The following is a 56,652-nucleotide window of genomic DNA, read 5'->3' on the forward strand; positions in this document are numbered from 1 at the left end:
ACAGACCTGAACGAAACGAGAATTGTGTTACCTATGTCGTCGGTCTGACCTGTTACCTATGTCGCCGGTTGCTCAGCGGCCAGACCGGTTCAATCGAGTGACGTCGCGCCCTAATGTGCAGAGCGGGGAAGCGCCATCAGGCGCAGTGCGATGGCGAACAGTTCGTTTTGCGAGGAGATGCCAAGTTTCTCGTAAGCTCGCTTGCGATAGGTGAAGGTCGAGTGCAGGCTGATCCCGAGATCCGCCGCGATCGCCTCGGACCCATAGCCTGATAGGATCCGCAGGCAGACGTCCTTTTCCCGGCCGGTCAGCTTGAGGAACGGCTCGCGGGTCGAAAACAGCGTCTGCAGTTTTGTCGGAGCTTCTGCTGCAACCTCCTCCTGGCAGTGACGCGCCACGATCGCGGTGATGGCTGGCGCCATGTTGCAGAGACGTGCGGCTTCGCTCCGCGTAAACCGGCCTTGCTCAGTGGTCCGGTAGAAATTCACATAAAAGCAGGCACTGTCGACCCAGATCGCCGCAGCGATCTTGTCGACGATCTCCGCATCCTCAAAAAATATCTTTCGATAGCCATCGCTGTACATGCGGCGGGAGAAGCTCGGCAGGACGACCGGGCGAGGCGCCGCCCGTTGGTGCAGGATCGTCTCCCGGTTCGGATCGGCCAGATGAAAATGCTCGGAATACGCCGCGCCGAGGTCCGGCCCGATGGCGATGTGCCCGATTCCCAGCGCACAACGCGCCGTCCGCTCCGCCTCGAAGGCAAACACCATGCAATGGCCGACGCCAGCCACGGCCCGAACCGTGTCCATCAGGACCTGCGAGAACGACGGGCGACCGATGGCAAGCACCATCGGTGCAAGGACGCCTGACGAATCTCCCGGTTCCACCGCCGCTGACCCCATCGCTTCCTCCGAATTTTTCTTCAAGCCTATCAGCAACATCCGCAGGTTTGAAGCGGTCTCATGCGGCATCCCGTCCCTTTTGAGCCGGCATGTGTCACCAATGAAGGGGACAGACGCGCGCCGCAAGACAAGCGATAATTGCAAAGCGCTGATGTGCCTGACGTCCTCGGCGTATCTGCGCGCCTTGAAAAAAGAATTCTTGCGGGAGGGACTACAATGAGGCTGGGCCTTGCGGGGCTTTGGATCTTCGTGACCGCGGTTCTCTGCACCGCGGACGCAAAGGCGGACATCAAGGTGGGCATCGTCGTCTCCGCGTCCGGACCGGGCTCGGCGCTCGGGCAACCGCAGATGCGAACGGTGGCGGCGCTGCCGAAGGAGATCGGCGGCGAAAAGGTCGTCTACATCCCGCTCGACGATGAGTCAGATCCCACCAAGGGCGTCCAGAACGCCCGGCGCCTGGTGATCCAGGATGGCGTCGACATCCTGATCGGATCGTCGCTGACGCCAGTGACGATGCCGATGCTCGACATCGCCATGGAATCGAAGACCCCGATCATCTCGCTGGCGGCCGCGACCGCCATCGTCCAGCCGATGGACGAGCGCCGGAAATGGGCGTTCAAGGTCGTGCCGAACGATGACCTGATGGCAGCCGCGATTCTCAAACATATCGCGAAGTCGGGGATCAAGACGCTCGGCTATATCGGCGTTTCGGATGGATATGGCGAGGGCTATTACAAGGAAGTCAGCCGGCTCGCGCCGACGCTTGGCCTGACGGTAACGACGCATGAGGTCTACGCACGCGCCGATACCAGCGTGACCGGTCAGGCCTTGAAGGTGATGGCGACCAATCCGGAGGCAGTGTTCGTCGCATCCGCTGGCACGCCAGCCGTATTGCCCCAGCAGGCCCTTCGCGAACGCGGCTATGCCGGCAAGATTTTCCAGAACCACGGCGTCGCGACGGAAGAGTTCATCAAGCTCGGCGGCGCCAATGTCGAAGGCGCCGTGTTCACCGGCGAAGCGTTCACCATCGCTGAGGATCTCCCGGCGAACGATCCGTTCCGGCTGGTGCGAGAGGAGCTCGTCACTGCCTATGAAAAGGCGAATGGCCAGAAGCCGAACATCTTCGCCGCGCATTTGTGGGATGCCGTCGCGCTGTTCAAAAGGGCGGCGGCAAGCGCGTTGAAGACCGCCAAGCCGGGTACGCCGGAATTCCGGGCTGCACTGCGGGATGAACTCGAGCGCGGCAAGGACGTCTATTTGAACAACGGCCTCTCCACCATGAGTCCGACCGACCACAACGGCTACGATGAACGTTCCGCCTTTCTCATCAAGGTGGAAGGTGGAAAATTCCGGCTGATGCGATAGGGCAGGCAAGACGAGGGACGACTTGAATGAGTGCACTCGGCTCCTCTTCCAGGACCAGCGCCGTTCCGCATCTGGACGTTGATCCCTTCGCGATCGCGTTCTTCGCCGATCCTTTCCCGACCCATGAGGTGCTGCGGGAAGCAGGGCCGGTGGTGTATCTCGACAAATGGAACGTCTACGGCGTGGCACGCTACGCCGAGGTCCATGCGATGCTGAACGATCCCCTCACCTTCTGCTCCAGCCGCGGCGTTGGCTTGAGCGATTTCAAGAAGGAGAAGCCCTGGCGGCCGCCGAGCCTGATCCTCGAGGCCGATCCGCCCGCCCATACCCGCACGCGCGCCGTGCTCAGCCGCGTGCTGTCGCCGAGCGTCATGAAGCAAGTGCGCGACGGCTTCGCTAAGGCGGCCGAAGCAAGGGTCGACGCGCTATTGAACAAGCGCAGCTTCGATGCGATCGAGGATCTTGCGGAAGCCTATCCGCTCTCGGTGTTCCCGGATGCGCTCGGACTGAGGGCCGAGGGCCGCGAGCATCTGCTCCCCTATGCCAGCCTGGTGTTCAACGCGTTCGGTCCGCCGAACCAGTTGCGGCAGGAGGCGATCGAGCGTTCGGCGCCGCACCAGGCCTATATTGCCGAGCAATGCCAGCGCGAGAACCTCGCACCCGGCGGCTTTGGCGCCTGTATCCACGCGCGCGTCGATGAAGGCGAGATCACCGCCACCGAGGCGCCGCTCCTGGTACGCTCGCTGCTGTCGGCCGGTCTCGATACGACCGTCAACGGCCTCGGTGCAGCCATCTATTGCCTGACGCGCTTTCCGGATCAATGGCAGCTCTTGCGCGACAATCCGGCGCTGGCGCGCAATGCCTTCGAGGAGGCGGTGCGTTTCGAAAGCCCGGTCCAGACCTTCTTCCGCACCACGACGAGGGAGGTCGAACTCGGTGGCGCGCCGGTCGGCGAGGGCGAGAAGGTCCTGATGTTCCTCGGCGCGGCCAACCGCGATCCGCGGCGTTGGGACAAGCCCGACAGCTACGACATCAACCGACGCACCAGCGGCCATGTCGGCTTCGGCTCGGGCATCCATATGTGCGTAGGCCAGCTCGTTGCGCGGCTCGAAGGCGAGGTGATGCTGTCGGCGTTGGCGCGCCGCGTCGCCAAAATCGAGATCACGGGGGAGCCGAAGCGGCGCTTCAACAACACGCTGCGCGGGCTCGACAGCCTGCCGGTTACGATCACTCCGGCCTGACGAGAGGTGCGATGACTGCGATCACCTTCATTCATCCCAATGGCCGAAGCGATCGGGTCCAGACCAGCGACGGCGAGAGCGCCATGCAGGCCGCGACCCGTCACGGGCTGGATGGCATCCTGGCCGAATGCGGCGGCAACGCCATGTGCGCCACCTGCCATGTCTATGTCGACGATGGCTGGCTGGCGCGCCTCCCGCCGATTGGCGACGAGGAAGACGCCCTGCTCGACGGCACGGCCTGCGACCGCCTGCCGAGCAGCCGCCTGTCCTGCCAGATCAGGATCACGCCCGACCTCGACGGGCTCGTGCTGCGCCTGCCGGAACGGCAGGTCTGAGCAACCATCGGGTGCGCGAAAACTTGGAGGAGAGGACGATGAAGCGGCTGGGCTGGACCCTTGTGTTACTCGGAAACCTGACCGCAGCGAGCGCCGAGATCTCCGACAACATCGTGTCGCATCGGTCTCATCCTTGCTGGATGCAATCGGAACTAGGCGCTCTGTTCCAGCCCCCCGGCGTTGCCGACCAGTTCGACCGCTTGAGCCCTCAAGTCTCGCTTGAGGACCTTGCCGAGCGAATTCCGCGGTAGCGCATCGACGATGAAGACGTATTTGGGCTTTTTGTATCCGGCGACCAGATTGCGAACGTGTTCGACAATCGACGACGGAGTCGGACCCGTCCCCTCGCATCGTTCGATGAATGCCGCGACGGCTTCGCCGAAGATGGCATCGGGTACCCCGACGACAGCCGCATCCGACACGTCCGGATTCTGGAGCAGAGCCTGCTCGACCTCTTTGGTATAGATGTTGAACCCTCCGCTCAACACCATGTCCTTCTTGCGGTCGACGATGTAGAGGTAGCCGTCCTCATCCGCCTTCGCGACGTCGCCGGTGTGGATCCAGCCGTCCTTGATGGTTTTCGCCGTATCTTCGGGGCGGTTGTAGTAGCCCCGCATGACCGAATATCTCCCAGGTTCGCCTACGCGGACGAGAAGCTCGCCGGGCTCGCCGGTCTTGACCTCGATGCCGGCGTCGTCGACGATGCGGACCTCGACGCCAGGCGTGGGGCGACCGATCGAAGCGGCATGGTCGAATTGCTCCTCATGGGACAGGGAGGTCACACCACCGACCTCCGTGATCGCGAAGAACGACACGAGACGAACCTGCGGGAGCAACGCGAGGAACTGGCGTTTCAGCTCGACAGGGAATGCCTCGCCCGTGACGACAATGCGCCTGAGGGACGCGCAGCGACCGGGATCGTGCTTTATCTCCGGAAGCAGCATCCTGCATACGGTCGGGACCATACCGACCACGCTAACTTTCTCCCTGGCAATCGTGTCCACCGCCTCGCGAGAATCGAACTTCTTCATCACCACGAGGGTGCCGCCAAGCGTCAGCGAATTGGCAAGCCGGGCGAAACCGGTTCGATGGGCAAGCGGAGTTGTAACCAGATAGACGTCGTCGCTCGATATTCTCCATTCGATCGCATTGACGAAACAATGCTGAACGACGACGTTCGAATGCGTGATGATCGCACCTTTTGGTGTGCCCGTTGTACCAGAGGTGTACATGATGATCGCATCATCGCAGCCGATCGGGAGGGATGGCGCCGGTGTCGGTTCCGACTTCCGCAGTTCGGCATACTCGACGGCACCTACGCAATTCGTTCCCGTCGTTATCCGGACGGCATCCGGATTCGCCTGCAATACTTTGTTTATCGCAGCGCCGTCGCCTTCGAACACGATGGCGGCGGGCCTGCTGTCGGAACATATATGCAGAAGTTCGTTCGACGTGAGACGGGTCGTTACGGGGACAACGATTGCGCCCAGCGAGAATGCGGCGAAGAAGAGCTCGACGACCTCCACACCGTTGGATAGAAATACGACGATACGGTCGCCTGGACCGATACCGTTCTCCCTGAGCCCGTTTGCGACGCTGCGGATTCTCCGATCGAGCTCGCGGTAGCTGAGCCTTTCCGATCCGCAGACCAATGCGACCTTGCTCGCATGACGCACCGCCTGCGCACGGAGGATGGTTTCCAGGCGCATGTCCGCTCCTTAAACGACGTCGAAGGCCGGGTATCGAACGTCGTCGGAAATCCGATCCCAAGCGACTTCGACGCGCTGACCGATGGCGACTGTATTGGGATCCCTGTTCAGGATGTTGCCGAGGATCCGTACGCCCTCGTCGAGCTCAACCGTCGCGACGGAAAGAGGAAGGCGCCCCTCCAGACCGGGACCGGGCACGCGAATGACGGTGCACGCGTAGATCGTACCCTTGCCCGACACTTCACGCCATTCGAGATTCCGGCTGCCCGTGAAAATGCTCACCGGGCGCGGATAGTGCTGAAACCGCCCGGTGTCCTTGCAATACTGCAGCATCAGCTTGCCGGCCTTCGCCCCCTCCCAGAAGGGCTTGGTATCAACGTAGATCGACGGTTTCGGGACGGGACGTCCGGTCTTTTCGTCAGCCATCTTCATGCCTCCAGAATCATCGCGGCGCTGGTACCCCAGTTGCGCGCGTAGGGAATTACGCCGATACCCGTCACGAGTGCGTTCTTCGGATCCGGTACTTGCCGACCCTCGCCTTCGCCGAACATTTGACGTACCGCTTCGGCCAGGTTGAGGCCGCCGCTGGCCAATCCCGGCTGCCCCGCGGAGATTTGGCCTCCGCCGGTGTTAAGAGGCAGGGTCCCCTTGTGGGAAAGATCGGTGTCGAGGGTGAACTCGCTGCCCTGCCCTCGTTTGCAGAAGCCGAAATCCTCGAACTTCATCATGACCGCGATCGTGAAATCGTCGTAGGGCTGGAACATCCGGATGTCTTTCGGAGCGAGCCCCGATTGTCCGTACACGATCGGCGCGATCTTCGAGAACCCTGTCTCTGTTATATCCGCGAGCGGATCGCTTCCGTTGAAGTTCGTCACCTCGGCATATGCTGTCGGATAGACCATCTTCGTGATTCCGAGCTCCCGCGCCTTCTTCTCGGTCGTCACGAGGAAGGCGTTCGCGCCATCGCAGAACATGACGCAATCGAGGAGGCGAAGCGGATCCGCGATGACGCGCGACTTCTCGTAGTCGGCCATCGTGATCGGTGTCTTGAACTTCGTGTACGCGTTGTCGTTATGCAGCGCGTGCTCGCGTTGCGTGATGGCGATCTTTCCCAGTGCCTCGGGCTTGATCCCGAACTGATGGTTGTATCGGCTCATGAGAAGCCCGAACGTCGCAGGAGGACCTTGAACGCCGGGCGGGTCCTGAAATTCGGAACGATAAGCTCCGTAGTTCGCCCGCCAGGCGGTGCTCGGCGCGTCCGCCGACAGGACGACGGCCACCTCGCAGTACCCATCGCGAATGGCCGATGCGGCGCGAGCCACGCCGCCGGTAGCGGAACACCCTCCGGTCCCTCCGTAGTTGAGCCACGTCGGCGTGATGCCGAGGGCTTCGGTCATGTAGACGGCGAAGAACGGATTGGGACATTCGCTTAGCGGAGTTGTCACTGAGAGGCCGTCGATCGCGTCCTTCGGAATGCCGGTAGCCGCAAGCAATTTTGCCAGCGCCTCACCTCCTAGATCGAATGCGCTTCGACCGCTCTTGAAGTCGATTGCGGTCTCGGAATAGCCGGCGATTACGATATCACGCTTCTTTCCTGACATGGTCACTCTCCGCGGAATTCGGGGGACCGCTTCTCCCGGAAGGCCTTCAGGCCTTCGTCGCGATCCTTTGTGAAATACAGAAGAAAGGATGCGTCGCCCTCGGCGTCGAAGCCGTCGGCAAGCGACATGTCCGCACCGCGGTCAATAACGGCCTTCGTCATCATGACCGGAATAGGCGCGTTCTCGCTGATGCTCTTGGCGATCTCCCTGGCCTTGTCGAGCGCCTTGCCCTGATCGGTTACATGGCTGACGATCCGATATCGCTCGGCCTCTGCCGCGGAGATCCGTCGACCGGTCCACATCAACTCCTTCGCGAGAGGCTTTCCGATCAGTCGGGGTAGGGTTTGGGTGCCGCCGCCGCCTGGCATCATCCCGAGCTTGATCTCCGGCAGGCCGAATTTCGCGCTTGCGCCCGCGACGATGATGTCTCCGACCAGGGCCAGCTCGAGACCTCCTCCCAAAGCGAATCCCTCGATTGCGGTGATCAGAGGCTTGGTGAAGCCGCCGATATCCTTGAACAGTCGGTTCACCTTCCGCGCTCGCTTCCGAAAACGGTAGAAGTCGAAATAGCCGTTCTCCGTGATCTGGAATTCGCTGGTGTCGATGCCGGTGCAGAAGGCCTTGTCACTGCCGAGAAGGATAACTGCCCTCACGTCCCTCTGGTGCTCGACTTCATTGAGAATTCCGAGGATTTCCTCAGCGGTCTGCTCGCGAAGTGAGTTCAGCTTTTCCGGTCGGTTGATCGTGATTTCGACCCAGCCCTTTTCCCGGTTCAGGATCACGTCCTGGTAGCTCATTCTTGGTCTCCGATGGTTCAATGGTCGGTTGATCGTTCCGCGCCCATCGCGGACGCTATCTGAGCGTGCAGATCGGCTATCGCGCGTGGGCTCGACCTGGCCTCATCGTCTATGCGCACCTCTAGAGCCACTCTGGCGGGTGGGCTGAGCACGAGCGCGCGATCGGCCATCTCGAGTGCATCATCGATCCTGTGCGTGATGAGTAGACAGGTCTTCCGAAATTCCCTTGCAATCTGCAGGAAGTCGCCGCGAAGGGTTTTGGAGGTAACGTGATCGAGCTGACTGAAGGACTCGTCCAGGAATATGATCTCAGGATCTATCGCGAGCGCTCTGGCAAGCGATACGCGCTGGCGCATGCCGCCGGAAAGCTCGTGAACATACTTGTTGTCCGCCCCGTCCAGACGCACTCGTCCCAGCCATTCCCGCGCGCTTCTTCTGGCTTCATTCTTGGGTCTTCCCAGGATAAGCAATCCTAGTTCGACGTTTTCCAGAGCCGTGCGCCAGGGCAAGAGACGGTCGGTTTGAAAGCTGACGGAAAGACGCCCTTTCAGCGCCTTGAAGGATGCGTAGGGATCGAACCCCGCCACTCTGATCTGTCCTTTGTTCGGACAGGTCGTTCCCATGATGAGATTCAACACCGTGCTCTTTCCTGCGCCTGTCTGCCCAAGAAGAACGACGATTTCTCCTCGCCTGACGTTCAGAGACAGGTTGTCGACGGCGAGGTAGCTTCCGAAAGTCTTTGACACTTCGCGCAGTTCGATGATGTTTTCTTCGGTCATCTTACGGTCGCCTCCGCGCGCCACTTCAGGAATAGCTTTTCCAAGCCATTCACGAATGCCTGCAGCGCCACATTGAGGATTACGAGGAAGAAGGTCCACGCCAGGACCTGGTCGATCCGAAACGTCGATTGAGCAAGATTCATCCGCGCGCCTATGCCGATCGCCGATGCTACGAGCTCCGCGAATATCACCATTCGTATCGCGTATCCGATGACGGATTTGGTCGTCAGGAAAACGTAGGCAACGATGTGCGGCAGAATGAGATAGCGGAGCACCTGCCACCGCGAGGGCCGAAAGCTCTCGATCATATCGACGAGCTCCTTGGGTAGCGCTCGCACCCCTTCGTAGACGTTGAGTGCATAGAATGGCAGCAAGATAACCAGCAGGATGAAGAATATTCGTGCCTCTGGGTTCTTGAACCAGAACACGGCGATCAACATCCAGGAAAGCGCGGGAATGCCGGTATCGATGACGACAACAGCTTTGAGATAGGCCCGCAAATGAGTGAACATTCCCATCGCAAGTCCGATGAGAACGCCTACCGTCATTGCGATCGTAACCGAAATAGCGAGGCGGACGAGTGTTACCGCCACATGGTATGGGTCGGTGAAGAAGAGTTCGCGCGCGGCATTCCAGACGGCGACCGGCGAAGGCATTATGTAGTCCGGAACGAAACGGCTGGTTACTTCCATTGCCGCAAGAAGCAGGACGACCACGACGACGGTTGCGACGATATCCCGTCGACTTTCGGCGTTGGGCCAAGCCCCGGCAAAACCGGCAAGCGGCTTGGCGATCTTGGCTGCATCTCCAGATTGAATTCGCGATTGCCCGGCGGCGGCTGAGATAGACATCTGCTTTTCCGGCATGTGCGTCAAACGGCGAAGAAGTTTTCGTCGATCGGCTTGCTCAACAGGCCGTTGCTGGCGAGAAAATCGCTTGCGATCATGACGGCCGACCTGGAAAGCTCGTCGCTCATGGGGCGATAGCCGAACTCCAGTCGGCGAGAACTCATCGCCTCCTTCAGGACATCGATCTGAATTCCGGTTTTGCTGCCGAAGAGATCGGCCGCCTTCGTCGTGTCGGCGTTGATTCCCGCGAGGCAGTCCTCGAACATCTTGCTGATCTTCGCAGCTATCCCGGGATTGGCGTCAGCCAGTTCTTTCCGGATCGCGACCCCGAAGTAAGGTAGTTCAATGCCCCCGGATATTTTCTTGTACACATCGCCGGCCTTCAGGAGCACGCGCAAGTCGGGCTTCCTTATCAGGCCGGTCGTGATGTTGGGCTCCCATGATATGGCGGCATCGGCACGATCGGCCATAAGTAACGATACGGACGCGGCCGGATTGTCGACGTTCTGAATCGTCGCGTCCTTTTCCATATCGAAGCCGAACGCCACCTTGATCAATGCTCTCACGATTCGGTAGGTGCCTGTCGACTGTAACGCCGCGATCGTCCTGCCCTTCAGTTTGGAGACGTCCTCGACGCCGCCCTTCGGCGCGAGCATTGCGATCATGTTCGCATCGGTGATCGAACAGACGTACTTGAGAGGGACGCCCGCCTGATAACGGGCAGCGAAGGTGTCCCAGCTTCCGATGCAGATGTCGTAATTTCCCGCAGTGAAGTCGTTGTAGTAGGTCGAAACGGCCGTATACGGCGACGGATCGGGGAGAATGATTCCGTTCTTGCGCCCGAGATGATTGGCGAGAATGTATTGGACGGGCAGCACCGTAAATCCGGGTTGCAGCGATGCCCAGCGGACATTGATGTCCGAGGCGGCGAGCGCATTGCGGATAATCGCCGGTGCGGAAACCGAGGCCACCGACAACGCGAGCAGCTTCCGCCTGGTCAACTGGATCATTCGTTCCTCCCCCGTACCGCGCTCGCGTTCATTCTTTTCCGGCCTCGACGCCGAGGGGCGTGAGGAGAAAAGTCCGCAATTCCGCTGTTGAAAGAAGCCTAAACTTGCCAAAGTCGGAACGATAGCGCATTTTCGCCTCCCCTTCGTTCCATAAATGGGACAAGTAGAGCGAGCCCGGAGGTCGGCGTGGCAAGAAAATTGGATCTGAACGCGCTGCTTCTGTTTTTTGAGGTCGTCAATGCAAGGAGCATTAGCGGCGCGTCGAAGAAGTTGGACATCCCCAAATCCACCATCAGCCGCAAGCTGATGTTCCTGGAGGACCAACTGAGCGCCGTGCTCTTCAAGAAAGGCGGCCGCAAACTTTCCCTGACCGACATCGGACAAGCCCTGTACGAGCACTGCGAACGTATCGCCGCCGAGATCGACGAGGCAGGACTGGGTACTGCCCGGATGCAAACGGAATTGCGTGGAATGCTGCGCGTCAGCATGCCTGTAGACTTTGGAACGGGATGGCTAAGCAGCGCGATTGCCGCATTCGCCGTAAACTATCCCGACATACATCTGGCTATCGATACGAACAGCCGCTGGGTTGATGTTTCGGTCGAATCTTACGACGTCGCCGTGCAATTGGGGACGTTGCCGGAAGCCCACGGGGGCGTGCGCCATCTCGCGAGCATAACTCGAGGCGTATATGCCAGCCCGGCATTCCTCGAACGTAGGGGCGTACCATCGAGTGTCGACGACTTCGAACATTTCGACTGCGTCGTTACCGAGCATCAACGCGCCGAAGGGGTCTGGACTTTCCGGAGCAGCCTCGGCGTCAAGGTGATCGACGTCGTGGGACGCATATCGGTAAATCACATCGGCGTTGCGCGAGAACTCGTAATCGGCGGCGTGGGACTGGGTATTCTGCCGAACATCATGTGTCAGAACGACATAAGAGCGAAGAGACTCGTGCGAGTTCTTACCGATTGGGAGAGCCCGTCGCTGCAAGTTAGCGCGACCTTCCTGGGGAAGCGAAAGGAATCCAGACGATTACGGGCTTTCCTGGATTTCATGGAAACCAAGCTCAAGATCGAGGGTGATTCCGTTTCGTCCAGAACCGGCACGCTCTAAGTCGGCGACGACGGTAATGCCAGGAGTGGACACGGATCCGATCACCGCGCGATCACTCCGCAATTCTGGTACACATGCTTGATCTCGATGAGTGCCGGTCAATGGCCTCGGAACGAAGCGCGTACGTCGAGAAGCCGCAATCTTTATCGGATTTCCTGCATCGGCAAGAATGGCGATCCCGGGAAGACTCGAACTTCCGACCTACGGTTTAGGAAACCGCCGCTCTATCCGGCTGAGCTACGGGACCGCGAACCCCTCTCTCGGAGTTTCGGCACCTCATAGCAGACTGAAAGGCCGATCGCCAGACTCCGCAGCGGTCGGCGCCGCTCGCGGATGATCCGCGTGAGACAGGGTTCCGGCGCGCTGTCGGCGCCTGGTCGAAGGGCTGCTTCCGCGAATAGGCGCACGCCAGATGTGAACAACAAGTTAACCGGCTGACAAGCCTTGCTTGAGCCAGATCAAGGTCATCGGCCGCAAATCACGTGAAAATCCAGAGCGGCCGCTTTCGGCCGTCCCACCTCACTCCTCCCCATCCGGAGCACTCTGTGAACAGCGCCGGCAGCCTTGCCACCCGTCTCGCCTTCCATCGCATCGACCAGAAGACCACTGCGCTGTTGCGCGAGGCGCGCAGCCTCGTCATCGATGCGCTGCCCGGGATCCTTGACCGCTTCTACGATCACGTCAGTCGCTTCGCAGAGATCGCGCGATTCTTCCGCAGCCGCGAGCACATGATGCATGCCAAGCAGATGCAGATGAAGCACTGGTCCATCATCCTGGAGGGGCGCTTTGACGCCGACTACGAAGCATCCGTGACGCGGATCGGCGAGATTCACAACAAGCTCGGGCTCGAGCCGGGTTGGTACATCGGCGGCTACAATGCGCTGTTGTCGGATCTCGTGAGCGAGGTCGCGATCCGCATGCCGACGCGCATGCTGAGTCGCGGCTCGGCGGCGAGGCAGGCCGCGATGCAGCGCGCGATCGTCAACGCGGCGCTGCTCGACATGGATATTGCGCTCGCCGTCTACACCGAGGCCGAACGCCGCGACCGGCGCCAGACGCTGGACCGACTGGCGACGGATTTCGAGAGCGCGATCGGCGGTGTCGTCGACATCGTCGCCTCCGCATCCACCGAGTTGCAGGCGTCGGCGCAATCGCTGCAAGGCGCGACCGATCGCACCTCGGCGAAGTCCGGCCTGGTTACGGTCGCTTCGCGCGAGGCGACCACGAATGTCAACGCAGTCGCCGCCGCGGCTGAGCAACTCACCGGTTCGATCCGCGAGATCGGCGAACGCGTCACCGATTCGGCCCGGATCGCGACGGAGGCGACCGCGGCAATCAATGCCGCCGGCGACAAGATGCAGAAACTCTCGGCCGCCGCGCAGCAGATCGGCACCATCGTCGGTCTCATCACCGACATTGCCGGCCAGACCAACCTGCTCGCGCTCAACGCCACCATCGAGGCGGCGCGTGCCGGCGACGCCGGGCGCGGCTTTGCCGTGGTCGCGCAGGAGGTCAAGTCGCTTGCCGAGCAGACCACCAAGGCGACCGCCGACATCGCCGCGCAGATCGGCGACATGCAGCAATCGACCACGGAGTCGACCAGCGCCATCGGTGATATCGTCGGCGTGATCCGCTCGATGGGCGAAGTGTCGAGCGCAATCGCCTCCGCCGTCGAGCAGCAGGACGCCGCCACCAGCGAGATCTCGCGCAACATCCAGCAGGCGGCGGTCGGTACCAGGGACGTGTCTGAGAACATCGCGGATGTCATGCATGCCGCCAAGGAGAGCGGCGGCAGCGCATCGAACGTGCTTGATGCGGCGGGCGAATTGTCGCGGCAATCGGAGCTGCTGCGCAATGAAGTGTCAAAATTCCTCGCGACCGTGAAGGCCGCCTGAGAACGTTGCGAGCTGACGCCGCTGTGATTCCGCATCCTGGCCGGGCAAAGGCGGTGGCGGCCGGGCGGGGTAAGCGGCTTCCTCGTCGCGGTCGTGCGGGTTCCATCCGGAGCCAAGCCCGCTACGTAAATCGAGGCGTCAGCCTCGCCTGCGACGAACGCCACCAGCTTGCATGCTGTCCTTCGCCTTGAAATTCCTAGAAAATTTTAGTCGAAGCCAGACGTGACCAGATGCGCTATGAGACCTCGCCCACACCCTGTGGACGCACGGTTCCACCGTGACAAGCGCCATCAAAATGACGACAATCCGCCCAACTCTCTCGCCCGTCCGAATCCGGCTGGGAATGCCTCTGTGATCGCCTCGCGTTTGCTAATGCTCAGTGTTGCCGCCGCCGGTGCAGCCGTGCTTGCGCCCGCGCGCGTCGACGCGCAATGGTGGCGCGGCACGCCGAGGGATTTCGAGGAATGCGCCGACGTCGCCGAGAAGGCGAAGACCAAGGAAGACAAGACCTCGCAGCTTGGCGACTGCAACGCGAAATTCGCCGGCCGCCGCAAGCCCGGCGGCGGCTACACTTATTATGACTTCCTGCAGGACCGCTCATTCGACATCTCCGGCCCCAACCCGACGCCGGAGGAGCAGAAGAAGATCGACCAGGAATATGCCCGCTATCTGGAAAAGCAGCGCCGCGAGAGCATGACCGCGGCGCTCGCCTTGAAGCAGCAGCAGGAAGCGCAAGTGCAATTGCCGCCAATGCAACCGCCCCCGCAGCCGGACGTCCAGAAGGTGACATTGCGGACCGAGACGGTGCGGGTGCCGGTGCCGGTGGCAAGCCCGGTCAAGCGGGCCGAGCGCATCAGAGCCGCCAAATGCGCCAAGGACTCGTTTTCCTGCGACTGGCCGCGGGTCTCCGCGAGCTGGAACGAGTTCAAGAAGATTTTCGCCCCGCAGCCGCCGGCGCCGCCCGCCAAGGCGAAGCAGCGGAGCTGACCCTTTCGGAATCGCAGCCCGGGTGAAGCGCAGCGTAACCCGGGGCCGCCCCCTAAGGCAAAGATCCCGGGTTGCGCTTCGCTCCACCGGGCTACGAGGTGCCTTAGCGCAGATGCGTGCGCTTGGCGCGGTGCGGCACGACCCGCTTGGGCGCAGGCGCAATCGGATCCAAGGCCGGCGCCCGCGATGCCGCGCGGCTCTCCTGCAATCGTGCGTCATAGCCCGGTGAGGGGACGACCGTCGGCGGCGCGGCATGGGACGCCGCGACTGAACCCAGAGTCAGAGTCACAACCGACCACACTGCGGTGGCGATCCGTCTCATCGATCCTCCTCCATCATGTCCCCATTGGAATTCGTGCGGGGCCGGCGCCTTTTCAAGGCATCAGCCTCGGATTTGCTCGACCGTCAACCCGGGCGAGCCCTTGCCCGCCGCCTCGGCCTGCTTGACCAGTTCGACGATACGCCGCGACAGCGGCGCCTTCAGGCCGCGCCGGTCGGCGATATCTGTGATGACGCCCTGTAGATAATCGATCTCGGTGCGTCGGCCGCGCCTCAGATCTTCCCACATTGAGGAGCGCGCCTGCGGATCGATCTTCATGGTACGCCCGAGCAGCGCCTCGAAGATCGCATCCGGCAGCCGCAACAGCGGCGGTATTAGCCCAGCCGGAATCGGCGTCGGCGACACCGGTCTAATGCCTTCCGCCTTGATCGCCGCGAGCCCCTCCGCCATCTGGTCGGCGAACAGCTTTCGCAAGTTGCGCTGTGCGAGCTGCCGCCGCAGCGGGATGTCGGACAGCGCATTCAGCGCGTTGTTGAGATTGACGATCAGCTTGCCCCACTGCACGCCGTCGATATTGTCCGTCGCGCGCATCGCAAGGCCCGGCACCGATAATTGCTGCGCCGTGCCCGCCGCGTCCCGTTCGACGACGATTGCGCCCGATGTCGAGCGGTGAAACCTGCCCTCGCCGAGACCGACCACGTTGAACGGCACCATCCCGCCCAGCACCTTTCGACCGGGTAGGCGCTGGCGCAACAGGCCGACATTGCCGACGCCGTTCTGCAGGCTGACGATGACTGCATCGTCAGGCGCGTGCCTCGCGATGAGGTCAGCCATATCAGCGGTATCCGCGCTCTTGACCGTGACCAGCACCGTGCCGGCGTCGGCAAAAATGGAGGGATCGTCGGACAGCGTGATCTCGTTCGCAGCAAGCCTTTGCTCTGACCCGTCGAAGCCGGTCAGCAGCAGCCCGTTACCCCTGATTTCATCGACCACGCGCGGCCGCGCCAACAGCGCCACTTTGCGGCCGCTGGCCGCCAGCATGCCGCCGACAAAACAGCCGATGCTGCCGGCGCCGGCGATCCCGATCGGTCGATCCAAAGCATTCATCCGCCGTTCAACCCCACGACCATAATCGATAGCAGAGTTGGTATTTTGTGCCTACCGAACCGGAGCCGCAGCCTGCGGCCGTGCCTTGTAACCGTCATGGGCGGCCGTTATGTTTTCGGCGCGGGGCAGATACGCGGGAGAAGACGATGGGTTTACTCGACGTACTCAACGGCATGCAGAATGGCCCGCGCGGGCCCAGCACGCCGAGCGCCGAATCCGACAAGGGCGGCATGTCGCCCATGACCATGGCCATCCTGGCACTGCTGGCCTGGAAGGCGGTCAGGCATTTCACCAATCAGCCCGGCGAGGCCCCACGGCAGGCGCCGGCGCCAACGCCAACTCAGACACCCGCTCCTCCGCCCGGCAACGTCGTCGCAGCAAACGTGCCCGGCGGTGCGGCGGGCGGCGGATTGAGCGATCTGCTCAAGGGCGGCCTTGGCGGACTGCTCGCCGGTGGTGCTGCCGGCACCATCCTGAGCGGCGGGCTCGGCGATCTCCTGAAACAGCTGCAGGATAACGGCCTCGGCGACCAGGCCAATTCCTGGGTCAGCAACGGCCCGAACAAGCAGGTCGCGCCGGGCGATCTCGCCAACGCGCTGGGTGCCGACCAGATCGACCAGATCTCCGCGCAAAGCGGCCTATCGCGCGACGACCTGCTCAGTGGCTTGAGCCAGTTTTTGCCTGACGCGGTCAATCACCTGACGCCGGACGGGCGACTGCCGAGCGACGAGGAAATGTCGCGGCGGGTTTGATTGCGGCCGCGGACAAAGGCTGATTTCTCGTTTCAGGAAAGGACGACCGCCATGAGCGGCATTCTTTGGATCATCATCGTCGGCTTCATCGCAGGCCTCATCGCGCGCTTCCTCTCACCCGGACCGAACAACCCGAGCGGGTTCATCCTGACGACGGTGCTCGGGATCGCCGGCGCGTTTCTCGCGACCTGGGTCGGACAGGCCATCGGCCATTACAGCCCCGATCAAGGCGCAGGCTTCATCACCGCCACCATCGGCGCGGTGGTGGTGCTGTTCATCTGGAACCGGCTGGTGGCGAGCGGCGTCATTCCCGATCCCGGCAGGCGGTAGCGCGCTTTGCTCTCGCTCCGTCATGCCCGGGCTTGTCCCGGGCATCCACGTTCTTCGTATCCGCGGCCAAGATCGTGGATGGCCGGGACCCGGCTACGCCAAGGCTTCGCCGGGCACTCCAGCGTCGGTCCGGCGAAGCGATAGCGAAGACGGGCAAGCCCGGCCATGACATAGAGGATGGGCCTACGAAATCAGATGCATTCCCGCATCCATGCGCACACATTCGCCGGTCATGTTGCTCGAGGCCGGCGTCGCCAGGAAGCAGACGAGCTGCGCGATATCTTGCGCCGTTGACGCCACCTTCAGCGGCACCCTCGCCACGACAGCATCGCGCACCTGCTTGGCGCCGGCTTCGCCGCGGCCCTTGGTGAACCAAGGCGTATCGATATAGCCGGGACAGACCGTGTTGACGCGAATGAGCGGCGCGAGCGCACGCGACAGCGACAACGTCATGGTGTTGAGCGCGCCCTTGCTGGCGGCATAGGCGATCGAGGAGCCGACGCCGGAGATGCCGGCAACCGATGAGACATTCACCACCGCCGAGGCGCGCCCCGACGCGTTCGCCGCGGCTTCAAGCAGCGGGCGGGTCGCGCGCACCATCTGGAACGGCCCGATCGTGTTCACCGCGTAGATACGATGGAAATCTTCCGCCGAGAGCCCGTCGAGATTGTCGTGCGCGACATGCTTGGTGGTGCCGGCATTGTTGATCAGTGCATCCAGCCTGCCCCAGGATGCCGCCGCTGCGGCGATCTTCCGACAATCCTCGTCGCGCGACACGTCGCCCTGCACCACCACGACCTCGGCGCCGGCGCTGCGGCAAAGATCGGCGGTCTCTTCGGCTTCGTTCTTGCTGTTGGAATAGTTGACGACGACGCGTCCACCGCTCTTGGCCAGGATCTGCGCGGTCGCGGCCCCGAGGCCGGACGCAGAGCCCGTTACGATCGCATACAAACCATCCTTCGACATTCGCACTCCACTCCCTCTTTAGCTTTTGCGCTCAAAACGTTGCGGCGCTGGCATACCATATCGCATGGCCAAGGCGACAAGCCAGAACTCCGTTGCGTGGAATTTCTCCTTCCGCACCATGGCTCGCATGCCGCGGCCGCAGGCGGCCCTGCGGACAGCGCTTGTCAGGGCTATGGCTTTTCCCCATCATAAAGCGCAAGAACGAAATGCACTTGGCGCGACCGTTTGGCGCGTCCGAGACGTGCCAAATTCCATAGCTTGAGGAACGCCGTGGCGGAGAGTGAGAATATCGTCGTCGAGACCGCAGAGAAAATCTTTGCCGATCTCGCCGACGCCCAGACCATCAACAGTGACACGACGGGAAGCTGGAAAGCGCCGCTGTGGCAGGCGCTGAGCGAGGCCGGCCTGCCGCTCGCCTGGGTGCCGGACGATCTCGGCGGTTCCGGCGCGAGTCTGGCCGAAGGCTTTGGCGTGCTCAACGCCGCCGGCCGGTTTGCGATCGCGGTGCCGCTCGCCGAGACCATGCTGGCGGGCTGGCTGCTCGCGCAGGCGAAGATCACTTCCCCCGACGGCGAGATGACGGTGGTCCCCGCAAGCCCGAAGGACCGCATCACGCTCAATGCCGATGGCAGCCTGTCCGGCCGCGCCCGCGGCGTGCCCTTTGCCAAAGCGGCAAAGCATTTTGCCGTGCTGGCGCATGGCAACAATGGCGGCATCTCGATCGCGTTGGTCGAAGCCGACAAAGCCCGGATCGAGTCCGGGATCAATGTCGGCTACGACAATTCGGACACCGTGACGCTAGACAAGGTCGAGCCAATCACGATCAAGCCGGCGCCGAAGGGCTTTGACCAGACCACGCTGATGCTGATGGGCGGCGTGGTCCGCAGCCTCCAGATCGCGGGCGCGCTGGAATCGATGCTCGACATTTCCGTGCGCTACTCCAACGAACGTGTCGCCTTTGAGAAGAAGATCTCGAAATTCCAAGCGGTGCAGCACAATCTCGCACGCCTCGCCGGCGAATCCGCCGCCGCGCTTGCGGCCGCGACCTCTGCCGCCGACGCCGTTGCGAATGCGACCTCTTTCGACGACGCAGTGTACCTCGAAGCAGCGTCCGCCAAGATCCGCTGCGCGGAGGCGGCCGAGAAAGGCGGCGCCATCGCGCACCAGGTGCACGGCGCGATCGGCTTCACCATGGAGCATATCCTGCATCGCTATTCGCTGCGTGCGCTGGCCTGGCGCGACGACTTCGGCTCGGAAAGCCATTGGGCGGTTGAGCTCGGCAAGCGTGTCGCCGCCAGAGGCGCCGACGAATTGTGGCCGCTGGTGGCCTCGCGCTGATTTACGGAAAGAGCCATGACTGCGGCCCTACGTTTCGATCCGATCCGTCTGCCGCCCGAATGCGAGCAATTACGCAAAGAGGTGCGCGCCTTCCTTGCCGAGGAGATCGCCGCCGGCACCTTTGATCCGAACAAGCCCAACCGCGAAGATACCGACGCGCCGGAATTCTCGCGCCGGGTCGGCGCCAAGGGCTGGCTCGGCATGACTTGGCCGAAGAAATATGGCGGCCAGGAGCGCTCGTTCCTTGAACGTTATGTGGTCACCGAGGAGATGCGGGTCGCCAACGCGCCGACGCGACGCTTCTTCGTCGCCGACCGCCAGAGCGGGCCGGTCCTCTTGAAGTACGCGCCCGAGCATATCAAGATGGACATCCTGCCGCGCATCTGCCGCGGCGAACTCTGTTTTGCGATCGGCATGAGCGAGCCGAATTCCGGCTCGGATTTGTTCGCGGCGAAGACGCGCGCGACCAAGACCGACGGCGGCTACCTCATCAACGGCAGCAAGATCTGGACCTCCTCGGCGCATATCGCCGACTACATGATCGCGATCTTCCGCACTTCGCCGCCGACGAAAGAAAACCGTCGCCATGGCCTGACCCAGTTCCTGGTCAAGATGAAACAGCCGGGCATTGAGGTGAATCCGATTGGCCAGATCACGGGGCAATTCGAGTTCAACGAAGTCGTCTTCACCGACTATTTCGTGCCCGACGATCACGTGCTGGGTGAGATCGATGGCGCCTGGAAGCAGGCGACGTCAGAGCTCGCCTATGAGCGCAGTGGCCCCGAGCGCTTCCTTGAGACCTATTACGTGCTGACCGAGCTGGTGCGCGCCGTCGGCGACAAGCCTGATACGCGCAGCGCCGAAGGCATCGGCCGTCTGGTGGCGCAGCTTCACACCATGCGCCGCATGTCGGTCTCGGTCGCCGGCATGCTGCAGGCCGGCAAGGAGCCGGTCGTGGAGGCCTCCATCGTCAAGGACATCGGCACGGTATGGGAGCAGCAATTGCCGCATCGCGTGCGCGACCTCGCCGCCTTCGTCGAGGAGACCGCCTCCAACCGCGAGACGCTGGAGAAGCAGCTCGAATTCGCGCTTCGGACGGCGCCGAAACTGACGATCCAGGGCGGCACCACGGAAGTGCTCCGCGGCATCATCGCCCGCGGGCTTGGGTTACGCTAATTTTTGTAGGGAACGCTCATGAGCAAATATACCGATATCGGCGTCGAGAAGCAGGGCCACGTCGGCCTGATCGAAATCCGCAGACCGCCGCTGAACTTCTTCGACGTCGCGCTGATCAACCAGATCGCGGACGCGCTGGAGGAATTCGACCGCGACATCGAGATCCGCGCAAGCGTGCTGGCTGCGCAAGGCAAGGCGTTCTGCGCCGGCGCCAATTTCAACGATCCGGCGCGGCAGGAGCAGGAAGAGCGCGCAGCCTCCGATCCGGCCGCCAATCTGCCGATCAACCATCTCTATGTGCAGGCGGTGCGCATCTTCCGCAACAAGAAGCCGATCGTCGCCGCTGTCCATGGCGCCGCCATCGGCGGCGGACTTGGCCTTGCCGTCTCCGCGGATTTCCGCGTCACTTGCCCCGAGGCGCGCTTCTCGGCAAACTTCACCAAGCTCGGCTTCCATCCCGGCTTCGGATTGACATTCACGCTGCCCGAACTGATCGGCAAGAACAACGCGGAATTGATGTTCTACACCAGCCGCCGCGTCACCGGCGAGGAGGCCTATCGCTGGGGACTCGCCAACGTGCTGGTGCCGCAAGATCAGGTGCGCGCCGAGGCGCTGAAGCTCGCGCAGGAGATCGCCGAGTGCTCCCCGCTCGGCCTCATCTCCACCCGCGCCACCATGCGCAGCGACTTCGCCGACCGCGTGCTCGCCGCCACCAACCATGAGCTGATCGAGCAGACCAGGCTGCGCGCCACCGAAGATTTCAAGGAAGGCGTGAAAGCCTCCGCCGAGCGCCGCGTCGCCAATTTCAAGGGGCGATAACGCCGTTCTCGATCGTCATGGCCGGGCTTGTCCCGGCCATCCACGCGCATCCCCTCGCGCGGAGCCGAAGAACGTGGATGCCCGGGACAAGCCCGGGCATGACGGTGAAGCGCGTGGCTCAGGCGGCGAGCCGGAACGTGACGCCACCCAACGAGAACTCGTCGCCGGTCACCGCAAGTCCCTTTTTCCTTGCAGCATCGCGCACCCTCGCCGCGTCCGCCACCTTGAACGTCAGCGCGCTCATGATCTCGCTTTCGCCGTTGACGAAGCGGAAGGTGCAATTCGGCAATCGTAGCTCGGTCCCGCTGACCGGCACCTCAAGGATCCGCCCCCAATGCGCCGCGAGCACTTGCGGCTCCGGGCTCTGCATCTCGACTTCGGTCAGCGCCTGCGTCACATCCTTTCGGATGTGCTTCTGCCACTCCGGCCCGGCCGGCGGATAAGGCCCCAGGACATCGTCGCTGCCATCGGTGTGGTTGAACTCGATGAAGGCGGCGCAGCAGTCGCGCGGGTGGAGTTGCACGCCGTGATAGGGCGCGTGCGTGATCACATTCGCGGTGCGCACGCCGATGGCGTTGGCATGCGCGCCGCGCGCGTCGGGATCATCACAGCAGAAGATCGCCATATAGCCGCCGCGGCCGCTGGTCTTCTCAATGAAGCGGCCTGCCGCCGTGCCCGGTTTAAACGGTGCCACCACTTCGAGCAGGATGGTGTCAACCGGCAGCAGCGCGTTCTCCAGGCCATATTTCGCGACATTGCCGTCGCGATAGCAGACGCTCAGGCCCATGATATCGGCGATAGCTGAAATCACGGGCTCGAGTTCTGGCGCCACCAGACAAATCTGGCGCAGCCTGAGGTAGCCGGCCATCCCTACTCGCCCTTGAAGACGGGCTTGCGCTTCTCGACGAACGCCTTGGCCGCTTCCTTGTGGTCGGCTGTCTCGCCGCAGCGGGTGTGATGGATGGCTTCGCCGTCGAAGCAATCCTCGAGCGACAGATGCTCTGCATTGTTGATGTTGCGCTTGATGAAGCCGAGCGCGATCGACGGTCCCTGTGCCAGCGACATCGCAAGCTCGCGCGCGGCGGCGTCAATCTGCGCATCCGGCACCACCTTGGTCACGACGCCAAGCGCATGCGCCTCCTGCGCGGTGAGGACCGGCGAGGTCAGATACAGCTCGCGCGCCTTCGCGCTGCCGAGGAGTTGGGTCAGGAAATAGGTCCCGCCATAGTCGCCGGAGAAGCCGACCTTGGCGAAGGCGGTCGTGATCTTGCAGGACTCGCTCGCCACCCGCAGGTCGCAGGACAGCGCGATCGAGAGCCCGGCGCCGGCTGCAGCGCCGTCGAGCTGCGCCACCACCGGCTTTGCCATCTGGTGCAGGATCCGCGAGACCTCCATGCCGCGACGTAAGTTGGTAAGTTTGGCCTCGAACGGCAGCGGCGCCCGCCCTTCCGCCATCGACTTCACGTCGCCGCCGACGCAGAAGGTGCCGCCGGCCCCCTTGATCAGCACCGCGCGCACCTCGTGATCCTCGGCCGCCCGCCGCGCCGCCTCCACCAGGCCGCGCGTCATGTCCGGGTTCAGCGCATTGCGCCGCTCCGGACGGTTCATGGTGATGGTGAGCAGGCCGTTGTCGAGGCTTTGCAGGACGATGCTGTTTTCAGTCATGGGTTTGGCTTTCTTGGTTGTTGTTAGTTAGATCCATCCACCGTCATTGCGAGCGGAGCGAAGCAATCCATCTCGCCGCTTGCGGAGCCATGGATTGCTTCGTCGCTATCGCCCTCGCAATGACGGCCACGCTTCGCGTCACTTCTTCACCAGCGGGCAGCGCGAATTTTCCAGCGGCTGGAACGCCTCGTTGCCGGAAACGGTCGCGAGCAGCTTGTAGTCGTCCCAGCGTCCCTTGGACTCGGACGGCTTCTTCACCTCGAACAGATACATGTCGTGCACCATGCGGCCGTCCTCGCGGATCCTGCCGTTCTTGGCGAACATGTCGTTGATCGGGGTCTCCTTCATCACCTTCATCACAGCCGCGGCATCCGTGGTGCCCGCGGCCTTCACCGCCTTCAGGTAATGCGTGACGGACGAATAGACGCCGGCCTGCGCCGAGGTCGGCACGCGCTTGGTGCGCTCCATGAAGCGCTTGGTGAATGCGCGGGTATCGTCGTTCAGGTCCCAGTAGAAGGCTTCGGCGAGCAACAGCCCCTGCGCGGTGTCGAGGCCGACACCGTCGATGTCGGTGACGAAGGCGAGCAACGGGGAGAGTTTCTGACCGCTCTTGGTCAGACCGAATTCGGCCGCCTGCTTGATCGCGTTGATGGTGTCGCCGCCGGCATTGGCAAGCCCGATCACCTTCGCCTTCGAGGCCTGCGCCTGCAGCAGGAAGGACGAGAAGTCCGACGTATTCAGCGGATGGCGCACACTGCCCAGCACCTTGCCGCCCGTCTTGACCACGACATTGGTGGTGTCGTTCTCGAGATCCTGCCCGAAGGCGTAGTCGGCGGTCAGGAAGAACCAGGTGTCGAGGCCGGATTTGACCGCCGCGAGACCCGTCACATTGGCCTGCGCGAAGGTGTCGAACACATAGTGCACGGTATAGGGGCCGCAGGCCTCGTTGGAGAGGCGGATCGATCCGGGGCCGTTGAAGATGATGATCTTGCCCCGCGCCTTGGCGATCTCGCCCGCGGCGAGCGCGGTGGCGGAAGCCGCGACGTCGAAGATCATCTCAACGCCCTGGTTGTCGAGCATATCGCGCGCGATGTTCGCGGCGAGGTCGGCCTTGTTGAGATGATCGCCGACCACGACCTCGACCTTGCGGCCCAAGACCTCACCGCCGAAATCCTCGACCGCCATCTTGGCGGCGGTTTCGCTGCCGGGGCCTGTGATGTCGGCGTAGAGGCTCGACATGTCGAGGATGCCGCCGATCCTGAGCGGCGGCGGTTTGCTCTGCGCCAGCGCCGCAGTGGCCGAGACCGCCAGCATGCAGGCGAATGCGCCCGACAGAATCCGTTTCATGAAGTCCTCCCGGTTCGTCAGCCACATTGACTGCGGTCTACCATTTTGCGGCGCGATCATGCCGCATGAGATTGGTGGCAGCAAGCCGCGGCAATGCATGAATCCGCCCCTGGTTTTCCGTTAAGCGGAATGGTCTTCGGGGGCGTCAGCTCGATACAATATCTCGGCGTCGATCGAAGTTTGCGGTCGGACCAAACACCGCTTTGATCACGGGTCGCGCCCCGAGCACCGACTTGCAATTGAGGCCGCAGGCGCGTCCGGACATGCGGCAATCAAAAGCGCGTGCCTCGCTGCTGATTTCGATTGCCTCCCGGTGGCCGCCATTTTCTCGCCTAGTTCCCACGCCCCTAGCTCACGACAAACATTAACGAATCCCTGACTCCGTGTTGCTCGCGAGACACGCCGCCTCAGTAAAGCCACGCAGCGCGTACCGCTTTTGTTGCGGTTGCGAGGGGGCTGGGGGTACGGTCGTCGCCAATATTCGGTAGCCCTTCGAGGAGGAGCCATGAACGCATATCGCGGCCACACCGGACTGGTCGGCCGGCACTTGTTTCCGCGGCTGCGCGCCGTCGCGACCGCGCTGTTGCTGCTGCTTCCGATCGTCGCAAGCCCGGCGCAGGCTGCGCCGGAATCGGCGGCCGCTCGCGCCTCCACTGCCCACGTCTTTCTGCTCCGCGGGGTCCTGAACATCTTCTCGCTGGGACTGGACGAGATCGCCGCGAAACTAGAGGCGCAGGGCATGCGCGTGACGATCAGCAATTACGTGTTCTGGTCATCGCTCGCCAACGAGGCCGCGGCCGAATACCGCAGCGGCAAGATCAAGACCGTTATCCTGGTCGGTCACTCCTCGGGCGCGACCTCCCTGCCGGATATGGTCGCGAGGCTGGACCAGCTCGGCGTTCCCGTGAAGCTTGCCATCGGGCTCGACTCGGTGTTCCACACCAGCCTTTCGGGACGGGTCGGACGATACATCAATTTCTACGTCGCCAACGGCGCCGGCACTCCGGTCGAAAGAGCCAGGGGATTCCAGGGTACGCTTGACAACGTCAATGTCCAGAGCGTGCCGGGCGTCGGGCACCTGACGATCGAAAAGAGCCAGATCATGCAGCAGAAGGTGATCAGCGAGATCGACGCTGTCGTCTTCGGCCGGCCAAGCCCGGCATCGCCGACGAAGCGGCGGCAGCCGAGTGAGGCAAGCGCCGCCGTACCACCACGGGCGGCCGCCAGCGCGGCTGCGGTCCGTAACTGATCCCGGGCCTATCGAATTGCGGCGCGCAGGTTGCGCCGCAATTCTTGCCAATTCCTGCGCGATAGTTCATCTCAAACGCGGGCAAGTGGCCAGCCGGCAATCGGGCGCCGGCGTATCTGCGCGCCGAAACCACAGGCGGAAGGCGCATGATCAATCCGAAACCGCTAATGGCCATTGTGTTTCGGGCAATGCTTGTCGCCTGCATCTGGCCGGCCGGTTGCCATTTCGCGCTCGCGGCTCCGGCCGCAAAGCAGGCCAATACCGCTGCCACGGTGGCCGCATTGCCGCCCCCTGCCGCCGAACAACCCGCTCCGACGCCACGGGTGCGCGCCTATCTGTTTCGCGGCGCCATGGGCCCGATTTTTTCGCGCGGCATGGATCAACTGACCAGCCGCCTCCAGGAGGTCGGCGTCGAGGCCGACGTTAACGAGTTTACCATCTGCCGGCTCATCGCCGCCAAGGCGATCCGCGAATACAAAAAGGATCCTCTTCCGATCGTCCTGATCGGGCACTCGATGGGCGGACTTTGCTCCGTGATATTCGCCGAAGTCCTTCAGGAGGAGAACATCCCGGTCAGCCTGATCGTCGCCATCGATCCGGCGCACGCAACGGGGAAAGTGCCGCTCAATGTCGAGCGCTTCATCAATATCTTCATGTCCGACAGCGTGTTGGGGGGCGGCGATGTCGTCGCCGAGTCGGGCTATCAAGGCCACTATGCAAGCTTCGACCTGAAGGACCACAAGGAAGTCACCCACATCAACATCGACAAGATGGATACCATCCACGACCAGTTGGTGAACGCGGTCGTGCAACTCGGGACGACACCGATGCAGATCAAAGGCGAGACTGCACCGCTGCGCTACGTCGTTCCGCAAGATGCGCCGCTCGAGCTGTGGGACAGCGGCATTCCGCAATACGCCCGCGCAGGCGACACCTTGCAGGGTCTGGCCACAGTGAACCACGTCCCGCTGTGGTCACTCATCCAGGCCAATCAGCTCTCCGATAATGCCCCACTGACCGCCGGCCAGCGCGTCGTCATCCCGCGCCACCTGATGCCAGTCTCGCAGCAGCCCGCAACAACGGCGACGGCCGCGGAGCCGGCAAAGCGACCGGCAAGTCCCACTCCCCGCCCTTCGCGGGGCCAGGCTTCGGGCGAGAAGTCGTCTCCGCGACCACGGTGATAGATGTCTGCACGTAGCCCGGGTGGAGCGGAACGCGCAATCCGGGATCTGCGTCAGCCTTTACGAGCGGCCGCTGGCGCTTCACCCGGGCTACGGCGCCATTCCGATTTAAGCAGAAACCGTGCTGCGGCTAACCGGCCGGCATGAACGGGATCAGCATCGGAACGCGACGGCGATACGCTCCATATTCCTCCGCGCCGAGTTCGGCGCTGAGGAACACCTCCTCCATCCGGGCCTTCTGCGCCATGCCAAGCGAGATCAGCACCGCGCCCAGGATCGCCGTCACCGTCCCGACCGCCACACCGGTGACCAGCATTCCCGCGATCAGGCCGGTGTAGATCGGGTGGCGCACGAGGCCATACGGCCCGGTGTCAATGACGTGGTGGCCTTCCTTGTGCGTGATCGCGTTCGACCAGAACCGTCCGAGATGGATTCGCGCCCACCAGGTGAAGGAGATTCCGGCCAGCGTCAGGACCGCCATTACGTAGATGCCGAAGCTGCCGAACTGCCACAACGGCTTTTCCCCCAGCACCTGTCCGGTCCATGGCAGGAACAGAATCGCGCCCACGAGGATCGGGATGCGGTACCTCAGCGAGTCCGAGGTCATGACGTGCTTCTTGGTCTGGCCGGACCAGACCGATGCCGCCACCCAGCTCATGACCCATAGAATCCAGATGATGGCGAGCAACTGGGTGGGCCAGGTAGCGGTCCACCCGCTCCAGACAAACGCGAACCATTGACCAGGGTCTTGCGACATATTGCAACCGTATCAGGCGATTGGATCAGACGCCAAACCGGCGCGTGGTATTGAACGACTGGGCGCCCGGGCTCGACGCCGGTTCCCATTCCGCCTGATTGTGACCGGAGCCAAGCAGATGCGCAATGGTTTCGCGAAGCACGGGCTCGACCGGCCCGGGCGCGTAGCCGAGTTCGCGCTGCGCCTTTTCGATCGACAGCGCCTCTGCCCGCCGCGCGATCCGCACCCCTTCGGCCGTGCCCGACGGCGGCCGGTGGGTCACGCGATCGGCAACGAACTCCAGGATGCCCGCGGTGATCTCGGCAAGGCGGCCATTGATCGCAAGGCGCGGCGTGCGCCGGCCCCTGACATGCGCCATGATCCGCAGCACCTGCTTCAGCGCGATGCCTTCGCCGCCGAGAATGTAGCGATGTCCGACCTGCCCGCGTTGCATGGCGAGGATCAGCCCTGCCGCGACATCGCGCACGTCGACCAGGTTCACGACGAAATCCAGATAGAGCTGCACGCGCTGGCTCAGGAACAGCCGGAGCATTTCCGTCGGCGGCGTGAAATTGTGGTCGTGGGTCCCGATCGGCATCGTGGGACAGCCGATGACGACAGGATATCCCGCTGCCGCCTGCTGCATCGCATAGCGTTCGGCGAGCATTTTCGAGCGCGTATAGGGCCCCGGCATGTCGTCGGGCAATAGCGCGTCGTCGGCGAGGCGATCGTCCGATCGCGAGGCGCGGAACAGGATTGATTCGGTGGAGCAGTGCAGGAGCCGCTTCACGCCACGCTTGCACGCGGTCCCGATCACGACCTCGGTGCCGCCACAGTTGACATCGTGGAAATCGGCTTTCCGCGGCAGCCACATCCCGGGCAACCCGGCAAGGTGATACACCTCGTCGACGCCGTCGATGGCGCTGTCTACGAGGTCGCAGTCAAGCACCGATCCCTTGACATACTCGACCTTCGGCAACGCCCGCGACGGCGGCTGCAGATCGAGCACACGCACGTCGCTGCCTTGCGCGACGAGCGCCGAGACCAGGTGCTTGCCAATGAAGCCGTTACCGCCTGTAACTAGGATTCGTGTCATGCGGTGGGATGCAGTACGGCTGGAGCTACTGGGAATACGACAGGGAATCTTGCGGAGGCTGGATAATACGCGCGAGATCGTGCCGAAAGCCCAGCGCGATGAATAATTTCGCCATCACGAACATCGGTCCGAGCAGCAGATGGGCGGGGTGGTCGGCCATCGAGGGTTTCCTGCGTTCGAACACCTGGTGCCCGATGATCTGCGAGGCGACTCCCACGACAAGGAGGACCGCCGTAAGCGACCACAAGCCGGTGATGGTCACATGACTGACAATCCAGGCGGCCAGTGACAGCAGAGCGACAGCCCCGCAAAAGATTCCCGCACCAAGCGCAAGATCGAGCAAGAACCAGTAGAACAGGACCGGCAGCACGGCGAGCACGGCCGCGCTGACCTCAACTCCGAACAGAGTGAAGGACAACAGGCTGAGGGGGAGAATGGCCGCCAGGAACAGGAACACGATGCCGAACACATGCATCACGCAATTCCAGGGGTCACGATGATATTCAACGTAATCGGTCAACTGCCGCCGAAAAAACGAGTTCATGCAGCACTTATCTTTCCTGTTGTGCCCGGACGCACGGCAAGACTGGCTTGCGCGAAATCCAGCGCTCCGGCTTCATTGCTGGTCCCCGCCGATGGGGTGCTACTTATGCTCGCAATCGGCCTCAAGTCAAAATGCCCCGGGGATAGTGTCGGACGGAGACCGACGTCGTTACGGAAAATCATGTCCTAATTCAGTCGGCTAGCAGCGGCGTCATGACACGGGGCCACAAAGTGACAGCGCATCACGCGAAATTTTGTGCACAAATGTTGCTGTTGTGCCTCATGCCTCCGGTGATAGCCGATTCGGCCCGCGCGGCGGGATGCGCTTTCGAAGCCCAGGGCGAGGGCCGGGTCGTGTCCGTGACCGGCGGGCGCAGCTTTCGTCTCGAGGACGGCCGCGAGATCCGCCTCGCCGGCATCGAGATTGCGGACCGGCAGAAAGGGGCCGCAGCCCTGTCGGCGCTGGTGATGGGACGCGACATCTCGCTGCAGGGCGAGGACGACGCGCCGGACCGCTATGGACGCCAGGCGGCGTTCGTCTTTGTCTCGGGCTCCGACGCGGCCGTGCAAAGCGAGCTATTGAAGCAGGGCCAGGCGATGGTATCGCCTGATGTCTCGAACCGGGATTGCGCCACCCTATTGCTTGCCGCCGAGGCCGAGGCGAGGCAGGCCAAAAGGGGAACGTGGGCCGACGCCTCGGCCATAAAAAACGCGGAAAGTCCGGGCGATATTTTGGCGGGGATCGGGCGTTTTGCGGTGGTCGAGGGGAAGGTCTTGTCCGTCCGTCAGGCGGGAGCAACCACCTACCTCAACTTTGGCCGGAACTGGACACGGGACTTTGCTGTGACTATTCCAAGGCGCATGATCCCCGCGCTCGAGGCGGCTGGGTTTGCGCCTAAGTCACTGGAAAATCGACGGATTCGCATCCGCGGCTGGATCGAAGCGCGCAACGGGCCACGGATCGAACTGCTCCGGGTGGGGCAATTAGAAGTGCTCGGCGGGAACTAAGGGCATGAAAAGGGGAAGCGGCTCTCCGAAAAGGTCGTGCTCAAGCAAACAGATGAGAGCATGATCCGGGAAGCTCGTTCTTCCGAGAGATCATGCGTAAACAGGGCGCAAACAGGGATGGGGTCGTGATCCGGCGGGTCGGACCATGATATCTTCCGGCAGCTTGAGAGTAGCTGGCGTGATTGAGGGTGTGGGACGGCGGGACAGGACGGGCCGCGGCCTTTCGGCTGCGCTGGCGCTTTTGTGCGCGGCGACCCTGCTGTCCGCCTGCGGCAATCTCGGCGCCGGCCGGTTCGAAACCGCAGCTCCGGTCGCGGCGCCCCAACCGGCAAAACCGAAGCCCACGGTCGCGCAGACGCCGGCGAGCGAGCGCGAGCACGAGCGGATCCTTGCCACCTATGGCGGCGCCTATGACGACCCGAAGCTGGAAGGCCTGATCAGCAAGACAGTCGATCGGCTGGTCGCCGCGTCCGACCGTCCCGACCAGGGGTACAAGGTGACGATCCTCAATTCCGGCGCGGTGAACGCTTTCGCACTGCCGACCGGCCAGCTCTATGTCACGCGCGGCCTGATCGCGCTCGCCAGCGACACCTCGGAGTTGTCGTCCGTGCTGAGCCACGAGATGGCGCACGTACTCGCAAAGCACGCCTCCATCCGCGAAGACCAGGCACGGCAGGCGGCGGTGGTGACGCGCGTCGTCACGGACATGAGCAATGATCCCGATCTCACTGCGCTCGCTTTGGCCAAGACCAAGCTCACGATGGCGAGCTTCTCGCGCCAGCAGGAATTCGAGGCCGACGGCATCGGCGTCGGCATCGCCGCGCGCGCGCATTTCGACCCCTATGGTGCCTCGCGCTTCCTCACGGCGATGGAGCGCAATGCGGCGCTGAAGGTCGGCAAGGCCTCGTTCGATCCGCGCGCGCAGGACTTCCTGTCCTCGCATCCGGCAACGCCCGAACGCATTTCCAATGCGCAGGCCGCAGCGCGGCAATATGCGGCGCCCGAAGGTGCCGAGCGCGACCGCGAGACCTATCTCGCCGCGATCGACAACATCGTCTATGGCGAAGACCCGAGCGAGGGTTTCGTCCGCGGCCGCCGCTTTCTGCACCCCAAGCTCGGGTTCACCTTCCAGGCCCCGGAGAACTTCACGCTCGACAACACCGCGCAGGCGGTGATCGGCGTTCGCGAAGGCGGCGCGCAGGCGATGCGGTTCGATGTGGTGCGGGTGCCGGCGGAACAGTCGCTCGGCGACTATCTCAACTCCGGCTGGATGGAAGGCGTCGACAAGGCTTCCACAGAGGATATCACCGTCAACGGCTTCCCGGCGGCGTCCGCCACCGCGCGGGGCGACCAATGGCAGTTCAAAGTCTACGCACTGCGCTTCGGCAGCGACGTCTATCGCTTCATCTTCGCGGCCAAGCAGAAGACCACCGAGAGCGAGCGCAATGCGCGCGAGACCGTCAATTCGTTCCGCCGCCTGACGCTCGAGGAAATCCAGGCCGCGCGCCCGCTGCGCATCAAGGTCATCAATGTGCAGCCCGGCGACACCGTGGAATCGCTCTCGCACCGCATGAGCGGCGTCGACCACCCGACCGAGCGCTTCCGCGTCCTCAACGGGCTGGACGCCCACGCCCAGGTCAAACCCCGCGATCGCGTGAAGATCGTGGTGGAGTAACGTAGCGTTTCGAGCGAAGTGGATTGCCGGTTCGCGCGAGGAAAACGCGTCAAAACAAGAATCTGGAGCTTCGGTTCTGATTCAATCAGAACCGAAGCTCTAGTCTTTCCCCGTTCGCCGCTACTCGATGATGTTTTCGCGCAGCCCGCTCAGCCAGAGCGCCAGCAGCGTCCACACCGCGCCGGACAAGAGATAGGCGCCGGCGGAGATCAGGCCGAAATGGGTCGCGAGCAAGAGTGCGGCGAGCGGCGCAAACCCGGCCCCGAACAACCAGGCGAGGTCCGAGGTCAGCGCCGAGGCGGTGTAGCGGTACATCGGCGCGAAGCTGGAGGCGATCGCTCCCGAAGACTGGCCGAACGACAGGCCCAGCAGAATGAAGCCCAGCACCATATAGATGGTTTCACCGACGGCGCCGGCATCGAGCAGTTGCGGAGCGAAGCCGCTATAGACGGCGATCGCGATCGCCGACCCGGTCAGCAGTAATTTTCGCCCGACGCGATCGGCGATCACTCCCGAAGCCACGATCGCCACCACGCCGAACGCGGCGCCGATCATCTCGATGATGAGAAAACGCACCGGGCTTTCTCGGGTGAACAGGAACACCCAGGAGAGCGGAAACACCGTGACCATGTGGAACAGCGCAAAGCTCGCCAGCGGCGCGAAGGCGCCGAGCAGGATGTTGCGCCCCTCGTCACGAACCGTATCGACGATGCGAGCCGGCTGCAGCTCGCGGCTTTCGAATGCCGAATCATATTCCGGAGTCGCCACCATGCGCAGCCGTGCGAACAGGGCGACCACGTTGATCGCGAACGCGACGAAGAACGGGTAGCGCCAGCCCCAGTCGAAGAAATCCTCCGCGGACAGGTTGCCGGCGAAGAACGCGAACAGGGCGCTTGCCACGATCAGTCCGAGCGGCGCGCCGAGCTGCGGCACCATGGCGTACCAGCCGCGGTGATGTCGCGGCGCGTTGATCGCCAGCAGCGAGGCAAGGCCGTCCCAGGCCCCGCCCCAGGCCAGGCCCTGGGCGGCACGCGCCAGCGCCAGCAGCCAGATCGCGACGACGCCTATCGTCTCATAGCCGGGCAGGAAGGCGAGCGCCACCGTCGCCGTGCCCAGAAGGAACAGCGCGATAATCAGCTTCGCGCTCTTACCGTAATGGCGGTCGATCGTCATGAAGATGACGGTCCCGAGCGGACGCGCCACGAAGGCCAGCGCGAAGATGCCGAAAGAATAAAGTGTCCCGGTCAGCTCGCTCGCGAATGGGAACACCAGGCGCGGAAACACGATCACGGATGCGATCGCATAGACGAAGAAATCGAAGAATTCGGACGTGCGGCCGATGATGACGCCGATGGCGATCTCCCCCGGGCGCGCCGGTTCGTGACCTGCCGTCATCGGGTGGCCGTGAGCCATTGCTGGGGCCTGTGTCATCGCCATCGCGCCTTATGCCTTATTCCGTTCTTGATTGAGACGGCCACCATCCGGTCTTGCCGCTAGCGGCCTCAAAGGCGCTGTTTGGGCCGCTATTGCGCACTGCAACATTGGACAAATTGTCCAATGTCCTCTTTGTTGCATCGCAGCTACCCCCTGTTTCACATAGGAAATTTCCAACAAGGTTCCACCGTGCGTGTCTTGAGGATTCTGGCGTTGCTGCCGCTCGCAGCCGCTCTTTCAGGTTGCGATTTTGTCGTACTCGCCCCGGCCGGCGACGTGGCCGTGCAGCAGCGCGACCTGGTCGTGATCTCCACCGTTCTGATGCTCTTGATCGTCCTGCCGGTGATGGCGCTGACCGCGCTGTTCGCCTGGCGCTACCGGGCGTCGAACACATCAGCGCGCTATGAGCCCGAATGGGACCATTCCACCCAGCTCGAACTCGTCATCTGGTCGGCGCCGCTCCTGATCATCGTCTGCCTGGGCGCCTTGACCTGGATGGCCACCCACCTGCTCGACCCCTACCGCGCGCTTGGCCGCATTGACGCCGATCGCCCGATCGAGGCCCAGGACAAGCCGCTCAATGTCGAGGTGGTCGCGCTCGACTGGAAATGGCTCTTCATCTATCCGGAGTACGGCGTCGCCACCGTCAACGAGCTTGCAGCTCCCGTCGATCGCCCGATTCGTTTCCGAATCACGGCCTCCTCCGTGATGAACTCCTTCTACATTCCGGCGCTGGCCGGCCAGGTCTACGCCATGCCGGGCATGGAGACGAAGCTGCACGCCGTGACCAACAAGCCCGGCGTCTACAAGGGTTTCTCCGCCAATTACAGCGGCGCCGGCTTCTCCGGGATGTACTTCGCGTTCCACAGCCTGACGACGGCCGAATTCGACAAGTGGATCACGAACGTCAAGGCAAGCGGCGACATGCTCGGCCGCAACGAATACCTCGTGCTCGAACGCCCGAGCGCCAACGAGCCGGTCCGCCGCTACGGCTCCGTCGATAGCGACCTGTTCAAGGCGATCGTCAACATGTGCGTCGAGCCCGGCAAGATGTGCGCCAGCGAGATGATGGCGATCGATGCCAAGGGTGGGCTTGGTCGCGAAGGACTGAACAACACGCTGCCGCTGACTTACGACAAATATGCCCGGCGCGGCGCGGTGTTCGGGCCCGAACCGACCTACGTGGCGGGCATCTGCTCGGTCGACGAACTCAAGGGGCAATCCGAGCCGGAGAGCACCGTCCCGTTCGACACGACGCCGCTGCGCGGGGCCGGCCTCAAGCGGCCGCTGTTCTCGCCCGCCAATCCATCCTCGAGTTCCCTTCTTCTCGGACCGCGTCCGAAATCAGACTCCTAAAGAGCGCCGCATGTTCGATACTTCCTCCCTCGCCAAAGCGATTTTCGGCCGCCTGACACTGGAATCGCTGCCGCTGCATGAGCCGATCGTCGTCGGCACTTTCATCGTGGTCGCGCTCGGCGGCGCCGCGCTGCTCGGCGCCGTCACCTATTTCCGGCTCTGGGGCTATCTGTGGCGCGAGTGGTTCACCACCGTCGACCACAAGCGCATCGGCATCATGTACATGATCCTCGGCATTGTGATGCTGCTGCGCGGCTTTGCCGACGCCATCATGATGCGCCTGCAGCAGGCGATCGCCTTTGGCGGCTCCGAAGGTTATCTCAACGCCCACCACTACGATCAGATCTTCACCGCGCATGGCGTGATCATGATCTTCTTCGTCGCCATGCCGCTGGTCACCGGGCTGATGAACTACGTCGTCCCGCTGCAGATCGGCGCGCGCGACGTGTCGTTCCCCTTCCTCAACAATTTCAGCTTCTGGATGACGGTCGGCGGCGCGGTGCTGGTGATGATTTCGCTGTTCGTCGGTGAATTCGCGCGCACCGGCTGGCTCGCTTATCCGCCGCTGTCGAATATCGGCTACAGTCCTGACGTCGGTGTCGATTACTACATCTGGGGGCTGCAGGTGGCCGGCGTCGGCACGACGCTATCAGGCATCAACCTGATCTGTACCATCGTCAAGCTGCGCGCGCCCGGCATGACGATGATGAGGATGCCGGTCTTCACCTGGACCTCGCTGTGCACCAACGTCCTCATCGTCGCCTCCTTCCCGGTGCTGACGGCGGTTTTGGCGCTGCTGTCGCTCGATCGCTACATCGGCACCAACTTCTTCACGAACGACTTCGGGGGCAGCCCGATGATGTACGTGAACCTGATCTGGATCTGGGGCCACCCCGAGGTCTACATCCTGGTGCTGCCGGCGTTCGGCATCTTCTCCGAGGTGACCTCGACCTTCTCGGGCAAGCGCCTGTTCGGCTACACCTCGATGGTCTACGCCACCGTCGTCATCACGATCCTGTCCTATCTGGTCTGGCTGCATCACTTCTTCACGATGGGCTCGGGCGCCAGCGTGAATTCCTTCTTCGGCATCACCACCATGATCATCTCGATCCCGACGGGAGCGAAGATGTTCAACTGGCTGTTCACGATGTATCGAGGCCGCATCCGCTTCGAATTGCCGATGATGTGGACGGTCGCGTTCATGTTCACCTTCGTGATCGGCGGCATGACGGGCGTGCTGCTGGCGGTGCCGCCGGCCGACTTCGTCCTGCACAACAGCCTGTTCCTGATCGCCCATTTCCACAACGTGATCATCGGCGGCGTGGTGTTCGGCGCGTTTGCCGGCATCGCCTACTGGTTTCCGAAGGCCTTCGGCTTCAGGCTCGATCCATTCTGGGGCAAGCTGTCGTTCTGGTTCTGGGTGGTGGGCTTCTACTTCGCCTTCATGCCGCTCTACGTGCTCGGCCTGATGGGCGTCACACGCCGCCTGCGGGTGTTCGACGACCCAAGCCTGCAGATCTGGTTCATCATCGCCGGCATTGGTGCATTCCTGATCTTCCTCGGCATCATCTCCTTCCTGGTTCAGATCGCAGTCAGCGTGCTCAAGCGCGAAGCGCTGAAGGACGTGACCGGCGACCCCTGGAATGCACGCACCCTGGAATGGGCGACCTCGTCGCCGCCGCCGGCCTACAACTTCGCCTTCACCCCCGTCGTTCACGACAACGACGCCTGGTGGGACATGAAGCGCCGCGGTTATCGGCGTCCGCTCACCGGGTTCAAGCCGATCCACATGCCGAGCAACACCGGCACGGGTGTCATCCTCGCCGCGCTGGCCACGGCGATGGGGTTCGGCCTGATCTGGTACATGTGGTGGCTGGCGGCCGTGAGTTTCATCGGCCTGCTCGCGGTCGCGATCGGCCACACCTTCAACTATCACCGCGACTATCACATTCCGGCCGATGAGGTCGTCCGGGTGGAAGATGCGCGCACGCACCTGCTTGCCGCTGGAGCCAAGTCATGACACTCGCCGTCGTCCCTCCACAAAATTCCGAACCGGTCTTCTACGTCGTCGACGAGCACGAGCATCCGGAAGGCGCGAGCACCATGCTCGGCTTCTGGATCTACCTGATGAGCGACTGTCTCATCTTCGCGATGCTGTTCGCGACCTTTGGCGTGCTCGGCGGCAACTACGCGGCAGGCCCGGCGCCCAAGGATCTATTCGACCTGCCGCTGGTGGCGGTCAACACCTCGATGCTGCTGCTGTCGTCGATCACCTATGGTTTCGCGATGCTGGCGATGGAGAAGTCGCGCGTCGGCGCGATGCAGGCCTGGCTCGTGATAACCGGGCTGTTCGGCCTGGCATTCATCAGCATCGAACTGTTCGAATTCGCCCACATGATCCACGAGGGCGCGACGCCACAGCGCAGCGCCTTCCTGTCGTCCTTCTTCACGCTGGTCGGCACCCACGGCCTGCACGTCACCTTCGGCCTGGTTTGGCTGGTGACGCTGATGGTGCAGGTCGCGCGCTACGGCCTGATCGAGGCCAACCGCAGGCGTCTGATGTGCCTCAGCATGTTCTGGCACTTCCTCGACGTGGTCTGGATCGGCGTGTTCACCTTTGTCTACCTGATGGGAATGCTCCGATGAAAGCCGATACTCACTCCCTGCAACCCGCGCACGACGCACATCCTGCAGACGGACATGGCGAGCACCATGCCGGCGGCTCGCGCGAAAGCTACCTGATCGGATTCGGCCTCTCCGTCATCCTCACCGCGATCCCGTTCTGGCTGGTGATGAGCGGCGTGCTCGGAGACAAGCAGCTCACCGGGCTTGCGATCACGGCGCTGGCGGCGATCCAGATCGTGGTCCACATGGTCTATTTCCTGCACATGAACACCCGCTCCGAGGGCGGCTGGACCATGATGGCGCTGATCTTCACCATCATCATGGTGGTGATCGGACTGACCGGAACGCTCTGGGTCATGCATCACCTCAACGTCAACATGATGCCCGGGCATGACATGAGCACCATGCAGTGACGGCGCGCCCATCTGCCCTCTCGCTGCTGCTGGTCGCCCTTGCGGCGCTGGGCGTGGTCGCGCTGACCGCGCTCGGCGTGTGGCAGCTTGAGCGCAGGACATGGAAGCTGGCACTGATCGACCGGGTCGAGCAGCGCCAGCATGCAGCCCCTCAGCCGATCCCCGCGCCCTCGTCGTGGCACGCGATTACCGCGTCGAGCGACGAATACCGGCGGGTAACCGTCAGCGGCCACTTCCTGCATGAGCGCGAGACGCTGGTGGCGGCCGTGACCGACTATGGCCGCGGCTTCTGGGTCCTGACGCCGCTGCAGACGACGGACGGCGCCACGGTCCTGGTCAATCGCGGCTTTGTTCCCCCGGAGCGGCGGGAGCCCTCAACACGGCGCGAGGGAAACCCGCCCGGAATAGTGAGCGTTACCGGCCTGCTGCGGATCACCGAGCCAGAGGGCGGCTTCCTGCGCAGCAACGACCCGGCGGCAAACCGCTGGTATTCCCGCGACGTCGCAGCGATCGCCGCGGCGCGTGGACAGTCGCAGGTCGCACCGTTCTTCGTCGATGCGGACGCGACCCCGAACGGCGGCGGCTATCCGATCGGCGGGCTGACCGTCGTCAGGTTCCCAAACAACCATCTGATTTACGCGCTGACATGGTTCGCCATGGCCATTATGCTGGCGGCCGCACTCCTGCGCGCTTTGCGCGTCAGGGACCATGTCCGCGACTTCGATGCGCGGCGCGATGCCGTGCGGAGCCTGGTGGCCGCCGCACGCAATTTATCTCGCAAGACGGGCCCAGATGCTCGAGCGCATATCGGATCAGCATGACCACGGGAAAACGGCGGGCGAGGCCATGACGGAGCCGGCGAAGGCCGGCGCCGGCACAGCCCCGGTCGCGCTGGATGCGCCAAAATCGACCGACGACACCACCAACCGCAAGAACATGGCGCTGCTGATCCAGCTCCGCTGGACCGCGGTGATCGGCCAGATCGTGACGATCGCGTTCGTCGATCAATGGCTTGGCATCGCCCTGCCGATCCTGCCGATGGCCGGCGTGATCGCAGCCCTCGTGGCGCTCAACCTGTTGAGCCTGGTCTGGGTGCGCTACCGGGCGGAGATCAACAATCGCGAACTCCTGCTCGCGCTGATGCTCGACGTCGCTGCATTGACCTGCCAGCTCTATTTGAGCGGCGGGGCGACCAATCCGTTCACATCGCTCTACCTTCTGCAGGTGACGCTCGGCGCGGTCCTGCTCGACGCGCGCTCGACCTGGTCGCTGGTCGGGCTGGCTTGTTTGAGCTTCGCCGGGCTGACCGTCGCCTATCGCCCGCTCGGGCTGCCGCAGTACGGCTTCAGCGATCCGTTCAGCCTTCATGTCGCCGGCATGTTCATCGGCTTTGCGCTCAATGCCGTCCTGCTCGTGGTGTTCGTGACGCGCATCAACCACAACCTGCGGAAACGCGATGCCAATTTGGCGGCGCTGCGCCAGCATGCCGCCGAGCAGGATCACATCGTCCGCATGGGCCTGCTTGCGTCCGGGGCGGCGCATGAGCTCGGCACCCCGCTGGCGTCGCTGTCGGTGATCCTGGGCGACTGGCGCCGCATGCCAGCCCTCACATCGAATCCGGAGCTCTCGGACGATCTGTTCGAGATGGAAACGTCGCTGCAACGGTGCAAGTCGATCGTCACGGGTATTCTCGTCTCGGCCGGCGAGGCGCGCGGCGAAGAATCGTCGCCGACGACTGTAACTGCATTTCTCGCGGCGCTGGTCCAGGAGTGGCGCACGACGCGCCCGTCGGCTACGCTGTACTTCCGGAACGAGTTCGGCACCGACCTGCCTGTTGTCTCCGAGGTCGCGCTCAAACAGGCGATCTTCAACGTGCTCGACAATTCCGCCGAAGTGTCGCGCGACTGGATCGAACTTGCGGCCGAGCGCGCCGACGACCGGCTTATGCTGTCGGTCACCGATCGCGGACCGGGCTTTGCGCCGGAAATGCTGGCGCAGTTGGGCAAGCCCTATCAGTCGAGCAAGGGCCGCCCGGGAAGCGGCCTCGGCCTGTTCCTGGTCGTCAATGTCGTGCGCAAGCTCGGCGGGGTCGTGACGGCGCGAAACAATGCAGAGGGAGGCGCAACCATCAGCCTCGAACTGCCCCTGGCAACGCTTGCGATCGGAGGCAGCCTTGACGGATGAACGGCTGCTTTTGATCGTGGAAGACGAAGAAGGCTTTGCCCGCACCCTCAAACGTTCGTTCGAGCGGCGCGACTATCAGGTCGTCGTGGCGGCGTCGCTCGACGAGGCCCGCAAAGTGCTTGAAGAGAAAACCCCCGGCTATGCCGTGGTGGATCTCAAGCTGGGCGGCGCCTCGGGGCTGGCCTGCGTGGAAGCGCTGCATATGCACGATCCCGAGATGCTGATCGTCGTGCTGACCGGATTTGCCAGCATCGCCACCGCGGTGGAAGCCATCAAGCTCGGCGCCTGCCATTATCTCGCCAAGCCGTCGAACACAGACGATATCGAAGCCGCCTTCCGCAAAGCGGAGGGCAACGCCGATATCGAGGTGGCCGCGCGTCCCACCTCGATCAAGACCCTGGAATGGGAACGCATTCACCAGACCCTGATCGAAACCGATTTCAACATCTCCGAAGCCGCAAGGCGGCTTGGTATGCACCGCCGGACCCTGGCCCGAAAGCTGGAAAAACGCCAAGTGAAGTGACTGGAGCGTTTTCGAGCGCAGATATCGGCGCGCCGCGGGGCACTGGCCCCCGGCCGGGCGGGATGTGATAATGCGGCAAATAGGCTGGCCGGCCCCCGTCGGCCGCGCAGTGCGCCTGCTCGCGTCGCGGCGCCGAACCGGATCACGAATGACCGCGCTTTCCCAGGATATCGCCGCCGAGCTGAGGCGCAGGATCGACGAGCTCGAGCAGCAATTGCGCTCCGGTGCAGCCGAGAATGCACGCCTGCAAAGCGAGCTTGCGGTTGCGCGTGATCGCCAGAACGCCGGCGCGGCGATCCTGCGCACCATCGCAGCCTCCCCGTCCGATGCCCGGCCGGTGTTCGAGGCCATCGCGTCCAGCTCCAAGCGCCTGCTCGGCGCCTTCTCCGCGACCGTGCTCCAATTCATCGGCGATGAACTTCATCTGGTGGCGTTCACGCCGACCAGCCCCGAGGCGGACGAGGGACTGAAGTCATCATTCCCGCGACAGATCGCAGACTTTCCGACCTTTGCCCGGGTTCGCGATGGCAAGACGGTTCAGTTTCCGGACAGCGAGGCCGACGACGTCCCGCAACTGAACAAGGAGCTGGCAAGGCTGCGCGGTTTCCGCAGCGTCCTGTTCATGCCGCTGATGAACAGGGGAACGCCCGTCGGCATGATCAGCGTCACACGTGCCGAGCCTGGCGCGTTTGCCGCTGACCACGTGCAGTTGCTGCAGACCTTCGCCGATCAGGCCGCGATCGCGATCGAGAACGCGCGTCTGTTCAACGAGACGCGGGAAGCGCTGGAGCGGCAGACCGCCACCGCCGATATCCTGAATGTGATGGCAGGTTCGCCGTCCGACGTGCAGCCGGTGTTCGAGGCCATCGCGGCCAACGCCAACCGGCTGATCGGCGGCTTTTCCACCGCGGTGCTTCGCTATGCGGGCGGCGCCGCCCATCTGGCGGCCTTCACCCCGACCGATCCTGCCGGTGACCTTGCGCTGCAGGCGGCGTTTCCAATGCCCTTCGCTCAATTCCCGCCCTACCAGCTCGTGGCTGATGGTACGGCCGCGCAACTGCCCGACACCGAGCTCGAGCCGGCCGCACGGGATATCGCGCGTGCGCGCGGCTATCGCAGCATGTTGTTCGCCCCGCTGGTCAGCGAGAGCGAGATCATCGGCATCATCATCACCACGCGCCGGGCGACCGGCGCGTTCGGCGAGCACCAGGTCCGGCTGTTGCAGACTTTCGCCGACCAGGCCGTGATCGCGATCAAGAACGTCGGCCTGTTCAACGCGACAAGAGAAGCGCTGGAGCGACAGACGGCGACCGCCGACATTCTCAACGTCATCGCGAGCTCGCCAACCGACGTGCAGCCGGTATTCGACGCCATCGCCGAAAGTGCGAAGCGGCTGCTCGGCGGCCAGACGGCGCTCGTCACGCGCGTTGTGGATGACATGCTTCATCTGGCAGCCCACACGGCGGGAAGCGAAGCCGGGGACAGGGAGATAGAGAATTCGTTCCCTACCCCGCTGACGTCCCCGGGGATTCACAGCCGGGTCGCACAGAGTTCAACCATCGCATTTCGCAACGATATCGAAACCGAACCCGATGTCTCCCAGGCCGTCAAGGAGATGGCGCGCGCCAGAGGATATCGAAGCATCATCGTCGTGCCGATGCTGCGCGAAGGCGTTGCGATCGGCACGATCGGTGTTTCGCGCGCCGAAGCGGGCCCGTTCGCCGACAACCAGATTGCCCTGCTCAGGACGTTTGCCGATCAGGCCGTGATCGCCATCGAAAACACGCGGCTGTTCAACGAAGTGCAGGCCAAGACCCGCGATCTGCAGGAAGCCCTCACCTATCAGACCGGCAGCGCGAACATCCTGAAAGTGATTGCGTCCTCGCCGACAGATGTCGGACCGGCATTGAAGGCAATCGTCGACAGCGCCTGCGAGCTTTGCGATGCCTATGACGCCGCCGTGGCGCTAAAGGACGGCAACGATCTGCGATTCAGCGCTCATCACGGGCCTATTCCCATTCCCCTTGAGAAATGGCCGATCAATCGCAACTGGACTGCGGGCCGCGCCTTTGTCGACCAGACCCCTGTGCATGTCGCCGATCTCCGTGACGAGCAAACTGACTTTCCGGAAGGCCGCGAGCTTGCGCTTCAAATGGGACACCGCACCATTTTGAGCGTGCCGCTGCTGCGGGAAAACGAGAGCATCGGCGCGATCGTGCTTCGCCGCAACGAGGTGCACCCGTTTACCGACAAGCAGATTGCACTTTTGCAGACTTTCGCCGATCAGGCCGTGATCGCAATCGGCAATGTGCGGCTGTTCGAGCAGGTGCAGGCCCGCACCAGGGAACTTGCAAAGTCCCTCGACGATCTGCGCGCCGCGCAGGATCGCCTGATCCAGACCGAAAAGCTCGCCTCCCTTGGTCAGCTCACGGCCGGCATCGCGCACGAGATCAAGAATCCGCTCAACTTCGTCAACAATTTTGCCGCACTTTCCGCGGAACTGACGGGCGAGCTGAGCGATTTGCTGGCATCAGCGTCACTCGCCGACAGCGTCCGCGACGAGGTCGATGAGCTGAGCGGCCTCCTGAAGGGCAATCTGCAAAAAATCGTGCAGCACGGCAAACGCGCCGATTCCATCGTCAAGAACATGCTCCTACATTCGCGGGAGGGCGGCGGTGAGCACCGGCCGACCGACGTGAACGCGCTTGTGGAGGAGAGTCTCAACCTCGCTTATCACGGCGCACGCGCCGAGAAGCCGCGGTTCAACGTGACCCTCAGGTGCGACCTCGACCCGGATGCCGGCACGGCCGAGGTGTTCCCGCAGGAGATCACGCGTGTGCTGTTGAACCTGATTTCGAACGGCTTTTATGCGGTCGCCAAGCGGGGCAGCGAAAATGGTCCAGGATTTGAACCGGAGGTCAGCGCCAGCACACTCAGCCGTGGCGAATACGTCGAAATCCGGATCCGCGACAACGGCGTCGGCATTCCGCCCGAGGTAAAGGAGAAGATGTTCAACCCGTTCTTCACGACCAAGCCGGCAGGGGAAGGTACCGGCCTTGGACTTTCCATGAGCCATGACATCATCGTCAAGCAGCATGGCGGCACGATCAATGTCGAGACCGAACCCGGCGCGTTCACCGAGTTCACCATCCTGCTGCCGCGCAGAAGTAATTTTTCGGATAGTAACAGAGGTTAGCCGTGAGTGTGATGGTCCTGGTGGTGGATGACGAGCCCGATGTGGAGGCCTTGTTCCGCCAGCAATTTCGCCGCGATCTTCGCGCCCAGCGCTTTGTGATGGATTTTGCCGGGACGGCGTCGGAGGCCCTGACCCGCATATCCGACGTCGGCGAGCACTCGCTGATCCTGATCTTCTCCGACATCAACATGCCCGGGATGAGCGGGCTCGAGATGCTGCCGGAGGTCCGCGCCCGGCGGCCTGACGTTCCCGTGATCATGATTACGGCCTACGGAGATGCCGCGACGCGCAAGAAGGCGCTGGAGCGAGGCGCGGACGACCTCTTGACCAAGCCGATCGACTTCAGCCAGGTCCGCCAGGAGATCGACGCGAGGCTGGAACGATCCGCATGACCGCCACCATTCTCGTAGTCGACGACGAGCCGGATCTGGAGGCGCTCGTGCTCCAGAAATTCCGCCGGCAGATCCGCGACGGACTGGTGAGCTTCGTCTTCGCGCGTGATGGGCTTGAAGCCCTTCAGTCGATCGAGCAGCATCCCCATGTCGATCTTGTCGTCTCCGACATCAACATGCCGCGCATGGATGGCCTGTCGCTGCTGGCAAAACTGCAGGAGGCAGAGGACAAGAAGTCGACCATCATCGTCTCGGCCTATGGCGACATGAGCAACATCCGCACCGCGATGAATCGCGGCGCATTCGACTTCATCACCAAGCCCATCGATTTCGCCGACCTGGAGATGACGATCGAAAAGACGATGCGTCACATCGAAGTCCTGCGCGAGGCACGCCGCCGCCAGATGGAGGCGGAGCGCGCCCACGCTTCGCTGTCGCGCTATTTCTCGCCCGAGCTCGCCAAGCGCCTTGCCGCCGGGGACGACGGCGACGACATGGAGGTGCGCTGGCGCGAGGTCGCCGTGATCTTCACCGATATCACGGGCTTTACCTCGCTGGTCGAGACGGCCGTGCCCGAGGTGCTGGCGGAACTGCTCAACGAGTATGTCGGCGGCCTGACGGATGTCGTCTTCGCGCATGAGGGAACGGTGGCGAAGGTGATCGGTGATGCCATCCAGGTGCTGTTCAATGCGCCGGGCGACCAGCCCGACTATGCGACCCGTGCGATTGCCTGCGCACAGGCGCTCGATGAATGGGCGGAAGCGTTTCGCGGGCGTTGGAAAGAGAGAGGCGTGAATTTCGGCGCCACACGGATCGGCGTGCACGCCGGCCCGGCGCTGGTCGGCAATTTCGGCGGCAACCGCTTCTTCGATTACACGGCCTATGGCGACACGATCAACACCGCCGCCAGGCTGGAAGCCGCGAACAAGGCGCTGGGCACGCGGATCTGCGTCAGTGACGCGGTCGCAAACGCGGCACAGGACTTCAAGGGACGACCGATCGGCGATCTTGTCCTGCGCGGACGCAGCGAGCCTTTGCGCGCCCACGAGCCTTTATCGGCAGCAAGATTCGATGCGCCGGCCACGACGCAATATGCGACCGCCTTTGCCAAGCTTGAGTCGGGTGACGCCGCGGCCATGCCGGCTTTCGCCGCACTGGTCGGAACGCATGCCGACGATCCGCTCGCCAGCTATCATTTGCGGCGGCTGCTCAACGGCGCCAAAGGCATCCGCATCGAGCTCGCCTGACCGGGCGCACGTTTCCGTTACAGATGAAACATATTAATGGTCGGACATCGGCATCGAACGCTGCGGTGTCGGGCTTGTTGGCTCTTCTTGATTGATTACTTCTAACGCCAGGGCCATTGCGCTGCTTGGTGCAGGCGCCCTCTGAGCGCAGTCCTGGAGCGTCGAAAAATTGAAACGACGATCGTACGATTATATCGTTGTTGGAGCAGGCTCCGCGGGCTGTGTCCTGGCGAGCCGTCTCTCCGAGGATGCCAATTCAACTGTTCTCTTGCTCGAGGCAGGTGGATACGACCGAAATCCGCTGGTCCGCATTCCGATCGGACTAGGAAAGCTTCATGAGTATGGGATCTACGATTGGGGCCTGATGGCTGAGCCTGATGCCGGTCTCAATGGCCGCGTGATTCCCGCAAAGCGCGGGAAAGTGTTGGGCGGATCTCACTCGATCAACGTGATGGCATTCACGCGCGGCGATCGTGCCGACTATGACGGCTGGGCTCGCGCGGGCGCCCGAGGATGGTCCTACAGCGATGTTCTCCCTTACTTCAAACGTTGTGAAACGTGGCAGGAAGGAGGAAGCGTATTGCGCGGCGGATCGGGGCCGATACACGTCGAGTTCTCGCGCTCAGTCGATCCGCTGTTCGACGCCTGGCTCGCCGCTGCGCGCGACCTCGGCTTCACATTCACGAACGACTTCAATGGAGAAACGCACGAGGGGTTCGGGATAATCCAAAATACCACCTGGAAAGGCCGTCGAGAGACGACAGCCTCAGCCTACCTTCGATCCGCGCTGAAGCGCGCAAATCTGGTACCTCATACCAGAGCGCAAGCGACTCAAATCGTTTTTGAGGGTACCCGAGCGGTGGGAGTACGGTACGTCAGCGGTGGGCGAAGCGCCTACGTGATGGCGAATCGAGAGGTCATACTGTGTGCGGGCGCGTATCACACGCCACATTTGCTCATGTTGTCGGGTATCGGGCCGACGAAGCATCTCGCCTCTCTTGGGATCGAAACACTTATCGATCTGCCGGTAGGCCAGAATTTGCAAGATCACCTTGCTGCATGGTTCAACTGGAGCCGCCCCACGCCGGGTGCCTTCCACAGGACGATGCGCCTTGACCGAATTTCGTTAGCCCTGGTCCGAGCTTATCTATTTGGGACCGGACCTGGGACAATGCTTCCGAGGTATCTCTTCGGGTTCGTCAAGACCGATCCTTCGCTCGAGGCGCCGGACATCGAATTCATGTTTCGGGGAACGGCCGCTCAGCCCTACGTCTGGTTCCCAGGGATTCGTCCGGCTTTTGAAGACGGCTTTGCGATCCGTCCAACATTGCTGCATCCAAAAAGTCGCGGGGAGGTCTCGTTGAGATCGACAAACCCCCTTGATGCACCGAGAATCCGCAACGGATTCCTCGAGCACCCGGATGACCTTGCGACGTTGCTGCGTGGAGCAAAAATCGGTCTCGAATTGGCCGCTCACCCGGCGGTTGCCTCGCTGGCAGGAAAATCAGCCGGACCTTCGCGCGTCCAATCGGACGGCGATATTGAACAGTGGATTCGAAGCACGGCGATCACCGCAAACCATCCGTGCGGCACTTGCGGAATCGGGAGTGTCGTGGACAGCCAGCTTTCAGTCCTTGGCGCGACCTCGCTTCGGATCGTCGACGCGTCAGTCATGCCAACAATCGTATCTGGGCACATAAATGCATGTGTTCTCATGATCGCCGAGAAGGCCTCTGATCTGATCCGCGGCCAACAGGGACAGGTCCTGGAAACGCATGGCTTGACCCCGGCACAATAGTGGCCCGGGCGCCGCCGCCATGGCAAGGCGCCCTCGTTATCTCGACTGGCCGGCGAGCGACCGTTCCTCCATCGCGAACAGGCAGAACGCGGCGCAGCCCAATCGGAGCAATGAGTCGTTCGCTTCTTGGTTCTGAAGCGATCCGATGACGGATAGAAACGTTGGGACAGGGTGGCTGTCGGATTATACCGCTTGCTCCAACACAACTTTAGGCATTGAATTTCACACAATAATGCGCTGCTGCCGCGAGTCGTTTGGCGATGCAGTGTTTCGATCAATCAATTCTACTCAATCTCACGCGAAGCAAGTCACCATAGGCTTGCGCGCTCGCTTTTCCGCGCACCGCGCCGAAGCCCACGAAAAACAAAACACCAATTGGCCATCATGGAGGGAACAATGTCACGAAAGCTTTCGCGACGACAATTTGTAAGTGCGACTGCCATGTCGTCCGCAGCGCTGATCACGGCGCCATATGTGCGCGGCGCTTACGCCGCTGGCAAACTGTCGATGGGTTTTTGGGACCACTGGGTGCCGGGCGCCAACAAGACCTTAACCGATCTCGTCAATGAATGGGCTGCGAAGGAAAAGGTCGAGGCTCAGATCGACTACATCACCAGCCAGGGCAACAAGATCCTCCTGACCGTCTCCGCCGAAGCGCAAGCCAGATCCGGCCACGATATCCTGGTCATGGCCACGTGGTTGCCGCATGCGAATGCCGAACTGCTCGAGTCCGTCAACGACATCATGGCGCCGATCATCCAGCAGAACGGCGCGGTCAACTACACAGTCGAATATCTCGGCCAGGCGGGCGGCAAGTGGCTCGCCGTTCCCTCGTGCGTCGGCAGCCAGATCAAGGGTCCCTGCTCGCGTATCGACCTGATGAAGAAATACGCCAATATCGACGTGCAGGAGATGTATCCGGCCGGCAGCCCGCCGAAAGCGGACAACTGGACCATGGATACGTTCCTTAGGGCTGCCGAGGCCTGCCAGAAAGGCGGCTTCCCCTTCGGCATCGGTGTCGGCGAGACCGCTGACAGCACTGATACCGCCGGCGCGATCTTCCAGTCGTTCGGCGCAGAACTCGTCGACGCCAAAGGCAACCTGACTGTCAGGACCGACGCCGTCCGGCAGGCGCTGGATTTCTACAAGAAGCTGATCGCCTTCCTGCCATCAGACGTCGCGGCATGGGACGATGCCTCCAACAACAAATGGCTGATTTCCGGCAGGGGCGCGCTGATTATGAACCCGCCGAGCGCCTGGGCAGTCGCCAAGCGCGACGCTCCGCAAGTTGCCCAGCAATGCTGGACCCACGGCTTTCCGGCCGGCCCAAGAGGTCGCTTCGCGCCCTACGTGCCCTTCTTCTGGGCCATCTGGCAATTCTCCAGGAACAAGGCGGCGGCCAAGAGCCTGCTTGCGCATCTCTCGCAGCCGTCATCGATTGAGAAGCTGGTGGTCGCCAGCGGCGGCTATGATCTGCCGGCCTACCAGAACCTCACGACACTGGAGGTTTGGGCGGAAGCGGAGCCGCCAAAGGGCACGCTCTATCACTATCCGAACCCCTATAACCATCAGAAGCTGTCAGTTGCGGCCTCGCCAGCACCGCCCAAAGTCGCGCAGCAGATCTACTCGCAAGCGACGCTGACCAAGATGTGCCTGCGCCACTCGCAGGGTGAAGCAATGGAGAGGACCCTCGGATGGGCGGAAGCCGAGTGCGAAGGTTTCATGAGGAGCTGAGGACACGCACGCAATCCATGGCGACGAACTCAGACGCGATTGCTAATAGCCTCACGACGTGGTTTTCAACTTGGTCTGTTGGCCTGCTATGGCTAGCGCTGCCTTTCGATCATGGATGAGATTCTCAAGCCGATGGGCGGCGACATTGAGCGTAGCGGCATCAAGGGCGCCTTCGTCGTCGGTCCCCGCTCTGGCACGCTGCGCACGCAAAACTTCGTCGATTTGATTTTCAATCTCGAACAGCTCCGATTCCGTTTCAGCCTTTCTGATCCTTTGTCCCAGCGCGTATAGCGAATCCAGCGCAGCTTCTTTGGTCTCGAGTTCGCCGGATCTGAGAAATTTCCAGGCCGCTGCCAATATTGAGGCAAGCGCGCCCAATGCCATTGGCGTGAGAAAAATCGCGTTGCTCCACTTGTCCAGGAAGCTTTGCTGGGTGCCGTTGTAGAACTCCGCGGCGCCTGGATGAACCGGAAGATAGGCGCCGGGGTCAGTATCGGGCGCCTTCATCTGCGCCAGGATCGGCAGTTCGCCCGACAGGTCTCGGCGCGCGCTCGTAAAGGCTTGCGTGAAATCAGCAACCAGATCGTTATCAAGGGACTTCTTGGCAACCAGGTAGAACGAAACTTTCAGCGTCGTGACATCATCTGCCGGGATCGGAGGGGAGCCTCGCAACGTACCCTTGGGGATGTCGAAGCTCTCGTACGCGCGCTCCTTCTCGGCTATGGCTCCCGCAGCATCGATCGGGATCAGGACCGGGGCGGCTTTCCCGCTCTGGGAGAAGAGTCCCCGCACCAGCGACAAATACTTCTCGGTCATGGGCATCACGAAAAGGACGACGCGCACCTCCTTGCTGTCGACCGCCCGGCGCGTGTCGGCCGGCGCAAGGTTCTTGAACACGACATTGGCGCGATCAAGGGCGTATTCCTTGGTCAGCGCGCTGACGATCTTCTGATTGGTCTCGCCTCCAACCACCCCCACAGTGACGCGCTTGAGGCCGCTCATGTCCGTGATCGACGATCCCGGTGGCGCGACCAGCAACACCACCGCTTGAGCGAGGACGACGATTGCTTGCGCCTGCGACAGGTCGCCGACGTCGCCGCGGACCACCGCCAGATCGGTCTTGCCCGCGGCAAACTCGTTGGCGGACTCGACTGCGCCAGTGGTTTCAACCACCTTGAGCCGGACCGGCGCGTTCACCTCGGTGAGGCGACTCGCCAGCGCGGAAACGACTCTTGGCGCCTCGCCGTCCAAGGATCCGACCGCGATCGACAGCGTGACCGGCCGGACATACCAGCGATACGCGAATAGACTTGCCCCCGCGGCCAGGGCAACCAGCCCGGCCACCATAGCGACGCGCAACCAGATCGGCAGCTTGATTGCGTCCATGCCTATTCTCGACAAATGATCATCGGCCGAACCTGCCTCTCCCCCTGCGCGACCCTCGAAAACCAAGTCATTAAGGACACCGCCACTACGACTGTTCTGTGTGACCCACCTCCGCTAATCCATTGTCGAATGGCTGGCCGCTTTTGGAGCCGATTGTTTCAGGTTCGAAGCTGCTTTTGTTTGATTGGTGCTGCAGTTTTCTGGCGAGTTCTTTTCTCCCACTATGCCCTCAAAAGGATCGCGAACGATCGCCTTCAGCGCCAACAGGTCATCCTCATTCAGAAAAGAGATCTTTCCTGCGGGCGTCGTCACCATTCTTCCAATCGTTGAGAGGGGAATGCCGAGTTTCGCCGACAACCTGGCCAGGTAAATGGTATCGCGGATCGTTTTGACATCTTCTCCGCCATGGCCGTTTGAAACCGAGTGAACTCCGATCGTTGCGCTCTCCGATACGTAGCGCTTCCGGCTCGCCAAGAAAATGAACGCACATGCCGAGTCGCACTCTCCCGAAACGTACGTCGTCAACCGCTTCTGACGCGTGAAGATTGCGATCTGGAATCCTTCATCGAGTTTTCCACCTTTCGAGCTGAGATCGATGCCGAGAACTCGCCGCTGGGCGCTGAAATGAGATCTAAATCGTATGTAGTCGCCCTCTTCGATATCGCCCCGCAGCCTCAGGACATCTCCGGAGCAACCCGCCACGCGCGTAATCTCCATGCTCGCGCAATCCGCCGACAGGAAAATGGCTGAGAGTGTGAGTAGCGTCCTGATCACTCATCTCTCCCCAATCAGAAGCGCAACGGAATGGCTCTTGCTCCTAATTCAATGATCGGTCATCCGGCTGACATTGACTTAGGTCAAGGCAGGGCGAGCGAGCACAATTCCCGCTCGCAGTCGGCTGAAGCAAACGTGTCAAGGACGGCGACGCTCTATGTGGGCTTAAGGGGCTGGTTAGCGCCGCCTCTTGCGGAGTGAATGTGACCGGGCCTCAACGCCTGCGCCGGCGTTGCAACCGACAAGACGAAGCCGGCGACAGCAATCCTCCGGGAGGAGGCCGCAAGCGCTCAAGAAAGCAGAAGCGACGTTGACGGATGTGCAATGGAATTGCGCGAACAAACGTGATCACTAGAGCATGATCCGGAAAAGTGGACACCGGTTTTCCGAAAAGATCATGCTCAAACAAAGGGCTAGAGCGGGATGACGATTCGAAGAGAAGTCATCACGCTCTAGGACAGCACGAATGACCGATTGCCGCAGGCCAGGACGATCGGGCCCGCTCAACAAAAAGCCCCGGACGATGCCGGGGCTTGAAGTTTGCTGGAGATTGACAGTCGATCAGTAAGGGGCAGGCGGGGCATAACCGCCCCAGTTGAAGTGATAGTTCACGCGCACCGTGACCATGTCCACGTCCTGGCTGATCCGATTGAGCGCACCGGCAACGATGGGATTGACCACCGAGAACGAATTGTTCGCATTGCCCATGAACAGGTGGTCGTACTCGACACCGACCGACCAGTTCGGTGCGAAGCCGTACTCGTATCCGACACCCACGCTACCGCCCCAGCGGGTCGAACTGAACGAGGCCAGACTACTGCCTGTAAGCGTATCGAGAACGCTGAAGCTGTTGCTCGTCACCGCTGCGCCACCCTTGAAGTACAGCAGCGACGTGTTCCAGGCATAGCCGATCTGACCGGTGAAAAGGCCAATGCCGTCCGTTTTCACGCGCGTCGAGAAAAATGGATCGATGAGGCTGGCGCGCGTGTTCTGGAGATCGGCCCAATCCCCCTGGGCTTCCAGGCCGGCCACCCAGCCGCCGCCAAACTGCCAGCGATACCCGATCTGACCGCCGACCAGACCGCCGGACCGCTCACGACACCCGTCGCTGAAGACTCCACCGAACGCGTCGATAAAGTTCCAGCAATTGCGGCTCTGGCCCCAGCCGCCATTGGCGCCGACGTAGAAGCCGGTCCAATTGTAGACCGGCGGAAGCGGCGGCGGTGGCGGCGCCTTGACCGCCATATCAGCGGCCAGCGCCGGCGCGGTCGCGCCGAGTGCAATCAAACCAACAGTGCCCAGCAAAAATTTCTTCATATCGTTCCCCCTCTTCGGCGTCGCCTAAGGATCGGACGGCCGATGGACTTGTTGCGGCGATTAACGTCTGCATTCCAATTCCACCCGCGAGCATAGATCATTTCACCCGCCAAACTTGTGCTAGTACGGCAACACTCGGATTTTGTTTCGGGAATAAGTGGCAGCCACTCTGACACTTCGAATTATGCGCTTTGTGCCATCGCCGCCGCGTTCTGCGGCAGCTTCAGGATCACTCGGCATCCCTGTCGCAGAACGCAGGCGTGGACATCGGGAAAAAGCTGACCCCGTTATCGATAGAGAAGAGGGCACAATGAAGCTGGTCGAGGCCAAGCGATTGCTGCTCGCTGCGGCGGGCGCAGCTTGCTTGACGCGGGCTCGGCCCTACAGCGTCTCCAGCACCGTCGACGTTCGCTAAAAGCCCCGCCACATTCCGTCGTTGAACCATTCTTTGACCGGGTTGGACTAACGTCCAGGCGGAAATTCTCCGTTCGCTATATCGAACGGACGGCAAAAGACTTTTTTGCGCTACCTCGGCTGTGAATGACAGCCATCGACGGCGCCCGCCTCTTTATTGATCTCGGCCAGAAAATGCTGGCCCGAAAAACAGTCACCGCTAGTTACGGAGGAGATGCCATGACGGAGATCCGGCTGGCCTCGCTGCAGGGCGGGGCGATTACGTTTGGAAGCGATGCGATCGATGCCTTTCGGCAAACATTGCGGGGCGATGTCTGCCTGCCCAACGAGCCGGGCTATGACGAGGCACGCACAATCTGGAATGCGATGATCGACCGCCACCCGGGCGCGGTCGTACGCTGCAAAGGAGCTGCAGACATCATGCGCGCCGTGGGGTTTGCGCGCGACCACGGAGTCCTGCTCGCCGTGCGTGGTGGTGGCCACAACATCGCGGGCAATGCTGTTTGTGAAGGCGGGCTGCTGATCGATCTTTCGCTGATGCGTTCGGTGCGGATCGATCCGCGTAACCGCACCGCGCGCGTGGAGCCGGGCGCAACGCTTGGCGAATTCGACAAGGAGGCGCAGGCTTTCGGCCTTGCCACGCCCCTCGGCATCAACTCGACGACTGGCGTTGCGGGATTGACGCTGGGCGGCGGCTTCGGCTGGCTCAGCCGCAAATTGGGGCTTGCCGCTGATAACCTCATCTCGGCCGACGTGGTGACGGCCGATGGCGGACTCGTGCGAGCGAGCGAGGCCGAGGAGGCTGACCTGCTCTGGGCGCTGCGCGGAGGCGGCGCCAATTTCGGCGTCGTGAGCTCGTTCGAGTTTCGCCTGCATCCGGTCGGCCCAATGGTGTTGGCTGGACTCATCATCCATCCCTTCGCTCGGGCGAACGAACTTCTTGCGGGCTATCGCGACATCGCCGCCAAAGCGCCGGACGAACTCACGATCTGGGTGGTGCTCCGGCAGGCGCCGCCGCTGCCATTCTTGCCCGTCGAAATGCACGGCAAGGAAATCGTCGCGTTCGCCGTCTGCTACACGGGTGGCGAGGACGAGGGTAACCGCGCCCTGGAACCGTTGCGCGCGCTCGGGGAGCCGGTTGCCGACGTGATCGGCATGCAGCCTTTCGCGAGCTGGCAGAGCGCGTTCGACCCGTTGCTCACGCCCGGAGCCTATAATTACTGGAAGTCGCACAATTTCGCCGAGCTCGGCGACGGCCTGCTCGACACCCTCGTAAGCCATATGAAGAGCTTGCCGACCGGTGAGAGCGAAATTTTCATTGGTCAGCTTGGCGGCGCCACCAGCCGCGTGGCTGTCGACGCGACGGCGTTCCCCCACCGCGACGCCAGATTTGTCATGAACGTCCATACGCGGTGGCGTGACCGCGGCGACGAGCAACGCGCGACTAGCTGGGCGCGCAGGTTGTTTGCTGAGACTGCGCCGTACGCAACCGGCGGCGTCTACGTCAACTTCATGCCGGAGGATGAGAGCGATCGCGTGTCCGGCGCCTACGGCCCGAACTACGCTCGTCTCGCGGCGCTCAAGGCCCAGTACGATCCCGGCAACCTGTTCAGGCTAAACCAGAATGTTCTTCCGGCCGCCGCGCAGCGACCGGCCGCCTGACAAGGACACAAGCAAAAAGCCCGGCCGCTTGGCCGGGCTTTTCGCTGTAAATCTTTGGCTGGCTGCTTACGCCGCCTCGTCGGCGACGGTAGCGTCGTCGCTGTCGCCGTCGAGATCGTCGGCGTCGCCTTCACTGTCGCCGTCCTCGGCGCCGGCTTCGGCCTTGGCTGCGCCACGGCGCGGGCTCTTGGCGAGCTGGCTCTCGATTTCCTTGATCGCTTCGGTCTCGGTCGAGTGCTGCACGACCGCGATCTCGCGCGACAGCCGGTCGAGCGCCGCTTCATAGAGCTGGCGTTCGGAGTAGGACTGCTCGGGCTGCGATTCCGAACGATAGAGGTCGCGCACCACTTCCGCGATCGCGACGATATCGCCCGAATTGATCTTGGCTTCGTATTCCTGCGCCCGGCGCGACCACATCGTGCGCTTGACGCGGGCACGGCCCTTCAGCGTCTCCAGCGCCTTTTTGACCAGAGCCGGGTCGGACAATTTGCGCATGCCGACATTGGCGACCTTCGCGGTTGGGACGCGAAGCGTCATCTTGTCCTTCATGAAGCTGATGACAAACAGTTCCAGCTTGGCGCCCGCAATCTCCTGCTCCTCGATCGCGAGGATCTGGCCGACGCCGTGAGCCGGATAGACCACGAATTCGTTGGCCTTGAATCCCTGACGCTGGGTCACGACCTTCTTCGGCTCCTCGACGCGCGGGGCCGCGGCAACCGGCTTCGCAGCCGGCTTGACGGCGGCCTTCGGCGCAGGAGCTGCAGCCTTGGGAGCAGTCTTGGCGGCGACTTTCGAAGCAACGGTCTTCTGGGCTGTCGCTTTCGCGGCAGTTTTGGCAGTCTTTTCTGGCATCACGCTTCTTTTGTTCTTCGAGGACTTTGTAGCCGCAGCCTTACGGGCTTCCTTCACGGACGCCCTGGCACGACCCTTGACTGCGCTGCGGGCAACTGCAGCGGCTTTCTTTGACGATTTGGAAGCACTCTTTTTACGCGTTTTCTGTGACACAGCCTGCGCGCGGAAACTGCCACGCCCCTGTTCGGTGTTTTTGCGGAAACGAACGGGGCCAAAGATCAGGATGGCCGGGTTCGGCTCTGACAATGTGCCCAATATAGCACATTTTCCGCAAAAATCAATGATTTAGGGCCGAATCCCGTCGCCTGCCGGGGCTGACGGTCATAACTCTGTCAACAGGGTTAAACGACGGCGTGCTTCTCCGCCTGAAAACGGTCTCGATCCGGCCAGGGACAGCGCGCGAATCAGTCGCCGGTTCCGGGGTTGGTAGAGAAATATTTCTCGAACTTGCCTTCCTGCCCATCGAACTCCTTGGCGTCAGGGGGCGAGTCCTTCTTCTGGGTGATGTTTGGCCAGCTCTTGGCGTATTCGCTGTTGACCTCGAGCCACTTCTCCAGGCCCGGCTCGGTATCCGGTTTGATCGCATCCGCCGGGCATTCTGGTTCGCAGACGCCGCAATCGATGCATTCCTCGGGATGGATGACCAGCATGTTCTCGCCCTCGTAGAAACAATCGACGGGGCAGACCTCGACGCAATCGGTATATTTGCACTTGATGCAGTTTTCAGTGACGACGTAGGTCATCCAGGACTCCGAACCAAAGACTCCGAAAGCGGATTCATTCTTTGAAGGGCTTGCGTTTCAAAAATTGCGTAGCGCAGGAGAACCGCTGCTGCAAGATAAGCAAGCCGGTTTTCGGCGCCGTCTTTCGGGCAACTGATTGCCTGCCCGAGATAATCACTCGGGGCGGCTCTGCAAATCCTCGTACAGCACCCGCGCTGTCGTCGCATCGCCCCGCCGCTCGGAGAAGCCGATCACCTTCAGCACGCGCACGCTGCGATCGAGCGCGATCGTCAGCACGTCGCCCGGTTTGACCGCGTGCCCGGGCGCACTTTCGCGCACGCCGTTGATGCGGACATGGCCGGCCTCGACCAGCGCGGCGGCGCTGGTGCGCGCCTTCACCACCCGCGCGTGCCACAGCCATTTATCGAGACGCTGGCGCTCCAATCGGCCTCATTCCTGGGTTGGCGCGGCTCAATCCTTGCGGTTACCGGCGAGCTGCTCCTTCAACGCCGCGAGTTTTGCGAACGGCGAATTCGGATCGATCGCGCGTTCGCGTTCGCGCGGCGCCGAACTCGCATATTGGCGGAGCGCCGGGCCGCTCTCGCGCCCCTTGTCGCGGCCGCCTTTGTCGCGGAAATCACGGCCGCCGCGCTCGCGGTCGCCACGGTCGCGATCCTTGCGGTCGCCGGAGAATTTATCGCGGCGGCGATCATTGTCGCGGTCGCGGCCCTTGCCCTCGAAGCGCTCGCGGCGCCCGCCTTTGTCCTCAG

General features: G+C 62.5%; 54 protein-coding genes and 1 tRNA gene (1 of these 55 only partly in view). 29 read left to right on the plus strand and 26 right to left on the minus strand.

The window, feature by feature from the left end:
- Positions 1-110 precede the first annotated feature (110 nt).
- Complete coding sequence (locus AC5ZGW_RS28465; protein ID WP_245474714.1) at positions 111-851, minus strand: helix-turn-helix transcriptional regulator; 741 nt, start codon at positions 849-851, stop codon at positions 111-113.
- Here AC5ZGW_RS28465 and AC5ZGW_RS28470 point away from each other — a divergent pair.
- The 4 genes from AC5ZGW_RS28470 to AC5ZGW_RS28485 are packed head-to-tail and all read left to right on the plus strand — an operon-like array spanning position 838 to position 3,843.
- On the plus strand, positions 838-1,122 hold the full coding sequence (locus AC5ZGW_RS28470) for a hypothetical protein (protein ID WP_165435213.1): 285 nt from the start codon (positions 838-840) through the stop codon (positions 1,120-1,122). The genes AC5ZGW_RS28465 and AC5ZGW_RS28470 overlap by 14 nt on opposite strands.
- The gene (locus AC5ZGW_RS28475) at positions 1,119-2,267 is read left to right on the plus strand and encodes an ABC transporter substrate-binding protein (RefSeq protein WP_130225959.1); all 1,149 of its coding nucleotides are present in this window, start codon (positions 1,119-1,121) and stop codon (positions 2,265-2,267) included. Before AC5ZGW_RS28470 ends, AC5ZGW_RS28475 begins: the two co-directional genes overlap by 4 nt.
- Before the next feature lie 26 nt (positions 2,268-2,293).
- Positions 2,294-3,508, plus strand: a complete 1,215-nt coding sequence (locus AC5ZGW_RS28480; protein ID WP_130225960.1) for a cytochrome P450 — start codon at positions 2,294-2,296, stop codon at positions 3,506-3,508.
- 11 nt (positions 3,509-3,519) lie between these two features.
- Positions 3,520-3,843 carry a 2Fe-2S iron-sulfur cluster-binding protein gene (locus tag AC5ZGW_RS28485; RefSeq protein ID WP_130225961.1) on the plus strand — a complete coding sequence of 108 codons (324 nt, stop codon included), beginning with the start codon at positions 3,520-3,522 and terminating at the stop codon, positions 3,841-3,843.
- 152 nt (positions 3,844-3,995) lie between these two features.
- Here AC5ZGW_RS28485 and AC5ZGW_RS28490 read toward each other — a convergent pair whose 3' ends face one another.
- The 7 genes from AC5ZGW_RS28490 to AC5ZGW_RS28520 are packed head-to-tail and all read right to left on the minus strand — an operon-like array spanning position 3,996 to position 10,587.
- Positions 3,996-5,552: a class I adenylate-forming enzyme family protein gene (locus AC5ZGW_RS28490; RefSeq protein WP_130225962.1), complete on the minus strand. Its 1,557-nt coding sequence runs from the start codon at positions 5,550-5,552 to the stop codon at positions 3,996-3,998.
- Positions 5,553-5,561: 9 nt separating this feature from the next.
- Positions 5,562-5,978 (minus strand): Zn-ribbon domain-containing OB-fold protein, encoded by a 417-nt coding sequence (locus AC5ZGW_RS28495; protein WP_130225963.1) that lies wholly within the window; start codon positions 5,976-5,978, stop codon positions 5,562-5,564.
- A gap of 2 nt (positions 5,979-5,980) precedes the next feature.
- Complete coding sequence (locus tag AC5ZGW_RS28500) at positions 5,981-7,153, minus strand: thiolase family protein (protein WP_130225964.1); 1,173 nt, start codon at positions 7,151-7,153, stop codon at positions 5,981-5,983.
- 2 nt (positions 7,154-7,155) lie between these two features.
- Positions 7,156-7,950 (minus strand): enoyl-CoA hydratase/isomerase family protein, encoded by a 795-nt coding sequence (locus AC5ZGW_RS28505; RefSeq protein WP_130225965.1) that lies wholly within the window; start codon positions 7,948-7,950, stop codon positions 7,156-7,158.
- A 17-nt stretch (positions 7,951-7,967) separates the two neighbouring features.
- Positions 7,968-8,729, minus strand: coding sequence for an ABC transporter ATP-binding protein (locus AC5ZGW_RS28510; protein WP_130225966.1), 762 nt, complete (start codon positions 8,727-8,729; stop codon positions 7,968-7,970).
- Positions 8,726-9,595 (minus strand): ABC transporter permease, encoded by an 870-nt coding sequence (locus AC5ZGW_RS28515; RefSeq protein WP_245287296.1) that lies wholly within the window; start codon positions 9,593-9,595, stop codon positions 8,726-8,728. Before AC5ZGW_RS28515 ends, AC5ZGW_RS28510 begins: the two co-directional genes overlap by 4 nt.
- A gap of 5 nt (positions 9,596-9,600) precedes the next feature.
- Entirely contained in the window at positions 9,601-10,587 is a 987-nt protein-coding gene (locus tag AC5ZGW_RS28520) for an ABC transporter substrate-binding protein (RefSeq protein WP_130225967.1), read from the minus strand.
- A gap of 186 nt (positions 10,588-10,773) precedes the next feature.
- On the opposite strand from AC5ZGW_RS28520, the gene AC5ZGW_RS28525 reads away from it, so the two are divergent.
- A complete protein-coding gene (locus tag AC5ZGW_RS28525) occupies positions 10,774-11,703 on the plus strand; it encodes a LysR family transcriptional regulator (protein WP_028164288.1) in 930 nt (309 codons plus the stop codon).
- A gap of 170 nt (positions 11,704-11,873) precedes the next feature.
- On the opposite strand, the gene AC5ZGW_RS28530 is transcribed toward AC5ZGW_RS28525, so the two are convergent.
- A tRNA-Arg gene (locus tag AC5ZGW_RS28530) sits at positions 11,874-11,950 on the minus strand.
- 298 nt (positions 11,951-12,248) lie between these two features.
- Between AC5ZGW_RS28530 and AC5ZGW_RS28535 the strand changes: the two genes are divergently transcribed.
- Positions 12,249-13,598 carry a globin-coupled sensor protein gene (locus AC5ZGW_RS28535; RefSeq protein ID WP_130225968.1) on the plus strand — a complete coding sequence of 450 codons (1,350 nt, stop codon included), beginning with the start codon at positions 12,249-12,251 and terminating at the stop codon, positions 13,596-13,598.
- A gap of 372 nt (positions 13,599-13,970) precedes the next feature.
- On the plus strand, positions 13,971-14,585 hold the full coding sequence (locus AC5ZGW_RS28540; protein WP_130225997.1) for a hypothetical protein: 615 nt from the start codon (positions 13,971-13,973) through the stop codon (positions 14,583-14,585).
- A 103-nt stretch (positions 14,586-14,688) separates the two neighbouring features.
- Here AC5ZGW_RS28540 and AC5ZGW_RS28545 read toward each other — a convergent pair whose 3' ends face one another.
- Entirely contained in the window at positions 14,689-14,907 is a 219-nt protein-coding gene (locus tag AC5ZGW_RS28545) for a hypothetical protein (RefSeq protein ID WP_028164285.1), read from the minus strand.
- Positions 14,908-14,967: 60 nt separating this feature from the next.
- On the minus strand, positions 14,968-15,972 hold the full coding sequence (locus AC5ZGW_RS28550) for a 2-dehydropantoate 2-reductase (RefSeq protein WP_130225969.1): 1,005 nt from the start codon (positions 15,970-15,972) through the stop codon (positions 14,968-14,970).
- Between the two features lie 146 nt (positions 15,973-16,118).
- Between AC5ZGW_RS28550 and AC5ZGW_RS28555 the strand changes: the two genes are divergently transcribed.
- Both AC5ZGW_RS28555 and AC5ZGW_RS28560 read left to right on the plus strand, forming a co-directional pair.
- Positions 16,119-16,724 carry a YidB family protein gene (locus AC5ZGW_RS28555; protein WP_130225970.1) on the plus strand — a complete coding sequence of 202 codons (606 nt, stop codon included), beginning with the start codon at positions 16,119-16,121 and terminating at the stop codon, positions 16,722-16,724.
- A gap of 51 nt (positions 16,725-16,775) precedes the next feature.
- Positions 16,776-17,054: a GlsB/YeaQ/YmgE family stress response membrane protein gene (locus AC5ZGW_RS28560; protein WP_028164282.1), complete on the plus strand. Its 279-nt coding sequence runs from the start codon at positions 16,776-16,778 to the stop codon at positions 17,052-17,054.
- A 183-nt stretch (positions 17,055-17,237) separates the two neighbouring features.
- Here the strand turns inward: AC5ZGW_RS28560 and AC5ZGW_RS28565 are convergent, their stop codons facing one another.
- Positions 17,238-18,020 (minus strand): SDR family NAD(P)-dependent oxidoreductase, encoded by a 783-nt coding sequence (locus AC5ZGW_RS28565; protein WP_130225971.1) that lies wholly within the window; start codon positions 18,018-18,020, stop codon positions 17,238-17,240.
- Between the two features lie 270 nt (positions 18,021-18,290).
- Here AC5ZGW_RS28565 and AC5ZGW_RS28570 point away from each other — a divergent pair, with 270 nt between their 5' ends.
- From AC5ZGW_RS28570 to AC5ZGW_RS28580, 3 genes are read left to right on the plus strand one after another with little or no spacing between them, the layout of a single operon-like run.
- Positions 18,291-19,358 (plus strand): acyl-CoA dehydrogenase family protein, encoded by a 1,068-nt coding sequence (locus AC5ZGW_RS28570; protein ID WP_130225972.1) that lies wholly within the window; start codon positions 18,291-18,293, stop codon positions 19,356-19,358.
- A gap of 15 nt (positions 19,359-19,373) precedes the next feature.
- Positions 19,374-20,534, plus strand: coding sequence for an acyl-CoA dehydrogenase family protein (locus tag AC5ZGW_RS28575; protein WP_028164279.1), 1,161 nt, complete (start codon positions 19,374-19,376; stop codon positions 20,532-20,534).
- Positions 20,535-20,552: 18 nt separating this feature from the next.
- On the plus strand, positions 20,553-21,353 hold the full coding sequence (locus AC5ZGW_RS28580) for an enoyl-CoA hydratase/isomerase family protein (RefSeq protein WP_130225973.1): 801 nt from the start codon (positions 20,553-20,555) through the stop codon (positions 21,351-21,353).
- Between the two features lie 118 nt (positions 21,354-21,471).
- Here the strand turns inward: AC5ZGW_RS28580 and AC5ZGW_RS28585 are convergent, their stop codons facing one another.
- The 3 genes from AC5ZGW_RS28585 to AC5ZGW_RS28595 form a co-directional block, all read right to left on the minus strand.
- Complete coding sequence (locus tag AC5ZGW_RS28585) at positions 21,472-22,221, minus strand: VOC family protein (RefSeq protein WP_130225974.1); 750 nt, start codon at positions 22,219-22,221, stop codon at positions 21,472-21,474.
- 2 nt (positions 22,222-22,223) lie between these two features.
- Positions 22,224-23,018, minus strand: a complete 795-nt coding sequence (locus AC5ZGW_RS28590) for an enoyl-CoA hydratase (RefSeq protein ID WP_028164276.1) — start codon at positions 23,016-23,018, stop codon at positions 22,224-22,226.
- A 138-nt stretch (positions 23,019-23,156) separates the two neighbouring features.
- Positions 23,157-24,365: an ABC transporter substrate-binding protein gene (locus AC5ZGW_RS28595; RefSeq protein ID WP_130225975.1), complete on the minus strand. Its 1,209-nt coding sequence runs from the start codon at positions 24,363-24,365 to the stop codon at positions 23,157-23,159.
- A gap of 505 nt (positions 24,366-24,870) precedes the next feature.
- On the opposite strand from AC5ZGW_RS28595, the gene AC5ZGW_RS28600 reads away from it, so the two are divergent.
- Both AC5ZGW_RS28600 and AC5ZGW_RS28605 read left to right on the plus strand, forming a co-directional pair.
- Positions 24,871-25,614, plus strand: a complete 744-nt coding sequence (locus AC5ZGW_RS28600) for a hypothetical protein (protein ID WP_207231025.1) — start codon at positions 24,871-24,873, stop codon at positions 25,612-25,614.
- 323 nt (positions 25,615-25,937) lie between these two features.
- Positions 25,938-26,795, plus strand: coding sequence for a LysM domain-containing protein (locus tag AC5ZGW_RS28605; RefSeq protein WP_349645076.1), 858 nt, complete (start codon positions 25,938-25,940; stop codon positions 26,793-26,795).
- Positions 26,796-26,925: 130 nt separating this feature from the next.
- Here AC5ZGW_RS28605 and AC5ZGW_RS28610 read toward each other — a convergent pair whose 3' ends face one another.
- Genes AC5ZGW_RS28610 through AC5ZGW_RS28620 form a run of 3 tightly spaced genes read right to left on the minus strand, consistent with a single transcriptional unit; the run spans position 26,926 to position 29,171 of the window.
- Positions 26,926-27,552, minus strand: a complete 627-nt coding sequence (locus AC5ZGW_RS28610; RefSeq protein WP_130225977.1) for a methyltransferase family protein — start codon at positions 27,550-27,552, stop codon at positions 26,926-26,928.
- Positions 27,553-27,577: 25 nt separating this feature from the next.
- Positions 27,578-28,627 carry an NAD-dependent epimerase/dehydratase family protein gene (locus tag AC5ZGW_RS28615; protein ID WP_130225978.1) on the minus strand — a complete coding sequence of 350 codons (1,050 nt, stop codon included), beginning with the start codon at positions 28,625-28,627 and terminating at the stop codon, positions 27,578-27,580.
- A gap of 25 nt (positions 28,628-28,652) precedes the next feature.
- On the minus strand, positions 28,653-29,171 hold the full coding sequence (locus AC5ZGW_RS28620; RefSeq protein WP_130225979.1) for an Mpo1 family 2-hydroxy fatty acid dioxygenase: 519 nt from the start codon (positions 29,169-29,171) through the stop codon (positions 28,653-28,655).
- 212 nt (positions 29,172-29,383) lie between these two features.
- On the opposite strand from AC5ZGW_RS28620, the gene AC5ZGW_RS28625 reads away from it, so the two are divergent.
- Entirely contained in the window at positions 29,384-30,178 is a 795-nt protein-coding gene (locus AC5ZGW_RS28625; protein WP_130225980.1) for a thermonuclease family protein, read from the plus strand.
- A 145-nt stretch (positions 30,179-30,323) separates the two neighbouring features.
- Positions 30,324-31,853, plus strand: coding sequence for a M48 family metalloprotease (locus AC5ZGW_RS28630; RefSeq protein ID WP_130225981.1), 1,530 nt, complete (start codon positions 30,324-30,326; stop codon positions 31,851-31,853).
- 120 nt (positions 31,854-31,973) lie between these two features.
- Here the strand turns inward: AC5ZGW_RS28630 and AC5ZGW_RS28635 are convergent, their stop codons facing one another.
- Positions 31,974-33,290 carry an MFS transporter gene (locus tag AC5ZGW_RS28635; RefSeq protein WP_245474716.1) on the minus strand — a complete coding sequence of 439 codons (1,317 nt, stop codon included), beginning with the start codon at positions 33,288-33,290 and terminating at the stop codon, positions 31,974-31,976.
- Positions 33,291-33,476: 186 nt separating this feature from the next.
- Between AC5ZGW_RS28635 and cyoA the strand changes: the two genes are divergently transcribed.
- The 12 genes from cyoA to AC5ZGW_RS28695 all read left to right on the plus strand — a co-directional run bounded on the left by cyoA (position 33,477) and on the right by AC5ZGW_RS28695 (position 48,755).
- Entirely contained in the window at positions 33,477-34,643 is a 1,167-nt protein-coding gene (gene cyoA / locus AC5ZGW_RS28640; protein WP_130225982.1) for a ubiquinol oxidase subunit II, read from the plus strand.
- A 10-nt stretch (positions 34,644-34,653) separates the two neighbouring features.
- Positions 34,654-36,663, plus strand: a complete 2,010-nt coding sequence (gene cyoB, locus AC5ZGW_RS28645) for a cytochrome o ubiquinol oxidase subunit I (protein ID WP_130225983.1) — start codon at positions 34,654-34,656, stop codon at positions 36,661-36,663.
- A complete protein-coding gene (gene cyoC, locus AC5ZGW_RS28650) occupies positions 36,660-37,289 on the plus strand; it encodes a cytochrome o ubiquinol oxidase subunit III (RefSeq protein WP_130225984.1) in 630 nt (209 codons plus the stop codon). Before cyoB ends, cyoC begins: the two co-directional genes overlap by 4 nt.
- Positions 37,286-37,681 carry a cytochrome o ubiquinol oxidase subunit IV gene (cyoD, locus tag AC5ZGW_RS28655; RefSeq protein ID WP_130225985.1) on the plus strand — a complete coding sequence of 132 codons (396 nt, stop codon included), beginning with the start codon at positions 37,286-37,288 and terminating at the stop codon, positions 37,679-37,681. Before cyoC ends, cyoD begins: the two co-directional genes overlap by 4 nt.
- On the plus strand, positions 37,678-38,502 hold the full coding sequence (locus AC5ZGW_RS28660) for an SURF1 family protein (protein ID WP_283813259.1): 825 nt from the start codon (positions 37,678-37,680) through the stop codon (positions 38,500-38,502). The genes cyoD and AC5ZGW_RS28660 overlap by 4 nt, the downstream gene beginning before the upstream one ends.
- A 25-nt stretch (positions 38,503-38,527) precedes the next feature.
- Positions 38,528-39,865, plus strand: coding sequence for an ATP-binding protein (locus AC5ZGW_RS28665; protein ID WP_463328207.1), 1,338 nt, complete (start codon positions 38,528-38,530; stop codon positions 39,863-39,865).
- Positions 39,855-40,388 carry a response regulator transcription factor gene (locus AC5ZGW_RS28670; RefSeq protein WP_130225987.1) on the plus strand — a complete coding sequence of 178 codons (534 nt, stop codon included), beginning with the start codon at positions 39,855-39,857 and terminating at the stop codon, positions 40,386-40,388. Before AC5ZGW_RS28665 ends, AC5ZGW_RS28670 begins: the two co-directional genes overlap by 11 nt.
- A gap of 148 nt (positions 40,389-40,536) precedes the next feature.
- Entirely contained in the window at positions 40,537-43,584 is a 3,048-nt protein-coding gene (locus tag AC5ZGW_RS28675; RefSeq protein ID WP_165435214.1) for a GAF domain-containing protein, read from the plus strand.
- A 2-nt stretch (positions 43,585-43,586) separates the two neighbouring features.
- On the plus strand, positions 43,587-43,976 hold the full coding sequence (locus AC5ZGW_RS28680) for a response regulator (protein WP_028164261.1): 390 nt from the start codon (positions 43,587-43,589) through the stop codon (positions 43,974-43,976).
- Complete coding sequence (locus AC5ZGW_RS28685; RefSeq protein ID WP_130225989.1) at positions 43,973-45,223, plus strand: adenylate/guanylate cyclase domain-containing protein; 1,251 nt, start codon at positions 43,973-43,975, stop codon at positions 45,221-45,223. The genes AC5ZGW_RS28680 and AC5ZGW_RS28685 overlap by 4 nt, the downstream gene beginning before the upstream one ends.
- Before the next feature lie 169 nt (positions 45,224-45,392).
- Positions 45,393-47,021, plus strand: a complete 1,629-nt coding sequence (locus AC5ZGW_RS28690) for a GMC family oxidoreductase (protein ID WP_130225990.1) — start codon at positions 45,393-45,395, stop codon at positions 47,019-47,021.
- Between the two features lie 396 nt (positions 47,022-47,417).
- On the plus strand, positions 47,418-48,755 hold the full coding sequence (locus AC5ZGW_RS28695) for an ABC transporter substrate-binding protein (RefSeq protein WP_130225991.1): 1,338 nt from the start codon (positions 47,418-47,420) through the stop codon (positions 48,753-48,755).
- Between the two features lie 51 nt (positions 48,756-48,806).
- On the opposite strand, the gene AC5ZGW_RS28700 is transcribed toward AC5ZGW_RS28695, so the two are convergent.
- From AC5ZGW_RS28700 to AC5ZGW_RS28710, 3 genes are all read right to left on the minus strand, one after another.
- The gene (locus tag AC5ZGW_RS28700; protein ID WP_496113994.1) at positions 48,807-50,102 is read right to left on the minus strand and encodes a TAXI family TRAP transporter solute-binding subunit; all 1,296 of its coding nucleotides are present in this window, start codon (positions 50,100-50,102) and stop codon (positions 48,807-48,809) included.
- A gap of 153 nt (positions 50,103-50,255) precedes the next feature.
- Positions 50,256-50,915 carry a hypothetical protein gene (locus AC5ZGW_RS28705; protein ID WP_130225993.1) on the minus strand — a complete coding sequence of 220 codons (660 nt, stop codon included), beginning with the start codon at positions 50,913-50,915 and terminating at the stop codon, positions 50,256-50,258.
- 561 nt (positions 50,916-51,476) lie between these two features.
- Positions 51,477-52,232, minus strand: a complete 756-nt coding sequence (locus AC5ZGW_RS28710) for an outer membrane protein (RefSeq protein ID WP_130225994.1) — start codon at positions 52,230-52,232, stop codon at positions 51,477-51,479.
- Positions 52,233-52,865: 633 nt separating this feature from the next.
- On the opposite strand from AC5ZGW_RS28710, the gene AC5ZGW_RS28715 reads away from it, so the two are divergent.
- A complete protein-coding gene (locus AC5ZGW_RS28715) occupies positions 52,866-54,308 on the plus strand; it encodes an FAD-binding oxidoreductase (RefSeq protein WP_463328203.1) in 1,443 nt (480 codons plus the stop codon).
- A gap of 66 nt (positions 54,309-54,374) precedes the next feature.
- Here AC5ZGW_RS28715 and AC5ZGW_RS28720 read toward each other — a convergent pair whose 3' ends face one another.
- From AC5ZGW_RS28720 to AC5ZGW_RS28735, 4 genes are all read right to left on the minus strand, one after another.
- Positions 54,375-55,160 carry a CarD family transcriptional regulator gene (locus AC5ZGW_RS28720; RefSeq protein WP_245475236.1) on the minus strand — a complete coding sequence of 262 codons (786 nt, stop codon included), beginning with the start codon at positions 55,158-55,160 and terminating at the stop codon, positions 54,375-54,377.
- 404 nt (positions 55,161-55,564) lie between these two features.
- Positions 55,565-55,903 (minus strand): ferredoxin FdxA, encoded by a 339-nt coding sequence (gene fdxA / locus AC5ZGW_RS28725; protein ID WP_130231772.1) that lies wholly within the window; start codon positions 55,901-55,903, stop codon positions 55,565-55,567.
- A gap of 153 nt (positions 55,904-56,056) precedes the next feature.
- Complete coding sequence (locus AC5ZGW_RS28730; protein ID WP_130231774.1) at positions 56,057-56,326, minus strand: RNA-binding S4 domain-containing protein; 270 nt, start codon at positions 56,324-56,326, stop codon at positions 56,057-56,059.
- Between the two features lie 27 nt (positions 56,327-56,353).
- Positions 56,354-56,652, minus strand: the 3' end of a protein-coding gene (locus tag AC5ZGW_RS28735) for a helicase-related protein (protein ID WP_463328201.1). 3,169 nt of this gene lie beyond the right edge of the window; 299 of the gene's 3,468 nt are visible here — the last part of the coding sequence; the start codon falls outside the window, past its right edge — the gene reads right to left on this strand; it ends in the stop codon at positions 56,354-56,356.

It is taken from the genome of Bradyrhizobium sp. Crot121 (assembly GCF_059512385.1).

Coding starts and splice junctions, on each gene's coding strand:
- AC5ZGW_RS28480 (WP_130225960.1), top strand. CDS start 2,294: ATGAGTGCACTCGGCTCCTCTTCCAGGACCAGCGCCGTTCCGCATCTG.
- AC5ZGW_RS28600 (WP_207231025.1), top strand. CDS start 24,871: ATGAACGCATATCGCGGCCACACCGGACTGGTCGGCCGGCACTTGTTT.
- AC5ZGW_RS28555 (WP_130225970.1), top strand. CDS start 16,119: ATGGGTTTACTCGACGTACTCAACGGCATGCAGAATGGCCCGCGCGGG.
- AC5ZGW_RS28490 (WP_130225962.1), bottom strand. CDS start 5,552: ATGCGCCTGGAAACCATCCTCCGTGCGCAGGCGGTGCGTCATGCGAGC.
- AC5ZGW_RS28515 (WP_245287296.1), bottom strand. CDS start 9,595: ATGCCGGAAAAGCAGATGTCTATCTCAGCCGCCGCCGGGCAATCGCGA.
- AC5ZGW_RS28495 (WP_130225963.1), bottom strand. CDS start 5,978: ATGGCTGACGAAAAGACCGGACGTCCCGTCCCGAAACCGTCGATCTAC.
- AC5ZGW_RS28560 (WP_028164282.1), top strand. CDS start 16,776: ATGAGCGGCATTCTTTGGATCATCATCGTCGGCTTCATCGCAGGCCTC.
- fdxA (WP_130231772.1), bottom strand. CDS start 55,903: ATGACCTACGTCGTCACTGAAAACTGCATCAAGTGCAAATATACCGAT.
- AC5ZGW_RS28615 (WP_130225978.1), bottom strand. CDS start 28,627: ATGACACGAATCCTAGTTACAGGCGGTAACGGCTTCATTGGCAAGCAC.
- AC5ZGW_RS28595 (WP_130225975.1), bottom strand. CDS start 24,365: ATGAAACGGATTCTGTCGGGCGCATTCGCCTGCATGCTGGCGGTCTCG.
- cyoB (WP_130225983.1), top strand. CDS start 34,654: ATGTTCGATACTTCCTCCCTCGCCAAAGCGATTTTCGGCCGCCTGACA.
- AC5ZGW_RS28520 (WP_130225967.1), bottom strand. CDS start 10,587: ATGATCCAGTTGACCAGGCGGAAGCTGCTCGCGTTGTCGGTGGCCTCG.
- AC5ZGW_RS28550 (WP_130225969.1), bottom strand. CDS start 15,972: ATGAATGCTTTGGATCGACCGATCGGGATCGCCGGCGCCGGCAGCATC.
- AC5ZGW_RS28470 (WP_165435213.1), top strand. CDS start 838: ATGGCAAGCACCATCGGTGCAAGGACGCCTGACGAATCTCCCGGTTCC.
- AC5ZGW_RS28580 (WP_130225973.1), top strand. CDS start 20,553: ATGAGCAAATATACCGATATCGGCGTCGAGAAGCAGGGCCACGTCGGC.
- AC5ZGW_RS28620 (WP_130225979.1), bottom strand. CDS start 29,171: ATGAACTCGTTTTTTCGGCGGCAGTTGACCGATTACGTTGAATATCAT.
- AC5ZGW_RS28695 (WP_130225991.1), top strand. CDS start 47,418: ATGTCACGAAAGCTTTCGCGACGACAATTTGTAAGTGCGACTGCCATG.
- AC5ZGW_RS28685 (WP_130225989.1), top strand. CDS start 43,973: ATGACCGCCACCATTCTCGTAGTCGACGACGAGCCGGATCTGGAGGCG.
- AC5ZGW_RS28500 (WP_130225964.1), bottom strand. CDS start 7,153: ATGTCAGGAAAGAAGCGTGATATCGTAATCGCCGGCTATTCCGAGACC.
- AC5ZGW_RS28510 (WP_130225966.1), bottom strand. CDS start 8,729: ATGACCGAAGAAAACATCATCGAACTGCGCGAAGTGTCAAAGACTTTC.
- cyoD (WP_130225985.1), top strand. CDS start 37,286: ATGAAAGCCGATACTCACTCCCTGCAACCCGCGCACGACGCACATCCT.
- AC5ZGW_RS28545 (WP_028164285.1), bottom strand. CDS start 14,907: ATGAGACGGATCGCCACCGCAGTGTGGTCGGTTGTGACTCTGACTCTG.
- AC5ZGW_RS28630 (WP_130225981.1), top strand. CDS start 30,324: ATGATATCTTCCGGCAGCTTGAGAGTAGCTGGCGTGATTGAGGGTGTG.
- AC5ZGW_RS28715 (WP_463328203.1), top strand. CDS start 52,866: ATGACGGAGATCCGGCTGGCCTCGCTGCAGGGCGGGGCGATTACGTTT.
- AC5ZGW_RS28505 (WP_130225965.1), bottom strand. CDS start 7,950: ATGAGCTACCAGGACGTGATCCTGAACCGGGAAAAGGGCTGGGTCGAA.
- AC5ZGW_RS28540 (WP_130225997.1), top strand. CDS start 13,971: ATGCTCAGTGTTGCCGCCGCCGGTGCAGCCGTGCTTGCGCCCGCGCGC.
- AC5ZGW_RS28465 (WP_245474714.1), bottom strand. CDS start 851: ATGGTGCTTGCCATCGGTCGCCCGTCGTTCTCGCAGGTCCTGATGGAC.
- AC5ZGW_RS28635 (WP_245474716.1), bottom strand. CDS start 33,290: ATGGCGATGACACAGGCCCCAGCAATGGCTCACGGCCACCCGATGACG.
- AC5ZGW_RS28625 (WP_130225980.1), top strand. CDS start 29,384: ATGACACGGGGCCACAAAGTGACAGCGCATCACGCGAAATTTTGTGCA.
- AC5ZGW_RS28585 (WP_130225974.1), bottom strand. CDS start 22,221: ATGGCCGGCTACCTCAGGCTGCGCCAGATTTGTCTGGTGGCGCCAGAA.
- AC5ZGW_RS28590 (WP_028164276.1), bottom strand. CDS start 23,018: ATGACTGAAAACAGCATCGTCCTGCAAAGCCTCGACAACGGCCTGCTC.
- AC5ZGW_RS28485 (WP_130225961.1), top strand. CDS start 3,520: ATGACTGCGATCACCTTCATTCATCCCAATGGCCGAAGCGATCGGGTC.
- AC5ZGW_RS28565 (WP_130225971.1), bottom strand. CDS start 18,020: ATGTCGAAGGATGGTTTGTATGCGATCGTAACGGGCTCTGCGTCCGGC.
- AC5ZGW_RS28575 (WP_028164279.1), top strand. CDS start 19,374: ATGACTGCGGCCCTACGTTTCGATCCGATCCGTCTGCCGCCCGAATGC.
- AC5ZGW_RS28700 (WP_496113994.1), bottom strand. CDS start 50,102: ATGGTGGCCGGGCTGGTTGCCCTGGCCGCGGGGGCAAGTCTATTCGCG.
- AC5ZGW_RS28710 (WP_130225994.1), bottom strand. CDS start 52,232: ATGAAGAAATTTTTGCTGGGCACTGTTGGTTTGATTGCACTCGGCGCG.
- AC5ZGW_RS28665 (WP_463328207.1), top strand. CDS start 38,528: ATGACGGAGCCGGCGAAGGCCGGCGCCGGCACAGCCCCGGTCGCGCTG.
- cyoC (WP_130225984.1), top strand. CDS start 36,660: ATGACACTCGCCGTCGTCCCTCCACAAAATTCCGAACCGGTCTTCTAC.
- AC5ZGW_RS28675 (WP_165435214.1), top strand. CDS start 40,537: ATGACCGCGCTTTCCCAGGATATCGCCGCCGAGCTGAGGCGCAGGATC.
- AC5ZGW_RS28610 (WP_130225977.1), bottom strand. CDS start 27,552: ATGTCGCAAGACCCTGGTCAATGGTTCGCGTTTGTCTGGAGCGGGTGG.
- AC5ZGW_RS28720 (WP_245475236.1), bottom strand. CDS start 55,160: ATGCCAGAAAAGACTGCCAAAACTGCCGCGAAAGCGACAGCCCAGAAG.
- AC5ZGW_RS28475 (WP_130225959.1), top strand. CDS start 1,119: ATGAGGCTGGGCCTTGCGGGGCTTTGGATCTTCGTGACCGCGGTTCTC.